Genomic DNA, 56892 nt, shown 5'->3' with positions numbered 1-56892 from the left:
GAGCTGCGCCTTGGCCGCCGTGTGATCATCCCGCGCAAATGCGCGGAAGACTGGGAGGCCCAGATGCTGGCGGATCAGACGGTTAGCAGCAACACTGCGTCGGAGTAAGGGGGGAGTATATGTCGAAGAAAGACACTCTCGATATTGCGAAGCCCAACGTTGCTGGTGCTCTGAGCGCGATCCGCTCGAAGAAATCGCGCGAGCAGATCAAGCTTGAGCGTCTGAAGCCGTTCGTGCCGGTGATCAATGAGGCACTGAAAAGCGGCTGGAAGTGGTCGCCGATCGTTACCTTGATCCGCGAAAACGGTGGCCCGGTGCTTTCGAAGAAAAAAGCAGAGACCCTGTATCAACTTATCAAGAGTCAATGCTTGCCTGATGCCAACGGCAAGGCTGGCGAAGGTGCTCCGACGTCGCGCGAGCACAAGGAGGCGATGCATCTTGAACAGGTTTTGTGCGAGACCGCACGTCGTACCGGCGAACGTATTTTCGTGCAGGCGGACCTGTTGAGTTCTGCGCGCAACTTTGGCATGACCAAGCCGGGTGTGCAACGCGCCTTGATCGTGTTGTGCTCGATCGGTCGTATCCACATCATCAAGAACCAAGGTAAGCCCGACTGGGTCGCGCTGAACCCGATGTTTATCTCGGGTTATTCGGCTCACCGCTGGCCCGGTTACTGAGCGGGCCGAAAGGTCAGTCCGGCGTCATCGATGTGCTGGCGAAAAGATATTTATGTATATGCCTGCGCGACCTTGATCCCAGCAGCTTCCACGCAATCTAATCATCAACGCAGGAGAAAAGTGGGTGCGCGGTCGTCGATCTATTTTGGTATTAGGTAGGATAACTAATGAATAGATAGGTAACGACCGGTCAATAGATCGACTCTCGTAAGAGATGGCGATCGTCAACAACATGAGCACACGCATGCCATCCGTAAGAGATGGCATGCGTATTGATCAATCAAACAACGTCGACAGCCTGTCAAGGCTGTCGTAAAGGAAAGAAAAAATGGCAGCCAAAGAAGACTGGTTTCAATCTGAAGATAACAGCCACCTCGTAGAGCAGGCATCTAGTCTCGATATGGAGCACAACAGCGTCTTTGACCATAACGGTACTCGTATCCTGCTCGGTCACAGCACGCGTAACTTGCCGTTCCTGGTTCGTTTCGTGAAATTGGTGTTCCGTACCAAGCATGCTCTTCCGTTCAAGATCACGACGGACGAGAAGGGCCGTAAGCGTGTCGATAGTGCGTCGTCACTGGCAAAGTTCGTGCATCTGATTCATGGAATGACGGAGTTGTACTCGCGTGACTACCACTACGCCCCGGCGCTGAAGTTGTTCTTCGAAGTGTTCGAATTTCACGATATCCGCTTCTGCACCCTGACGCGTATGGAGTTTCCGTTCCATGACGGCAAGCGTATCGAAGCCGAGATCGTCAACGACTTTGTGAAGGTGCTGCGCGAAGAAGGCGCGCGCGTGAACATCACGAAGCAAATGAACGACTGGCAGAACGCGATCGACGATAACGCCGAGCGTCTCAAGCTGTATATGGATGCGCTGTTCGAGCGTTACGCGCGCTTGATGGTGATCCGCCTCGATCTCAATTACAAGGTGGCATGCGTCTCGGAACAGCAGCTCCTTGAAATTGACAAGGAACTGGCGCGCCAGGCATTGGCCGATCACGGTTACCTGTATGGCGACGCCGTGGTCGAGTATGACGGCCTGGAAACGCAGGCACGTTTCGATGTGACGGTGCTTAATGAGGATCGCAAGCGCCTCTTCACCAACAAGCGCAGCAAGCCGACGCTGTTCGAGCATCTTGTCGGTCATGTCTGGCGTATCGAATGGTCGCGCGTCAGCGGTTATCACCTGCACGTCGCATTTTTCTTTGACGGTTCGCAGGTGAAGAAGGATGCCTGGCTGGCCGATCAGATCGGTCAATACTGGTCGCAATCGATTACAAAGGGACTTGGCCTGTACCACAACTGCAACCGCCACAAGGACGAATACGGCGAGTACTGCGGTATTGGTGAGGTGAACTACTACGACGAACCGAAGCGCGAAAACCTGATGCGTGCGCTGGGTTACCTCGCGAAGCGCAACCAGTACCTCTACGTCAAACCGACGCCGAAGTGCAATCTCTTCGGTACCGGTCATATGCCGGATGAGAAGTCGACTGCTGGCCGCCCGCGCAAGAAGGGCATTAGCACGGTCGAATAGGCTGGATCAGAGGGCATCGACTGGGGCTTTGGAGGCTGCCGGGACCATATGCAAAGTAGCTCTTGGATATCGCAACTAGCTCTTTGCCCCGCCGAGCTTGCCAGAGCTGGAACTGCGCCTGGCGCGCCCTCTTATCCCCTCATGTGCTGCTTGACCGACTAGAGACGGAATCTGAAGGGCTCAGGCCGATACGTCAATCAGACGTACTGCCTGAGCAATCACGGGTAACGCGCCGTACCGCTGCGTATTCATGGCAGCGATGGCGTGTTCGACAATTTTTACGCGAGATGACTATGAATATGAAACAGCAAACGACAATGGGCAATGCCTTCTCGGGTGCCCAAGGTATGGCCTCGAAAGCGGAAGTGAACGAGCCGGCAAAATCGCGCCGCGACATCCTGGAGGCAATGCGCGCCGCGCTTCAGGCATATGAACCCGAATCGAAGATGTCGAATCTCGATTATGTCCGCGAGATGTTCGATCTGCTCGAAGAGAAGTTGAAGAAAGGTGCTACGTACTCGAAGCTTTCGGAACTGCTGAAGGGGGCAGGCATCGACATCAAGGATGGCACGCTTAAGACGATGATGTCGAAAATTCGCGCCGAACGTAAGGTTCAGTTCGTCAAGTGTCCGTGCTGTAAATCCGAGGTTCCCGAGTCGCAGATCGGTGAACAATACCGCGACAACCGGATGTCGGAGCAGGCTGGCGAGCTCGGCGAAGCTGCATAAATCGCTGTAATCGTGCTGATGGCGAGACTATTGCCGCAATACGGTGGATACCGTTTCGTGAAGTGATCGTGTTGGCAAAAAAAGAGGAACCCTTGTTGCTGCGGGTTCCTCTGTGCCTGCAGGGCGGCGTTACGGATTGCCGTACTGCCAGGTGTTGACGTAATACTCGCCGTCAGCCTGCCAGCCGAGCTGCACCTGAACGGTTTGTTCTGCCGTCGCGGTTGCAGTCGAGGTCAGCACGTCGGTGAACGGCGTATTGAACGTAAGCGGCGACGGCGTGTTGCCCGTACTCGCTCCCCATACCGTTGCATCGTAGGTCGTGATCGGTACGCTGGTCCGGGCCGCGCCTAGCGAATTGATTGACGCCCAGAAGTTCGGATAGAACGTGCCGGCCGGCGTCGTCCAGTCGAGCGACGCCGACGTACCCGGCGTGCTTTGCGTACCGGAGCCGCCAGGCGTCAGGAAGTTCGCGATCACGTCGCTGCCGAGCGTATGCCATGCCACGGTGCTACCTGCCGCTGCGGCATAGTTGCGCGCGATGTTCTGGATCTGCTCCGAACGGATCTCGGTGCCGGTGGTGTCATACAGCGTGACCGTGTAGACGCCGAAGTTCTGGATCGCCGATACGTCTTGCGATGACGACGCATATTCCGGCAGACCGTTCGGCGAGAACGACGTCGCGCTGCCCGAGAGCGGCGCCCATGCCCACTTGTAGGTCGTGGACATCCCGCCATTGACGCGATTGCCAACACTCGTGAGCGGCGCGGTAAGCGTACCCGTCGGAATTTCAAGATAGCCAGCACCCGTGCCGTTACCTGCGGTCTGGAACCACAGGCCGCTAGCTGGCAGACCCGGTCCCGTCACCACGGCGGAACCAACGCCCGTAGCCGTACCGTTGATTTTCACCGAAGACGGAATCTGGATATCGAGACCTGACTCGTAGTGCGCATTGGCTGCATCCGCCGAATCCGTGTACTGGACGCGGCCGAGGAACGACGCGATGTAGGTACTGTCCTGCAGCTGGTTGCCGATGATGTCCCACTGGCCGTTGGGCAACTGCTGCACGTAATCCATGCCGAAGTCGGGCGTGCCGTCTGGATCGGTCATCAGCAGATAGACGAGTGCCGTCGGATTGTTGATGCCGGCAAGCGTACCAGCGGGGACGAACGCGACCGTCTTGATGCCAGTTAGCACCGTGCCCTTGGTGAAGAGCGTGTGACGCTTGGCGAACCCGGCGACTCCCGTGCCGATGCCGTTGTTCAGGTAATTGGCATCGATCGCTGACGTGCAATTGCTGTCCGAGGTGTCCGTGGCGCCACCCTGAACATCCGACGCGCAGGCGCTCAACGAGGCTTGCAGGTTGGCGAGGTAGTTCGCGGCCTGGGCGGGGGCCGCAAGTGCGGTGGATACGCTCGTGCTGGAATTGAGCTGGATTGCCGTGTTGGGATTGGCAAGGCTTGTGATCTGCAATCCGAAACCCGAGGCCGAGGGTGTGACTGCGACGGAATCGATCACGGCGTCCGCGCCGGTCTGGTTCGGTGTGAAGGTCGTACCGATGGGGTCGAACGACGCCGGAACGCTGTTGGCCGACAGGATCGGCGCGATCGCCGTATCGAGGGTGGTTTCCGCCGCGGTAATCGCAGAAGACGTGATCGCCGATGCGTTACCGGTCAGATCCGCCGGATTACCTGACTGAGTCATGAGTGCCGCAACGGCCGTCGTCAGCGGCGTCACGTTCGCGATTACCGGCGCACCGGCTGCCGTGCTGGCACTGGACAAGACCGAATAGAGCGTGCCCGATACACCGGACGGATCGGCGGCGGTAATCAGAAGCGGCGCAGTCAGCCTCGATAACGAGACGTTGTAGTTGCCGTTTGCGCCGGAAGTCGCCGTGACGCTCTTGCCGCCGGCATCCGTGACCGTGACGATCGCGCCAGTCATGCCGGTGCCGATCGCGACCGTTCCGGTCATGGACGTGGCCGCAGCCGTTGACTGACCGCCGGTTCCGGTCGGCGCTGCGCTACTGCTACCGCCGCCACCGCCGCACGCGGCCAGAACGGCACTCATCGACGCGCATAGCGCGAGTCGCATGATCCCCGTATTGGATCGGATTTTCATTCTTCTCGGGTCCTTTATGGTTGAGTGGTGCTGCGATAGGGCCGTCCGATCACAGACGACCCCGAGATCACGACGGCATTAGCGATCCAACTGCCAGCCGTTGTCGGTCTTGACCATGTCCAGCGTGTAGTGGAACCGGAGCGTGTTTTTGCCGCTGAAGCCCGGACCATCGACCTTGGTAAACAGGTCTCGCGCGGCATTGCCTGGGAAATTCGGACAGGCTTGGTCGAACTCGGATCGGAACGTGCGCGGGCCGTAGCTGGTAATCAGCTCCTGATAGAGCGCCGCCTGTTTCTGCTCATCGTCTTTCAGATCCGAATCGTCAGCCGCGCTTTTACCGCTGTCGGCGTCGTCCTTGCGGATCTGCATTTCCTGCTTGAGCAAATCCTGGCGCTCAGACGTTTTCTTTGCCCAGTCTTCCAGCTTGTCCTTCTGATCGCCGTCCGCTTCGAGCGTCAGGTTGTATTGCACTTCGATCTGGTAGTGGTGGTCATCGCTGCCCTGGGCGCCGTTGACTCGATTGAAGTCGGACATATCGACATACTTGCAATCGCCCAGCTGGGCCTGAACGGCTTGCTTCGCATCGCTTTCGCTCGGTGCGCCGTTGCCGCATGCGGCAAGTAGGACGGTCAGCGCAGTGAGGGCGACGAGGTGATGAATGCGGGGGTAGCGGTGGCTCTTCATGCGGTGATGTCTCTTTCCGGGTTGTAAGGTTGTGGTGAGAAAGCCGATGATGTCGTCTCAATGGATAACGGCATTCGTCTTTTAAAGTTTAATATCAACTTGAAAAGTCCTTACCTTATAAGGTCGTGTGTTCAACCATTCAAGTCGAATGGGAGAACACATGGCACAGGTTGATCTGGATGAACTGGCCGGCCTAATCGGCCGGGCGATCGCAAAGCACAGGCTGGAGAGCGACCTGACGCAGGAGCAGGTCGCGGAGATGCTCGGAATCGGCAACGAGGCGGTATCGCGGATGGAGCGCGGCTTGGTGATGCCGACCGTTGCCCGGCTGGTCGAACTGGCCGAGATCTTCGGCTGCGATGCGGCCGATCTGCTGACCGGGGCCAGCACGCGCAGTAGCGATCAGGGGAAGTACGTCGGTCAGCTTCTGGCGAAGCTCAGCGGTAATGACCGGACGATGGTGGTTGAGATTGTTGAGCGTCTGGCTGGTCGCCTTGCGCGACGCTGATGAGATCGGGCCGGTTTCTGACGCGGGTGCAGCCGATATCAGTGGGGAACATCGAGCAGGGGGCGGCCAAGACGAGACCTGCTGCCTGCTGCCCCGAAAGTCTGGTTTATAGTGGCTCCTACCGGTCGAATACGGTCGCCGAATGATCGCCGCGATCACGCGCCGACGTTCACCGTTTTGAGTAGCCGTATTCCACTGTGCCACCAGACCGGACTGTTATTGGTTGCCAAGTGGCGGCGCACTCATCGTTGGCGAATGATCCTGTAAGAGACTGCTCTTTCGGGCAGCGAGTCGGTGTTCGCGACTTAGCTTTCGGCAAAAGGCACCAGGAGCTGGAACCTGCAATGAAGATCCAATCTGTTCGCATCAGGAACTTCCGCACGTTGAAAGACGTGACAATCCCCTTCGATTCCGTCACGACATTCATCGGGCCGAACGGTGCCGGCAAGTCTACCGTGCTTCGTGCGCTCGACTGGTACTTCAACGGCAAGCCCAGTTCGCTGACAGAGAAGGACTGCTCCTTCGGGGCGACTGCCGAAGACATCGAGGTTCAGGTCACATTCGCTGACCTCACCAACAAGGACCGCGATGCACTTGGCAAGTACGCGCCGGACGGAGTCGCCACGTTCACTGCATGGAAGCGCCGGTTACCTGATGGTTCCGATGTGCTCTCCGCCAATGCAAAGGGCTTCCCGGATTTCAACACGATCAAGGCGGCAAGCGGTGCGACCGCGAAGAAGGATTTGTACGCTGAACTCCGGCGTAGTCGCGCAGACCTGAATCTCCCGGCGGCCAACACTGGCGCAGCTGTTGAGCAAGCGATGATGGCATGGGAGGCATCTCACATTGATCAACTCGTCGACGCTCCTGAGGCGCTGCAGACCAACTTCTTCGGCTTCAACAGCGGCGGCAAGATGAGTGGCCTTTTCGACTTCGTCCTGGTCACGGCCGATCTTCGAGCGAGCGATGAGTCGATCGACGGGAAGTCGAGTATCATCGGTCGAATTCTTGAGCGGTCAATCGATCGTGCTGCTGCTGATGAGGAGATCGCGAAGATCGTCGACGAGTCACGCGCAAAACAGCAGATTGTCTACGAGGAGAAGTTCAAGGCGCAGCTTGAGACGATAACGACGCAACTCAATGACGTCGTTAAGTCTTACTCGCCTGGTCGGGCTGTCACGGTATCTCCTGCAGGGGTGGAACTCAAGGCCCCTCGGACCACATTCGAGGTGGCCGTGCTCGATGGCACAACCGAGACTGCTGTGGAGCGGCAGGGGCATGGCTTTCAGCGCACGCTTCTGATCTCGGCGCTCCAACTCTTGGCGCAGTCAGGCGCGGCGTCAGCAGAGGGTGTCATCTGCCTGGCGATCGAGGAGCCAGAACTCTTTCAGCACCCGATCCAGGCGCAGACGTTCGCGAAGGTGCTCCGGTCCCTCGCTGAGGATGCCGGTAAGCGTATCCAAGTGACCTATGCGACTCATAGTCCCTACTTCCTGGAGGCGCGACATTTCGACCAGGTCAGGCGGCTGACAAGGTCGTCTGACGAGACTCCAGTGGTCACTGTCCACCTCGCCACGGTTGCTGGCGTGAAAGCCAAACTGAATGGAGTATTGACCGCCGATACAGTTGACCGCCAGCTCGACGGCATTGTAGCGAATCAGCTTGCCGTAGCGCTCTTCGCGCATCGTGCTTTCCTTGTGGAAGGTACGACAGAGTCGGCAGTGTTTTATGGCATCGGCGATAAGACCTCTCTTGGCTCGCTTGAGGCCGCTGGCATCTTCATCGTCCCTGTAGGAGGCAAGACATCTATCCCACTCGCACACGCGATCCTGGCGTCGATCGGTATCCCGGTCTATGCGCTCTTCGATGCGGATGGCGGGTTTGAAGCGCGCGCGAAAGATAATGGGAAGGCGCAAACAAAGATCGATGAAGAACGGGGCAACCACGCGAAAGCGAATCGTGCGGTGCTGAAGTACTTTGGTCGAGCTGAAGAGGACTTTCCGTCTGCTGTTGTTGCTAACGAGGTTGCGATCTTCGACGATCACCTGGAAGCATTCCTGTCAGCAAACTGGGCAGAATGGGTCACGGCCTGCAACAACCTCGAGGCTGCTGCAGGTATCAGTCTCGCAAAAAATCAACTCGCATACAGGACGGCAACCCTCAAGGCCGAAGGGAATGTGCCAGAGATGCTCATGCAGATTCTGGCTAAAGCGGAGGGTAATTAATCGTGCATGAAATCATCTGCCCGCACTGCGGGAAGGCATTTAAGATCGACGAGGCTGGGTACGCGGACATCCTGAAGCAGGTTCGCGACAACGAGTTCGAGCAGCAGTTGCATGAGCGGCTTGAACTAGCCGAGCAGGATAAGCGAAATGCGGTCGAACTCGCCACGACCAAGGTCACCAGCGAACTGGAAAAGGCTGCCACAGCCAAGGACGCCGAGATCCAGGACCTGAAGGCTAGGCTTGACGCCGGCGAGGTCGCACGGAAGCTCGCCGTGACCGAGGCCCTAAGAGACGGTTTCAAAAAGAGTCCAAGGGGCTGTTAACTTTTTCAGCATCCTGTTAACCTTGGCCGTCGTGACAGACGGGCCAAGGAGATGGGTAAGCCAATCATTGATGACGAACTGTGGGCACTGATCGAAGCACTGCTACCTCCGCCAAAGCCGCGCCGCTTCAAGTACCCCGGTCGCAAGCCGGTAGCGGACCGTGCGGCTTTGACGGGCATCCTTTTTGTGCTGAAGACGGGCATTCGTTGGCGCGACTTACCGTCCGAAATGGGATGCGGCTCAGGCGTAAGTTGTTGGCGCAGGCTGCGCGATTGGCAGCAAGCCGGTGTGTGGGATCGACTGCACGCGGTGCTGCTGGCGAAACTGCGAGCAGCCGAGAAGATCGACTTCTCCCGTGTGGTCGTCGACTCATCGTTGATTCGTGCGGTTGGGGCGGGCGAAAAACTGGCCCGAACCCCACCGATCGAGCTCGACCCGGGTCGAAGCACCACATCGCCACCGACGCCAACGGAACGCCGATCGCGGCAATCCTGACCGGCGCCAATCGTAACGACGTCACCCAACTGGTTCCGCTGATCGAGGCCATTGTGCCGATCGGCGGCGTGCGTGGACGGCCTCTGAGCCGTCCTGCCCGCGTCTACGCCGACCGTGGTTACGACCACGACAAATACCGACGCATCCTTCACGAGCGCAACATCCCCACCAGCATCGCGCGGCGCGGTCAGCCGCACGGTAGTGGCCTTGGAAAAGTCCGTTGGGTCGTCGAACGTACTCATGCTTGGCTGCATCATTTCCGCCGTCTACGTATTCGCTTTGAACGTCGCGCCGACATTCACGAAGCGTTCCTCAAACTCGGCTGCTGCCTGATCTGCTGGAATACCCTGCGGCGAGCCCAGCAGTCTTTATGAAACCGTCTCTAAGCGCGGTGGAAAAAGAGCGTGACGCGCTCGCGAACGAACTTGAGCGAGCGAAGCTCGACAAGGAAGCCGCTTCCAAGCTAGCCGAGGTGAGGCTTATGAGCGAATTGCAGAGCGCCGCCGCTACGAAGGACGCTGAGATCCAGGACCTGAAGGCCAAACTTGGAGCTATCGAGGTTGCGCAGAAGCTTGCCATCACCGAGGCACTCAGTGCAGTCGAGAAGGAACGTGACGAACTAAAGAGCGGCCTCGAACGAGCGGAGCTTGAGATGCAGCTCGCAGAGAAATCGCTCAAAGACAAGTACGAAACACAGATCAAGGATCGCGATGACGCGATCGAGCGCCTCCGGGACATGAAGGCTCGCCTGTCGACCAAGATGGTTGGTGAAACCCTCGAGCAGCACTGCGAAACCGAGTTCAATCGCATTCGCGCGACGGCGTTTCCGAGGGCATATTTCGAGAAGGACAACGACGCGCGGACTGGAAGCAAGGGCGACTATATCTTTCGTGACTCCGATGAGGCCGGCACCGAGATCGTTTCGATCATGTTCGAAATGAAAAACGAGAGCGATCGAACTGCCACGAAGAGCAAGAACGAGGACTTTCTGAAGGAGCTCGACAAGGATCGTACCGAGAAGGGGTGCGAATATGCGGTGCTGGTTTCTCTGCTCGAACCCGATAGCGAGCTTTACAACACTGGGATCGTCGACATGTTTCACCGGTACCCGAAGATGTACGTCGTTCGACCGCAGTTTTTTCTTCCAATCATTACGCTTCTGCGGAACGCCGCGATGAACTCACTCAAGTACAAGTCGGAGTTGGCACTTGTTAAGGCGCAGAACATAGACATCACGCACTTTGAGGCCGACCTCGGGACCTTCAAGACAGCATTCGCGAAGAACTACGATCTGGCCTCCAGGCGCTTCCAAACGGCAATCGATGAGATCGACAAGTCGATCGACCATCTACAGAAGACGAAGGACGCTCTGCTTGGCACCGATCGGAACCTTCGTCTCGCGAACGATAAGGCACAGGACGTGACGATCAAGAAGCTGACTCGGGGCAACCCAACGATGGCGGCCAAGTTCGCCGAACTCAAGAATTAGGCTTCTTCCGAAGCAGGATGAGCCGGGTCAGGGCGCCAACGGCTGCGTGCCGCTGGCGTCCGCTTGAACAACTCGTTCACGTGGGCGCGAAGGGACCGCGTTTGCAGTGTTACTGAACGCGCCCTCGAAGCATTCATTACCTGAGCTTTGCGGCGTAGCCTTTGCGAACGACCCTGCCAATAAAGCTATTTAGACCTTGTCCAGCGATAGCCAATTGCTTCATTTGTTCAAGGTTCGCAGAGCCGGCGCTCTGACTCGTATAGAGATAGATGGACCCATCCCCGAATTGCACCTTGATCGAAGACTGTTCGATCTCATAGGCGACAACATTCGAGTCACCCCCACGGTTTGCGTAACGTTCCATCGCGTTTCTCCCCGCTTGTTGCGATTTATGGCTTTTGAATGGTACTCACCTCTCCTTTGGAGAACAAGGTGGATTTAGAAGCAGCTCGCAAGTGGGTAGACGCGGCGGAAAGGAGCCTAATGAAAGGGACTTCCCCGTTCGGAACTAGCCAAGGGTTGGCACTACGTTTTGAAGAACCCAGATGGGAAGTGCGAACAACTCATCTGTCTTTCCTCCGGAAGGGGGAGGTGTCTGTTCGAGTGTCGGCCTTGAAAACAAGAAAACAACGGTCCGCTATGGGTCGAACCCAGCCGAATGCGGCATGCTAGATTCGCCCAAACACTTGGGTCTTCGATCAATACTCGTCGGGAAGCAGGATAGTTGTAGCTGCGCGATCAGCCTCCGTGATGATCCACACCTTCCCCGTCCCGTCCGGCAGGTTGTAGCTCGACAGCAACCGTTTTCCTGTCAACAAGGCGAGTTCGTTCGAGACAAGATCCTCTGCGCTCAGATCGCCCCAGTCACCACGGATGTGCCGCGCGAGTAGCAGCACACCCTCAATGCCAGCGGCATCGAGTGCGGCCTGAGCGGCAGGAGTGATGACGGGCCGCCCCATCGGAAAACGTGGGCTATTCGTATAGCTCATGCGCGGCCCTCCAGTACGTAGTCGGCCTTCGGCCTGGCGGGATAGTGACGGTTCACCGGCTGAGTCGGGCGTGAGTCGCTACCAGGCACGACGTCATCGAGCCGTTCGATCGTCGTATGCGCGCGATTCCACTCTGTGATGACTAGCACTCGCGTTTGGTCGGGCAGGCGGTAGATCGAGATCAGACGCAGACCGGTGACGATCGACACGTCGTTCTGTCGTTTGTCGTCTTCGGACACAACGCCCCAATCACCGGCAATGTGGCGGAGCATGACACTGATAACGGGCACGCCGTTCGAGCGCAATGCTTCGATGGCCGCCGGAGCGACGAGAAGTTTTCCAGGGTGGAACAGCGGTTTGAGACGGGTAGGTTGGTACATCGAAGTCTCCTGAAAATGGACGAGCACGCCCCTCCGGTCGAGCCGGATGCGTGTGGGAAATGAGAGGAAGCCCGGCGGCGTGCGCCGGGTCGAGCGGGCCTGGGAGTTACGGCCTGTGGTTGCTCGGCCTCAGCGGAACGCCGACACCGAAATGTCTGGGCACCATCTCCCCGTGCGCTCGGAGTGTCGGGAAGAGGCTGATGACACCGGGCATCGAGGCGAGGACGCGGACAAGCTCACGTTGGCGGCGCCGCTCGAAAGCCCAGGCGGCGGCGAAGCTGATGGCCGTGATACCGGCCACGACGCCGAGTGCCTTTGTCACGGGACAGAGGCGCGGCGGTAGATGGACGAATGTCGTTTCGTGCATGGATTGCTCCAGATAAAGGGCGAGCACGGGCCTCCGGATGAACCGGATAACGTGATCGTTTGGTGATGGAAAAGAGACCGGGCACGGAACGCGCCCGGCTTATGTCGTGAGATCGGCTAGTTGTCGGCGCAAGGCAGAGGCCCTAGCCTGAGAGCAGCCGAGGTGCCGACGGATACCGGCGACGGTAGGTTTGACGGCCCCGGATTCGATATCATGCCGCAGCCGTGCGAGGTCGGATTCGGGGAGCGTGACGGTCGCTGGTACGACTTGCGGATCGGGTGACTGGACGGCTATTGGCGTAGGCGACCGGGCGGGAGGCGTCACCGGGGCCGTTCGGGCAATCACGTCGTGCGCTATTCCGTGACGATCCGTAACGGGTGACTCAGGAACCCGAGGAGCCAGTGCGACCCACCAGAGCAGACCGGCAAGCCCTTCGAGTACGGCAGCGAAACCTAGCCCCGCGAACAGATCCAGTCGCGCTTGCGATATCCCGCAGAACATCGCGAGTCGTGCCGTGACCGGATCGTCACGCGCAGTCATGCGGTGCTCGGCGTTACCGTCTTCGATCGTTTGATATCGACGGATATCGTCGGCTTCTGTATCGAGCGCATCGAGTCGGGCTGCGAGTGACGTTCGACGCGCCTGCCATGTCGGGCAGTCACGGATACAACGCCGTGCGTCCGCACGCTCCAGCGCCGCCATGACCGATGCCCGGTCAGCCATCACGGCGGTCAGTTCCCGGTGAGGCGGGATACTGGCGACTGGAATAGCCGATACGCGAAGTTCCCCTGCATGAAACTGCGATAGTAGAAAAAATGTCGCATGCCCATACGCCGCCGCCCCCATGCACCCGAGCCACAGCACGGCACCGACCACGCGCCCGCAGAGCGGAGCTGACCGGCACAGTGCAGGCAGCAGGTGCGCTCCAGCGACGAGCACGATACCGATCGCCATCCACACCAGCCGCTCGGCGAGCCACCCGCCGCGTTGCCAGCCGGCGAGCACGGACATGCTGATGGCCGTTCCCGTCGCCGCGACTGCGAGAAGCAGGGCTGGACGGACGCGGATCATGCGGCCTTCCCGCCGAGTAACGCGGCGCGTTGTTCGAGCTTGCCTCTCAGGCCAGAAGCAGGCGTCATTTCCGGTTCGGCAATACCATCACCGTGGTTGTCGCCGCGGCTGGATTCGGGCGGGTAGAACTCTTCGGCGACCGCGACGCTCTCCTCGATACTGTCCTCGAATGCACCGTTATTGAAGCCGGCATGCGCGGCGGCATCGAGCGCCGCCTGATCGAAACCCGCCGCACGGCGATGCGCATCCAGCTCGCGCGCTTCCGTGATCGCCGCTTCGAGCGTGCTGCCGGATCGCACGCCGAGATCCACGTAGTAGATCGGTGAGCGATAGCTCTGCGTCGTAGACTTGCCGCGCAGCTTCAGTTCCAGCGGCAGGCAGGCGAGCAGATTGCCCGATACCGCGCTGAAGTAATGCAGGCGGGCGGCAAGCGTCCGAATGCTGTTGAACGACGTGGTCCGGAAGATGAACGAACCCATCTCGTCCTCGTCGCCGATTAGTACATTCAAACGGCCATAGGGCTTACAGGGGCCGCCCTGGCCGAACGCGCAGCCATCCGGCGACGGGCACGGCAACTCTTCGATTCCGGCGTCACCCGCCCGGCGGCAGGTTTCGCCGTTGCCGACGCAGACGGGCCGTCCGGTTTGACGATCGAAGTACGAATACTCGGCACGCAGATTGAGATCCGGATCGTTGAACAGAAACCGCACGGGAATGGATCTTAGCTTGCCGATATTCTGTTTTCGTAGCTCGGCGTCCAACGGATGCAGCATCCAGCCATCGCGATTCTGTACCTGGGACGTGAGCGTGAACTGGTCATCCTTCTCCGGCAGCCGCTTGCCGTTCTTCTCGACGACGCGACCAATGGAGATCCGCCCGATGACGGGCGGAGTAATCGCTAAACCCTTAAGCATGGGACTTCTCCTGTATCTATACAGAGGGAGGAAAATGAAAGAAGGACAAACAGCAGGAACAGCGGAAAATCAGACCGAGACGAGAAACCGGCGTGAGCCGGGTTTCGTGATCGCATATTGCGTGGCTAGGTGCGGGGAATCTGCAAGCAGGCGTTTCAGATCGATGGCGGAACTGTCCCTGCTGCGCCGGTAGGAGACAGAACCCGTCTCGAACTGCGCCTGATCGGCTTCCCCCATTGCCTGCACAATGGTCTGCTTGAGCTGCGCCTCGACGTGCTGACGAGCCTCGATGTCCGCTCGCACGGCGACGAGATCGGCGAACGTGGCCGACAGGTGTCGGTCGCCGGTGAAGTCGACCGTGCCGCCCGTGCCCGGATACAGGCAGCGCAGCGCGCGATCGGCGGAGTCCGAACCGTCAGCAGGAGGCGGAGTGTCAGTCTCGACAAACCGCCAGAATGCCGCTTCGAGTTCGATCAGACGGGCAATAAGCCCGTCGTCACGCTTGATCCGATGCACTTCGAGCTTTTGACCGCAGAGCAGCACGGCCACATCGACTGCCTGTTTGCCTGTGACCGCGAGCTGGTGCGCAACCTGAATCTGTACGTATTCGGGTACCCCGTCGCGCCACAGCCTTGCGCCGAATTCGCCAGCCGTCTTGCATTCGAGCAGTTGCACGTCGCGACAGCCGACGACTTCCCGATCGACATTGGCGAGCATGAAGGGAACAGTTGGAGATTGCAGCACCGCATTGACGCGCCTGACCTTGTTGCCCGTCTGCTTCGTGTACGACGCGGCCACGATGGGTTCGAGCAGGGTTCCCCAGTAAATCGGTTCGCTAGTATCCTGCGGATCGGGGTGGGGCAGATTGGCATCGCGCCCGGTCTTGATCAGCCATAGTTCGAGTGGACTCATGTACGGCGAAAGCCCTACGGCTGCGGCTGCATCGGAGCCACCGATCCCGTTCTTTCTCACCTCCAGCCAATCATCGCGAGACAGGTCTTTCGTCTCGACCAGCCGGAGTGCGGGACGCTTTCGATGTCCCGTGGATTCAGGCAAAGGCATATACACCTCCCATAATGAAAGAAGCCCGGCGGGAGCGATCCCGACCGGGCTTATGACGTGATGGACATGAGCGTCAGGCGATCAGCTTCATCGCCTCGTCCCATGCGCGTTGTTTCAACGTGGCGCCTGCGCCGAACCAGGCGGCATCGCGCCGGTGATCTTCGCTACGCGCGCGGCGCGCATGGTCGACGAACTCGGTAACGCTGTTGACAAGACCCCATGCCGTGGAGGACGCCGAGGGCAAGGTGGCACCCATGCCACGGCCGGCGTACAGCGATTGCACTGCCTTGATCGCGCGATCGTTCGTCGCTGGCATCGGCATGTTCGGCCCTCCGGTCGGGTACGTGAGCACGCGCTGGAAGAACTTCTCGGCCACGGACTCGCTGACCTTGCGTTCGGAGAGCGCGCGCATGCGGACCATGAACTCGTGCCACGACGAGGTAGCTATGCCGAGCTGTCGCTTCACCGCCTGCGCGTCGAACTGCGATCGGTGCGGTACTTTCACCGCGCCAGCCGAATCGCCAAGCGCGATCTGCAACGTGTTCGAGCAGACCACGCGCACACTGGTGAACTGTGCGGTGGTCGCGAGCGTGCCGTCGCAGGCGGTAGCGAGAAGCAGGTAGCCGTTCACTTCGTCACGACCCTTGAGCAATACGGACTGGCCTGTGCGTGCGAGTGCCCAGAGCTTCTTGCCGTCCTTGAGAACGCCCGCGGTCTCCAGCTCGAAGCCGCTGACTTCGGTCAGGTCGCGGTAAAACTCAAGAATGTCTTTCGGTTGGACGACCTGATACCGTGATGAAACAACGCTCAATGCCGCCTTCGTATCTGAACGGAACAAGACGCGCTGCTCGGGGAACGCGTGAATGGACCCCAGATTGCTCGAACCACCGGAGACGTATCGGACTTCGGCCGATTCGATGTTCCAGTCCATACCCGCCTGTTTTTGCCAAACTTCAATTGGCTGTCGTGGAGAGAGTTGATTGCCCAGGCCATGCCACGGGGTTTCACCGACATAGGCCATCGATTTGACGAGATGCATGAAAAGCTCCTTGTAAGCGGCATAAAGCCCGGCATGCAGCCGAGCAGATGTGAGAAAAATGAGGGGAATGCGCTGCTGAAGGGAAAAACTACGGGTCAGGTAGATGCTTTGTGGCGGCTGAACGTGTGCCCACAGACGTGGCAACGGCAGTTATCGAGCACCTTGTCGTCGATCACCTCGCCGAACACCGAACCGGTTGCGCAGCCTGCCGTGCCGCCGATAAGGCCTGCGATCACGGCGCCTGCAATGGCACCGCACACAGCACCGGCAGGTCCGGCGAGCACACCGACCGCTGCGCCAGTCTCTGCGCCGGATAGTGCTAATGCGATACCGCTGGCCGTGCCGGCGACTGCACCAACTGCTCCGCCAGTCTTGCGAGCTCGATGGCGCATTTCGATACGATCAGACTGGCACTTCGGGCACGACGGGATCGCGCCTGATTGGGCGTTGGGTTGAGCACGGCTCTGCTGTCCATGCGGAGGGACGAAACCTTGCTCGAACGATTCGTCATCGTCGTGCTCGTGCAGGTACGCTTCGTCCGGGCCATATGGATCGCGAGGATGAGGGTAGAACCGCGGTTCATGCATGAGCAGTCGCCTCCCGCCGGATTTTGTCGCCATACTGGCGCAGGGCGATCGACGTGAGCACGCCGGCACTGAAAACAACAGCGAAGACAATCAAAAATTCGACTGGGGAAGGATAGGTAGGCATCACAGCTCCCGTATGTTCGCCAGCGCGGGATTGCGAGGGCGGAGCGGGCAGGCAGCTGCCGTGCTCGGAGCAGTGATATGTGTTTGAAAGATTTTTGACTCGGGGAAGCAGCTGGCTCGCTTAGCCTTAACGAATCAAGCAAGCATATCCAATCTGACGGATGCGCCGCCCTCGCACCGGAGACCGACCAGCTTGGACTAAACGCGAGCGACGCTGTTCCACGTCAGCCCCTAGCGCACTTTCCTGCCGCCGGTTAACATAACGCAACTGCACCGACAATTGCGTGGCACTATGAAATTCGACGACGTGAAAAGCGACACGCTGAACCTGCGCGTTTCGCCGTCCTTCAAGCTCGCCTTGAAGGCGGCTGCCGATCATGAGCAGCGCAGCATGGTCAACATGCTTGAGGTTCTGGTCGCAGATTACTGTGACGCCAAGGGGATTGCGCTTCCGAGTCAGAGCCCCACGCACGGACGCCGTGCGGCCAGCCGCCGTGCGCCAACGCCACGAACCAAGCAGCCGTGAACCTAGACCCAGAAGTGATCAACGAGACCCCTAGCATTGGGCTAGAAGCCGACACACCAAAGACACAAGCAACCATGGGCTCGATCGCCAAGCTATACAAGGCCCCGCTGCCATCCACGCGCACCGGCCCCCTCTACAATGCCTTCTCTTATCCGACGAAGATCTCGCCGGAAGCCATCGCCGTCTACATTGCCACCCATACCGATCCGGGAGCAACCGTGCTGGACGCATTCGCGGGCAGCGGCACTACGGGGCTCGCCGCTCTCCTTTGCGACCGACCCACGCCCGAAATGAAGCGAATCGCAGAGAGCTTGGGCGCGGAGCCGAAGTGGGGCCCGCGCAGTGTGCAGCTCTTTGAGATCGGCACGTTGGGTTCTTTCGTCTCCCAGACCATGTGTCACCCCCCCGCCCCCGATGAGTTCGCTGGTGCCGTCGACGAGCTTTGTCGACAGGCGGAGGCCCAGCTTGGCTGGCTTTTTGAAGCGAAGGACACGACGGGAAGGATGGGAACGCTTCGCCATGCGATCTGGTCGGACGTGCTGGTTTGCCCCCACTGCAAGACAGAGACTTCCCTGTGGGACGCCAGCGTGAAGACGAAGCCATTGGAAATGGTCGACTCGTTTCGCTGCAGGGGCTGCCGCAACCAAGTGGCCGTTGAAGCTTGCGAGCGAGCTACTGAGACCGTACGGGATGCCTTCGGGCGCAAACAACACACGAAGAAGCGCGTTCTTGCACGTGTGCATGGGCGCTGCGGGACATCCAAGTGGCAAAGACCCCCGACTGACGAGGACCGCGAGCTGCTCGCGCGGATCGCGAAAGTAAAGCTACCGAAGTCAGCACCCAACGCCGATATCGGATGGGGCGAACTGCGTCGCGCAGGCTATCACCTCGGCATAGATAAGCTTCACCATTTCTATACAAAGCGCAACTTCATCGCGATGGCCACGCTCATGGAGCTCGTCTGTGGCTTCCCTGAGAGCGTGCGCGATGCGCTGCGGCTCTTAGTCCTGAGCTACAACGCGAGCCACTCGACACTCATGACCCGTGTGGTACTCAAGAAGAGCCAGAGCGACTTCGTGCTCACGAGCGCCCAAAGCGGAGTCCTGTACATCAGCGGCCTGCCCGTGGAGAAAAACGTCATCGAAGGCGTGCGTCGCAAATCGAAGGCGTTCATCGACTCGTTCCGATTGCTGCACGGCAGCCGAAGCCGCGTGACGGTGCACAATGTTAGCAGCGAGGCGATGCCACTCAGGGCCCGCTCGGTGGACTACGTCTTCACAGATCCACCTTTCGGCGATTACATCCCCTACGCCGAGCTTAACCAAATCAACGAGCTTTGGTTAGGGCGCTCCACCGATCGGTCGCGGGAAGTGATCGTCAGCCCGTCGCAAGCCAAGGGCGTGGCCGAATACGGCTCGATGATGGGCTCGGTGTTCAAGGAAATCGCGCGAGTACTCAAGCCCAACGCCATGGCTACAGTGGTCTTCCACTCGGCGCATTCGGAAATCTGGCGCGCGCTCGCCCAAGCCTATTCGGAAGCAGGCTTCGCGGTGGAAGCTGCGAGCGTGCTCGACAAGATCCAGGCGAGCTTCAAGCAAGTCGTGTCGACCGTCTCGGTGAAAGGCGATCCGCTGTTGCTTTTGTCGAAGCGTCCCGCCGAACGAGTGAAGGCCAAGTCTAACTCCAAGATCGCCGCTGAAATCATCCGCACCGCTCGCAACGGTTCAAAGGTGGACCCGCAGCGACTCTACTCACAGTTTGTCGGCCGCTGCCTCGAACTGGGCAGGGATGTGGACATGGACGCCAAGACGTTCTACGCGCTCGCGCGTGCCGAAGGGCGAGGGCTCGTAGAGGCCACGGCGCCATGAACCAGGCCCGTAGCACATCACCCGACTTGCCCGGCCTCGACGACGCGGAGAGGCGCAAACGGCTGGGCCAATACTTCACTGGAGTGGGCCTTGGGCGTTTGCTTGCCGCGCTTGCCCTAGCGGATGAGGCTAAGAGTATTGCGGATCCGATGGCCGGTTCCGGCGACTTACTCGCCTCGTGCCTGGAGATAAACGCAAAGCCCGAACTGTTGGCAGGCATCGAGATCGACGCGGCGGCTCACGGGGCGTGCACTACTCGCCTGCCAGAGGCTCATTGCCTCTTGGGTAACGCCTTCGCGCCGGACACAATCGCGCGGCTGCCAACGACATCGTGGGACTTGGTGATCGCCAATCCCCCATATGTCCGCTACCAATCCTTCTCGGACAAGGCCGACGCTGCATATGAACTGCCCTCCGCAATGCAGATCCGCACGGATTTGCTTCGGGCGCTCGACCTGATGTCCGCGCTGGACGCCGAAGACAAGCGACTGTTCGCTCATCTGGTCGGCGGCTATTCTGGCCTGTCCGACCTGGCCGTGCCCTCGTGGATGCTCTGTGCGGCCTTGGTGAAACCAGGAGGCCGGCTGGCCCTAGTCGTCCCTCAATCGTGGCTAAGCCGCGACTATGCCACCATCGTGCACTACCTGCTGTTTCGTTGGTTTGACGTGGAATTCGTCGTGGAGGACGAGCACGCATCGTGGTTCGAAGACGCGCAGATCAAGACAACGTTGATCATCGCTAAACGGGTAAAACGCCGCGCCTCAGCTCTTTCCGAGTCCGAGGAATCCACCTACTGCCACATGACGATCTCGGCCGCCGCCGCGAGTCAGGACAGCCCCATTGGCCGCATCGCGCTGCCAGCGAAAAGCGCTGAGAGAAGCTTTGCCAAGCAAGCGCGGCTTTGGCTTCGCAATGCATCGACCCATACTACGGGGCTCGTCCGCGCACGCCCCGTATTCGTCAATCAGGCGTGCAAGAACGTGGTCGCGGCCGCCTCGCGCCAAAAGTGGTTCGTCGCTTTGGGTGAAACGAAGGCTCACACCACCGCAGGCGTCTACATCCCGCACGAAATTCACGATTGGCTTGCGCAGCGCACACTAGCGCCGCTCTTCGAGAGCTTCGAGTCGCAAGGAGTTCGCGTTGGCCAAGGCCTCAGAACCGGAGCCAATGGCTTCTTCTACGCCGACGGCAAGGTGAATGGCGAGGACGTCGAGCTGTCGTTTTCGGGGCCCCTTGTTGGACTGAGCGCCAAAGTCCCGCTTGCCATCGCGAAACCCGCGCTGCGCCGCCAATCGGAGCTACCGGCCGGCTTCGTCGTCTCGGCTGCCAATGTAAAGGGCTGGGCGCTGGACCTGAGAGGTCACGCGCTGCCCAAAGACATAGGGGATGGCGACTTATTGTCCGCGCCCTACGAGCTCCTACCGGAGGATGTAGCCAAGATCGTCAACGCCGCCGCGCAAGCGAACTTTGGCACGTCCGAGAAACCGCAAAAGATCTGGGAGCTTACTGCGGTCTCGCCTAACATCCGGCCGGCTTCGCGCCGCGCGCCTGCTCGCCATTGGTATATGTTGCCGGACTTCGCACCTCGTCACATGCCTGATGTACTTCTCGCGCGCGTGAACTCGGCGACGCCCAAGGCTTACCTCAATGAAGCCCGTGCGTGTCTAATCGATGCGAACTTTTCGACCATGTGGACCATGGAGAAGTCGCAGTGGGCGGCCCCGGCGCTTCTGGCCTTCATGAACTGCGCTTGGGCGCAAGCGGTGATTGAGTGCTCCGGCGCGGTGATGGGCGGCGGCGCCCTGAAAGTGGAGGCGACTCACCTGCGCCGCCTCCCTGTTCCGCCATTTGACGAAGTCCAGTTGCGGAAGTTGTCCGAACTCGGCGAAAGGCTGGCGGATGGCAACGACGTGCAAGATACAATGGCAGTCATCGACGAGATTGTCGCGCAAGCGTTGCAATGTGACGAGACAAGCACGGCTGAACTAAGACGGATCGCGCGCGCGGGGCAAGCGCGACGCTCCAAGCACAATAGAAAACGAGGGGAAAACGATGGGGACAACGTATGTTGAGGCCCAAGGCAGAGCATTCCTGAAGGAAGCCGTCAGCCTCATGTCCAACGGCAAGGCGGAGGATGTGCTACGTCACGCTCTGTCGGCCAAGCTACCGCTGATGTTCCCCGATGAGCCTTGGTGGATCAAGGCGCACGTTACCGGCACTGAGTCACTTGCGAAGTTTCACGAATTCGGTGCGAAGAAGTATGGCTTCGTAGATGTGCTCGTTGGCTCCACTGTCATCGAATACGAGAGGGATCTTGACGCACTGGGGACGTTCGCCCACGGGGAACACCAAGTAAAACAGTATTGCGCCTCACGACTCAACGAAGGCACGCCTCCGGACCTTCTGGTTGGCGTGCTTTCCGATACCGTTCACTGGTACGCGTTCCGAGTCGCGGAAGTCAAGGAGATATCAGCCGTCCCTGGGGCTACGACCTACGGCCCCGAACACATTGAGCTTGCCCTAACAGAATATTGCGACTTGTCGGCTGCGGGCGCGGTCGAAGCCAAAAAGCTTGGCGAGTTCTTGGTGCGGTACCTCGGGCGCGAAGGTGGTCGACTACTCGCCGCCTCTACCCTCGCTCATGACTTGGGCTTCGAGAGCTCGTTTTGTCAAACCCACCTGGATCCAATCAACAAGCTCGTCAACGCCGCCTTCGCGAGCGACCCGGCGTATGCAGGCCTGATAAAAAAGCTATGGACTGACTTCGTATCCTATCTCGGGGGCGAGACCGCCGCAGGAAAGTTCGATACGACTTCCTACGTCGGCGAACTCTACATCTTGACCTTGGCCAAACTCATTTGCGCCAACGTTTTAAGCAGCAAGAGACTCACGAGTGACGACGCGGAGCTGCACTCTATTCTGGATGGGACTTTCTTCAAGGCCAGAGGGCTACCGAACCTAGTCGAATATGACTATTTCGGCTGGCTTAACGCTAGCCCCTACGTCGCGAACCTGATCGAGGTTGCCCGCGACATCCAGGACGACCTCCGCGCCTACGATTTCGAATCACTTCCAGCGGAAGATCTGTTCGGCTCTCTCATGGCTCAGCTCGCCGCTCGCTCGCAACGCTTGCTCCTCGGCCAAGAATGGACTCCTGCGTGGCTCGCCGCGAAACTGGTGGAATTCGCGTTATCGAAGATCCCGATGGATCAGCAACCAAGGTTCCTCGACATGTGCTGTGGCTCTGGCGCGATGGTCGTGGAGACCGTCAAGGGCGCCCAAGCACGGCTCCTCGCGGCCGGCGCAACGCCAGGAGACCCGGCGGCGCTAAGTGAGCTGACCTCCGCGATCACGGCCTTCGATATCGATCCACTCGCGGTAATGCTGGCGAAGGTCGGTTGGGTGTTGGCAAGTAGAGACTGGCTCGCTCCAGGGTATGAAGCGCAGATTCCCGTGTATCACGCCGACTCGCTATTTGCTAATACGCCCGTTACCAAGGTTTTCAGCGCGACGGGTGACGAGCAGCGCAAGCTGAGGCTCGACACGGAAGAGGTGGAACTTCCACAGTTTTTGATTGAGCCGAAACGGCAAGCTCTATTTGATGCCCTACTGTCGCGCGGTTACGAGATGGCCATGAGCAGTGCTGCTGCGGCCAAGACCACGCTCGAAGACAATGACATCGAGGTCATGATAGACGCCGTCGCGGCCGACACCGGGGCGTCCCTTACGGCTGATGAGCGAGCCGCGACCATTCTCTTCTTGGGGGAACTGCTTCGCGCGCTCGAAACGCTACAAAGGGCCGGACGCAACGGCATCTGGGCGTTTGTGCTTAGAAATAGTTTCCGCCCTGCATTGGTCGCGGGTCGCTTCAATGGAATCGTCACCAACCCGCCGTGGCTCGCCCTGAGCCGCATCGGGAGCAATCCTTATCGCGACGCACTGAAGAACAAAGCTGAACTGTACGGGATCAAGGCGCCAGGCGCCTCGCATCTGCATGTCGAAATGGCGACTATCTTCTTGCTGCACGCCATCGACCGCTATCTGGCTTCGGGGGCGGTAGTCGCTTGTGTGCTGCCCGACACGGTGCTCAACGGCTCGCACCATGAGCCATTTCGGTCGGCCGGGTATCTGTCGGCAAAACGCCCAGTCGTTTTCGATCCTAAGGAGATCTGGAAAGTCGCGGGCCAGACCTTCAAGAACGAAGCGATCGTACTGTTTGGCCGCAAAGCTAGGCCCCAAGCGTCGCCCACGAAGTTCCTCGGACGCGAAGTTAGCCGTTCATTCGACGTGAAAACGGTGTTTCACATCGTCTCATCCGGTGGCAAAACGGCCTGGACCGCAGCGCCGCCCGCCTCAACAGCCATAAAGGTGAGCACCGCCAGTTCAGTGGGCCCCCTATTTCGGCAAGGCGCGGATGTGATGCCGCGCGGCATCATCTTCCACGCCACCACGAAGACGGGACCATCTTGGCATCTCGGCCCGATTCCCTCAGGCTCGCCACTCTACTTCCTGCGCTCTGAGGGCAAAAAATTGGCGGACTTCGCCCTCAACGCCAGTGGCGTGAGTGACAAAGTGATGTTCGATGTGCTTCTTTCAAAGCATTTGGCTCCTTGGGAACTGGCGGCCGGCTCGAAGGCATTATTGCCATTTAAATGGGGCACCGGCGGTTGGGAGGCTCGCACGGGATCTGGCGTCGCGGCACTGGGCGTTTCAACAGCTGGTGCGATTAGAAACGCCCTGACAGCCAACAACGAGACAATCGATGAGTTCTTCGCTCGAGTCGACACTGATCGCAAGAAGCTCACAAACCAAGGTTGGAGCGACCAAGACTATCTTATTTTCGCCTCGGCAGGCGGAAAGCTACCCTGCGCAGCGTACGTCCGGGGCGACCAGATTCCGTGCTTGAAAACGATCATCGACCAGACGCTTTACTGGGGGCGCGTTTCGAATGAAGACGAGGCCATTTACATTACAGCGTTGATCAACAGCCCTGCGGTTATCGACGTGATCGTGGCACATCAGCCTCGTGGTGCCTTTGGCGAACGGCACATCCATAAGCTTGCCTTCGACCGGACTCCCGCATTCGACCCCACATCAGCGCAACACGTTGCTGTGGTCAGTGCCGCTAAAGCGTTGCTCGATGAATGGTCGATCCGCCGGACAGAGCCCGATATTCCTCCGTTGCTTGCCCCCGAGGTGCACATGATCACGCGGCGAAAAAAGATTCGTGCGGCCTTGGCATCATTGCCGTCTTGGGATGTCTACGAGGCCGTGACCCGTAGCGTATACGAAAGCGAAAGCTAGTTTGGGTCATGCACGGCCGCGCCGATTCGGCGCTGAGGCCTCACTCTGTCGACCGAACCGCGAAGGCCCTACGTTTGCGGCGATTTTTGTTTTGGGCGATCGCATCTCCGTCGCCGATGTTGCGGCGCAGCAGACGACGCGCTATCATTGTAATTGTTTCCTCTGATATGGATTCAGCCCGCCTCTTCAGGCGGGCTTTTTTTCATGCTCCCCCGGCCGGGCGCACTCATTTGGAGGTGAAAAGTCTCTGGAGACTCGATGCGAGCCGACGAAGCGCAAGCCCGTGAGGGTGGCGCCGTAACGCCGGAATTGGAGTCGAACCCTGAGAGGCTAGACGAAGGCGACCGCATCGAGCTTCGCCCGCATCCGATCATGGTTGCAAATGTCCGTAATGCTTGTCGATCACTTCAGTCGACGTCCCCGCTATCGTAGCCATCTCAAAGCTGTCGATGCGGCTCGCGACCATTTCCACTGATCGCCGTATGGCGAAGCGAGTACGTCGCAACCAAACCAGGGATCTATACGGCGGAACGATTCGTTCAGGCGCGAGGGCAACGAGAGATAGGCGAGTACGATCCGCTGTCGTCCACACCAATGATCGGGGAACAGTAACTGCCGATATGCGAAACGTTACCGCGATCGGCCCTCATGCGGCCCTAACGTCATCGCGTAGCGCATCTAGAAAGCCGGAATCGCGCCGAAACCCTTATCAGACTTGGCGCGCCCGGCTGGGATCGAACCAGCAACCCCTGCCTTCGGAGGGCAGTACTCTATCCATTGAGCTACGGGCGCTTACGGATGCGATGCGACCCTAGATGTTCGCAACGCGTAGCAAGATTGCAAGGATACCTTGTTTCCGCTGGACCGTCCACCGCGGCCCAGCATCCGCCCAGGGCTTCCGCATGAAGGCCCCATGAATCAAGGCTGAGAGCGGAAAAGGTTGTTGTAAACATTTGGCGTCTCAGGTTTACTCTCGATTTTTGCCGGACGAGAGATGCCAACGATCATGGACGCGTTTGCCGAACTGCGAGACCCGCGCTGCCGCGCCTGCCGTTATCCGCTGGAGGAAGTCCTGTTTGCGGCGCTGTGCGCGGTGCTGTGCGGCGTGGAGGACTGGGAAACGATGACACTGTGGGGCCGCACGCAGCTTGCTTGGCTGCGTAGCCATCTGGCGTATGAGAACGGCGTGCCGTCGCCCGATACGTTCCGGCGGGTATTCGGCGCGCTCAGTGCGAAAGCGTTTGAGCGCTGCTTCATCGACTGGGTCGGGCAACTGTGTCCGGCGCTGGCTGGCCAGCATGTGGCGATTGACGGCAAGGCGGTGCGCGGCAACCGTAGCGGCACGCATGCGGCGCTGCATTTGGTGTCGGCATGGTGCTCGAACAACGGCTTGAGCCTCGGGCAAGTGAGCACGGTCGATAAGAGCAATGAGATCACGGCGATCCCGGAATTGCTGGCCGCGCTCGATCTGCAGGGCGCGACGATAACGATCGACGCGATCGGCACGCAGCACGAGATCGCACGCACGATCGTGGAGGCCGGGGCCGACTACGTTCTGGCGGTCAAGGACAATCAGCCGCGACTGGCCGAAGGCGTGCGCCAGTGGTTTGCGGCTGCCCAGGACGGCAAGCTCGAAAGCTCGTACTGGGAGCACACCGAACATGACAAAGGCCACGGGCGGCTGGAGACCCGGGTTTGCCGGGTCAGCGATGATGTGGCGTGGCTGAGCGGGACAGGACAGCACTGGGCGGGTCTCCAGCGGCTGGTGATGCTCGAGCGCACACGCCAGATTGGCGAGAAAGTGACGACCGAGCGCTGTTACTACATCAGCTCGAAAGCGGTGAAAGCAACTGAGATGGCTCCGATCATCCGTGCTCATTGGGGCATCGAAAACCAACTGCACTGGGTCCTCGATGTCTCGTGGGGCGAGGATGCCAGCCTGATCCGCGACACCCTGGCCGCCCGCAACATGGCCAGTCTGCGCAAGATCACACTCAATCTCGCCCGGCTGGCTCAGAGTCGGCAGCCCAAGAAGGTGAGCCTGAAGAACATCCGTAACCTCGCCGCATGGGATACCGCTATGCGTGACTCCATCCTCGGCCTTGCCTGACATGCCTCTTCATGCGGAAGCCCTGCAGCATCCGCCAGGGCTTCCGCATGAAAGCCCTTGTCATTGAAGGCCGAGAATGGAACTTCGCAGATCGGGATCCCAGGCGGCAAGGTTGCGGATGTTTTTGAGGCTGACCTGTTGTTGAGCCAGCCGGGCCAGATTGAGGGTCATTTTGCGCAAGGTCGCCATGTTGCGGGCGGCGATCTTGTCGCGGATCAGGCAGGCATCTTCGGCCCACGAGACATCGAGCACCCAGTGCAGTTGGTTCTCGATGCCCCAATGAGCCCGGATCAGTTGCATCATTTCCGCCGCCTTGGCCGGTTTCGAGCTGATGTAGTAGCGCTGCTCGGTCGTGAGCTTCTCGCCGATATGGGGTGTGCTCTCGACCATCACCAGCCGCTTGATGCCGGCCCAGTGCCGACACAGCCAGTCCACGTCCTCGCCGACGCGGCAGATTCGGGTTTCGAGGCGGCCGTGCGCCTTGTCATGCTCGACTTGCTCCCAGTAGGAGTGCTCCAACTGGTCCTGCCGGGCCGCGACGAACCACTGACGAATCCCTTCGGCCAGCTTCGGCGGTTCTCCTTGACCGCCAGCACGTAGTCCGCCTTGGCCTCGACAAGGGTTCGCGCAATCTCGTGCTGGGTGCCCATTGCATCGATGCTCACCGTCGCGCCGGTCAACTCCAGCGCCTTCAGCAATTCCGGAATCGCCGTCAGCTCGCTGCTCTTATCGGCCGTGCTCACTTGCGCCAAGCTCAATCCGTTATTCGGGCACCACGCCGAGACCAGATGCAGCGCCGATGCCTCGCGGCTGCGGCTGCCTCGCACGCTCTTGCCGTCGATCGCCACGTGCTGGCCGGCAAGGCTCGGGCATAAGCCGCTGATCGAGGCAATCTCTCGGGCAAAAGTCGAGCGTAAACCTCAACCGATTCTTGTTTACAACCCCCCTCCGGCTCCCATCCCTTTGTTTATCGAGGCCTTCATACGAAAGCCCCGCAGCATCCGCCCCGCCGCCTTCTGGCATCGCCCCGCCAAGCACCCCAAGCCCCGACGTGCGGGTAAACACGCGCCGGCCGATCGCTCGCCGCCATGTAAACGTTCCGTCGTCTATAATCGACCGAGCTTCACCCCCAGCCATTCATTGCCGTACCGCTCACAATTCCTATTCACGGAGACGAGGCAAGCATGAGCGAAGCATCCCACGGAGCCCCCATCAAAACCCCCGGGCAACTCATCGCAGTTATCATCGCTTCATTCGTCATCCCGATCGCGATCATCGTCCTGTTCGCCACCTACGCCAATCACGCGTTCCGCACGGGCGCCGGCACCGACGGCCTGTCCGACGAAGCCATCGCGAAACGCATCGCCCCCATCGCGCAGGTCGACATCAAGGACGCGAATGCGCCGCGCGTCTACAAATCAGGCGAGGAAGTCTACAAGGCCGTCTGTGTAACCTGCCACGGCACCGGCGCGGCCGGCGCGCCGAAGTTCGGCGACACCGCCGCCTGGGCGCCGCGCATCGCCGCCGGCTACGACGAAGTCCTGCACCTCGCGCTGACCGGCAAGGGCGCAATGCCGCCGCGCGGCGGCACGAACCCCGACGACTATAGCGACTACGAAATCGCGCGCGCAGTCGTCTATATGGCAAATCAGGGCGGCGCGAAGTTCGCCGAACCGGCACAGCCCGCCGCAAACGCGGCCCCCGCCTCGGGCGCGTCCGCGCCGGGCGCATCCGATGCGACGGCCGCCAACGCGCAGGCCGCCGCCGCAATGGCCGCGATCGCCGCGTTGCCGAAATCCGGCGAAGCGCCCGCGGCCGGTGCAAACGCGGAAAACTCGGCGTCGGCCGGCAAGGCGCTGTACGAATCGACGTGCCAGGCCTGTCACGCCACCGGCGTGCTGAACGCGCCGAAGTTCGGCAACAAGGCCGACTGGGCGCCGCGCCTGAAGGATTCGATGGATACCGTCTACAACTACGCGCTGCACGGCAAGGGCGCGATGCCGCCGAAGGGCGGCTCGAGCGCGTCGGACGCCGACGTGAAGGCGGCGGTCGATTACATGGTCAACGCCGCCAAGTAACACGCGCGCCACCACAACGAACGAAAAACCCCCGCGTTGCGCAAGCATCGCGGGGGTTTCTGCTTTGTCGGGGCCGGCAATCGGAGAGCAGCCTCGGAAGGCAGCCGCGCATCGGCCAATTCGCCCGTCGAGCTGGCTGGCCAATGGGCCGAACGCAACGCACCGAACGACATCATCCGCCATCGCACCGCGCGCCGGCCCGTGTCACTTCTGCAGCAACGCCTTCAGGCTCGCGAGCCGATCCTTCGGCGTCATCGGCGCCTCTTCCGGCGTCGGCGGCGGCGCTTCGTCGAGCCCCATCTCGGCGATGAAGCGCGACTGCTCGCAGACAATCGTCTCGCGCGCCCGCTTGCGCTTCTTGCACCAGTTCAGATGCAGGCTGCGCTGCGCGCGCGTGATCGCGACGTACATCAGCCGGCGCTCTTCCTCGATCCGCTCGTCGTCGATCGGGCCGTCGTCGCTGCCGCCGCTGTGCGGCATGATCCCTTCCTCGACGCCGACGAGAAACACGTGCGGATACTCGAGCCCCTTCGACGCGTGCACGGTCGACAGCCGCACCGCGTCCGGGTCCTCTTCCTTGCCTTCGAGCATCGACATCAGCGCGACCGTCTGGATCAGCCCGAGCAGGTTCTTGCCTGTATCGGCGAGGCCGTCCGCGTTGTGGAAGCCTTCGGCCTCGCCGTCGAGCGCCTCGCCCGGCTCCGGCTTCGTCCCCTTGCGCTTCAGCCATTCGAGGAATTCGAGCACGTTCTGCCACTTCGTCTGCGCCTGCCGTTCGTCGTACGCGTCGTACAGATACGCTTCGTAGTGGATCGCGTCCATCATGTCGTCGAGGACGACGGTCGCGGGCTCCTTGTCCGCGCGATCGGTCAGCCGCTGGATGAAATCGCAGAAGATCCGCAGCGGCTCGATCTGCCGCGCGGACAGCCGCGCCTCGATCCCGCCCATGTACACCGCCTCGAACAGCGACACCTTCGCCTGCCCCGCGAACGCGCCGAGCGCCTCGAGCGTCGTGTTGCCGATCCCGCGGCGCGGCGTCGTGACCGCGCGAATGAACGCGGGATCGTCGTCGGCGTTCGCGATCAGGCGCAGGTACGCGCACAGATCCTTGATCTCGGCCTTGTCGAAGAACGACTGGCCGCCCGACAGCACGTACGGAATCCGCTCGCGCCGCAGCACCTGCTCGAAGATGCGCGCCTGGAAGTTGCCGCGATACAGGATCGCGTAATCGCGAAACTGCGTGCGCCGCTCGAACTTGTGCGCGGACAGGCGAAACACGACCGATTCGGCCTCGTGTTCCTCATCGTTGCACGGCGTGACGGTGATCGAATCGCCCATCCCGTGCTCGGACCACAGCTTCTTCTCGAACAGCTTCGGATTGTTCGCGATCACGTTGTTCGCGGCCGTCAGAATCCGCACCGTCGACCGGTAGTTCTGCTCGAGCTTGACCAGGTGCAGCTTCGGGAAATCCTTGCCGAGCTGCGCGAGGTTTTCGAGCGTCGCGCCGCGCCAGCCGTAGATCGCCTGGTCGTCGTCGCCCACGGCCGTGAACGCCGCGCGCGGCCCCGCGAGCAGCTTCAGCAGCTCGTACTGGCACGCGTTGGTGTCCTGGTATTCGTCGATCAGCAGATAGCGCAGCTTGTTCTGCCAGCGGTCGCGCACCGGCTCGTTTCTCGCGAACAGCTCGGTCGGCAGGCGGATCAGGTCGTCGAAATCGACCGCCTGGTACGCGTGCAGCGTCGCGACGTAGTTCCGGTAGACGAGCGCGGCCTGGTGCTCGTCCTCGTTCGCCGCGATCGTCATCGCCTCCTCGGGCGTGACGAGGCCGTTCTTCCACAGCGAGATGATCGTCTGGATCTTGCGGATCAGGCCCTTGTCGGTCGTGCCGATCTGCTCCTGGATCATCCCGAAACAGTCGTCCGAATCCATGATCGAGAACTGCGGCTTCAGGCCGACGTGCTCGGCCTCCTGCCGCAGGATCTGCACGCCGAGCGAATGGAACGTGCACACCGTCAACTGGTTGACGGGCACCTTGCGGCCTTCCTTGCCGGGCGTCGTGAGCGTCTTGCCCTCGAGGAGCTTGCCGACGCGCTCGCGCATTTCGGCGGCGGCCTTGTTCGTGAACGTGACGGCGGCGATGTGGCGCGGCTCGAAGCCTTTTGCCTCGATCAGGTGCGCGATCTTCTGCGTGATGACGCGCGTCTTGCCGCTGCCCGCGCCGGCGAGCACGAGGCAGGGACCGTCGAGATAGCGCACCGCTTCGCTTTGAGCGGGATTCAGGCCTGCGGACATGATTGCGGATGGTGTTGCGGTTGACGGCGGCGAAGCCGGAAGGCGCCGCGAGCGAAGCGCGGCCGGCGTGCGCAAGGCCGCGCCCGGCGCGGCGAACGGCGTCGCGGGACGCGCATGTTAACACGGCGGCGGCCGGCGATTCTTTCGCAAATGTGAAACAACGGTCACGTTGGCCATTCGGACGGTGCGCGTCGGGCGTTCGCGCGACAGCGACGCCTGCCGGCGACGCGACGTTCGCCCGGACGGACGGCCGCTCCGCGTCTTCGCATCGCGAGGCGCTCTGGTAGCATGCTCCTTTTACCGGACGCCCCCGCGATGCTCGCGCTGAAGCTCACGCTGGTCCCGCTGTTTCTGCTGCTCGTGTCGATGTCGGGCAGATGGTGGGGGCCATCGATCGCGGGCTGGCTCGCCGGGCTGCCGGTCGTCGCCGGTCCGATCCTCTTTCTCGTCGCCGTCGAGCGCGGCCCAACGTTCGGCGCGCATGCGGCGCTGCTGTCGCTGTCCGCAATCGCCGCGTCCGAGGCGTTCAACTTCGCGTATGCGTGGACCTGCCGCCGGCATCGGTGGCCGCTCGCGCTCGCGGCCGGCCTCGCCGCCTGGGGCGCCGCAGCCAGCGCGCTCGCGCGACTGCCCGCGACGCCGCTCGCCGCAACGGCCGTCGCGCTCGCGGCGACATGCTTCGGTCAGTCCTGCCTGCCGCGCGGCGCGGCGGTCGTGCCGCGCGCGCCGTTGTCGCGCGCCGATCTGGCCGGCCGGCTCGCTGCGGGCGCGATGCTCGCGTTTGCCGTCACGTCGCTGTCCGGCGCGCTCGGCGCCGCATGGAGCGGCCTCCTCGCTGTGTTTCCGCTCCTCGGCAGCGTGCTGTCGGTATCGTCGCACCGCGCGCACGGGCCGGACTTCGTCGTCCACCTGCTGCGCGGGATGGTGCTCGGCCGCTTCTCGTTCGCGGCGTTCTGCCTGTGCGCCGCGCTCGCGCTGCCGCATCAGCCGGCCATTCCGGCGTTTGCCGAAGCCGCCGCGCTGGCGATCGTCGTGCAGGGCATGACGAGGCGGTTCGCGGGGCAACGCGCCCGGCCGCCCGCGCTCGCGCGGGCCGCGACGCCCGACTGAACAATCGCGCGCCGCTATCATGAATGAGCGCGCGCGCCCGACCTCGACGCCCATCCTCACGGAACGCCATATGGGATACCACTTCGCCACCGCCGCACTCGGCCCGTTGCTGCTCGCACAAGGCCGCCGCGTCAGGCGGGTGACACCGCGCCTCGCCGAAGCCGACGGGCCGCGCAGCGGCGTCGACGGCGCCGGGCCGCCGCTGCGCCTGCTCGTGCTCGGCGATTCGGCCGCTGCGGGCGTCGGTGTCCCGACCCAGTCCGACGCGCTCGTCGGGCAGCTCGTGCGCGCGCTCGCGCCGTTCCATCGCGTCGAGTGGCGGTTGCTCGCGCGCACCGGCGCGACGACGCGGGATCTGCTCGACTGGCTCGATGCCGAGCCCGACGCGCACGTCGACGCGGTCGTCACGTCGCTCGGCGTCAACGACGTGACGGACGGCGTGCCGCCCCCGCGCTGGCGCGACACGCAGGCGGCGCTCGTCGAGCGGCTGACGACGCGCTTCGGCGCCGCGCACGTGATCCTGACCGCGGTGCCGCCGATGCATCGTCTTCCGGCGCTGCCGCAGCCGCTCAGGTGGTATCTCGGGCTGCGCGCGGGGCGCCTGAACGCCGTGCTGTCGCGCTGGGCCGCCGGGCAGCCCGCTTGCGAGTTCCTGCGGGTCGACATGCCGCTCACGCGCGACGCCATGGCGTCGGACGGTTTTCATCCGGGCGCGCTGGCCTGTGCGGCGTGGGCCGAGCAGGCCGCCGCGGCAATCAGGCGACGGTTGGCGGGGGCGGCGCCGTTGCAGGCGGCGGGCGGCTGACGCACTCCGGCGAACGCGTTTCAGCCTCCGGCTCACGAACCGGCAATCCGTCGACAATCGCCGGCCGATCGACGGAATGCGGGCGCACGCCTTGTCCGTTCGGCCAGCGTCGCCGACAAACCGTTCCGCCCCCCATTCGGCATGCCACAATAGGCATCCGTCGCCGTGCGGCGTCCGAGCCGCGGCGCCCCCGTTTCGCAAGCAGACAGGATCGTTCATGTCGTCAATGCTCAAGATTGGTTTGATGGGTTTCGGTTTTGCAGGCGCGACGTTCCATGCGCCCGTCATCGCGCACAGCGGCCGCACGCAGCTTGCCGCGATCGCGACCGGCCAGCCGGACCGCGCGGCCGCCGCGTATCCGGGCGCCGTCGTCGTGGCGGATCTCGACGCGCTCGTCGCGCGCGAGGATGTCGAGTGCGTCGTGATCGCGACGCCGAACGACACGCATGTCGAGCTGGCGAAGCGGGCGCTCGAAGCGGGCAAGCACGTGGTCGTCGACAAGCCGGTCACGCTGTCGGCCGCCGATGCGCTCGTGCTCGCGCGTCTCGCGGCCGCGTGCGGCCGCGTGTTCGCTCCGTTCCACAACCGCCGCTGGGACGGCGATTTCCTGACCGTGCGCCGGCTCGTCGAAAGCGGCGAGCTCGGCCGCATCGCCTATTTCGAATCACACTTCGACCGCTTCCGCCCGCACGTGCGCACGCGCTGGCGCGAGGAAGCGGCGCGCGGCGGCGGGCTGCTGTTCGATCTCGGCCCGCACCTGATCGATCAGGCGCTCGCGCTGTTCGGCGCGCCGGACACGGTGAGCGCGACGGTGAAGACCCGCCGCGACGGCGGCGACGCGCCCGACTTCGTCCACCTGCAGCTCGGCTATCCGGACAAGGACGTCGTGCTGCACGCGAGCGCGCTCGCGGCGATCGAGCCCGCGCGCTTCACCGTGCTCGGCACGCAGGCCGGCTATCAGAAGCACGGGCTCGACACGCAGGAGGATCAACTGAAGGCGGGCCTCACGCCGGACGATGTCGAATTCGGCGGCGGCAACCCGCCGGGTGTGCTGCGCGGCCTCGACGGCGAACTCGAAGTCGAGCGGCCTGTGCCGACGCTCGACGGCCAATACGCGGAGTTCTATCGCGCGCTCGCCGCGTCGATTCACGACGGCGCGCCGTTCCCCATCGCGCCGCAGGACGCCGTCGACGTGATGACGATCATCGAACTCGCGATGCGCAGCGAACGCGAAGGCCGGCGTCTGCCGTTCGTGCGCGAAGTGGCCTGAGCAGGCGGCGGCGCGATCGTGCCCTTCGCGTCCGGGCCTTGATCGCCGACAAACGGTTACAAACAATTCGGAAACGAACGTCATCTCGGTGCCGGTCTGAGCCGTTCGTCCCTTTACTGTCCGGCATCGACATACTGTCCGGCATCGACAATCAGGAGAATGTAATGCAACGGTTGATCCGCGCGGCGGCATGCTGCGTCCTCGTCTCGTCGCTCGCGGCATGTGTGGTCGCGCCGCAGCGCCCGGCGCCTGCGCCTGCGCCCCGCCCCAGTCCGCAAGTGGTCGGCTACGAGCGGATGCAGCAAATCCAGGGCCGCATCGACAACCTGAGCCATCGCATCGACGTGCGCGTGAACGCCGGCTACTATCCGCCGCCGCAAGGCGCCGGGCTCCATCGCCGGCTCGACGTGATCCGCCAGGAATCAACCGACATGGCCGCCCAGCATGGCGGCGGCCTGTCCGCCGACGAGCAGCGCGTACTCAATCAGGAACTCGACGTGGCCGCGCGCGCGATCGGCGAGTAAGCGTCCGGCGGTCTCCGGGCCGCCTGTCAGACGATACTTCGACGCGCGGCTTCGGCGCCCTTTTCGCCCAGGCCGCGCGCGCCGAGGGAATGCTTCGCGATTCCGCCCCCGGCCCGCTCACCGCTCACGACGAACGAGCGCCCCATCCCATCCGCAGCCCGCGCCGCCAACGCCGGACGCGCCGCCGCTTGCCTTAAAGCGACAGCGATTTGCCCAAATTGACAACCCATTCGCGCTCGCGTACATTCGCCCGCACGCGTCGGGAGAGCGTGCGGCCGCCGTCCGTTGATCGAAAGGCAAGCCGCGCCGCCGAAGGGGCACACCCGCAAACTCTCAGGCAAAAGGACCGACCGCGTCGAAGAACCCGTCTGGCCACATGCGTCGGACGACGTTTTTCGCACTCTGGAGAGCGGCAGTAGCCGCGTGCGCGCAACGCGACGCACGGGCAGGCTGCCCACCGAAGGGGCGCGCGCGAGCCGGATCGAGTCCGTCGCGCAATCTCTCAGGTATCGAGGACAGAGGGGCATGCACGCATCGCAGGCGGCTTCATGCGCCGGCGGTTCGCCGAGTTGCCGTTTTGTTTTCGCGCCCGGGCTTCAAGCCCGGCCGTCTTGCCTGGGACCCCGATGACCGTTCTCAAAATCACCCCGCTTCACGCCGCGCATCGCGCCCTCAACGCCCGCATGGTCGATTTCGGCGGCTGGGACATGCCCGTCAACTACGGCTCGCAGATCGAAGAGCACCAGGCGGTGCGCACCGATGCCGGCATGTTCGACGTGTCGCACATGTGCGTCGTCGATTTCACGGGCCCGCGCGTGCGCGCGTTCTTCGAGCACGCGCTCGCGAACAACGTCGCGAAGCTGCAAACGCCCGGCAAGGCGCTCTATTCGTGCCTGCTGAACCCGCAAGGCGGCGTCATCGACGATCTGATCGTCTACTACTTCACCGAGGATTTCTTCCGCGTCGTCGTGAACGCCGGCACCGCCGACAAGGACGTCGCGTGGTTCAACCAGCTCAACGAGCAAGGCGGCTTCGGCCTCACGATCGCGCCGCGCCGCGACTTCGCGATCGTCGCCGCCCAGGGCCCGAACGCGCGCGCGAAGGTGTGGGACACGATCCCCGCCGCGCGCGCCGCGACGAGCGAGCTCAAGCCGTTCAACGCCGCGCAGGTCGCAGGCACGCCGTTCGGCGACCTCACCGTCGCGCGCACCGGCTACACCGGCGAGGACGGCTTCGAGATCATCGTCCCGGCGACGCACGTCGAAGCGCTGTGGAACGCGCTCGCCGAGCGCGGCGTGCGCCCGTGCGGGCTCGGCGCGCGCGACACGCTGCGCCTCGAAGCCGGCATGAATCTGTACGGCCAGGACATGGACGAGACGGTGTCGCCCCTCGACGCCGGTCTCGCGTGGACGGTCGATCTCGCCACGCCACGCGCGTTCGTCGGCCGCGACGCGCTCGAAGCGAACGGCTCGCGCGCCGCGTTCGCCGGCCTCATCCTGCAAAAGGAGAACGGCCGCGCGGGCGGCGTGCTGCGCGCGCACCAGAAGGTCGTGACGCCGCACGGCGAAGGCGAGATCACGAGCGGCACGTTCTCGCCGACGATGCAGGAATCGATCGCGTTCGCGCGCGTGCCGAAGGACGTCGCAATCGGCGACACGGTGCACGTGCAGATCCGCGACAAGCAACTCCCCGCGCGCGTGGTAAAACTGCCGTTCGTGCGCAACGGCAAGGTGCTCGCGGTCTGACGCGAAGCAACCGGCGCGCCCGCGCGCGAATCGAGACTCACATTCAAACGCTTGCAAGCATTCAATCTCAGGAGCATCCGATGAGCAACGTCCCGGCCGATCTGAAATACACCGATGAACACGAGTGGGTGCGCACCGAAGCCGACGGCACGCTGACGGTCGGCATCACCGATCACGCGCAGAGCACGCTCGGCGACATCGTCTTCCTCGAACTGCCGGAAGTCGGCAAGACCGTGTCGGCGGGCGACGCCGTCGGCGTCGTCGAGTCGGTGAAGGCGGCGTCCGACATCTACTCGCCGGTATCGGGCGAAGTCGTCGAAGTGAACGCGGCGATCGTCGACACGCCGGACGAAGTCAACAGCGACGCGTACGCGAGCTGGCTCTTCAAGATCAAGCTCGCCGACGGCGCGTCGACCGACAAGCTGATCGACGCAGCGGCCTACAGCAAGCTGATCGACTAACAACCATTCACGAACCGCGCGGCGCGTGGGCCGGCTGGCCCCGCCCCGCATGGGACCGCCACGGGGCTGGAGCAAGCGCTGAAGCGCTCACTCCAGCCAGCCGCGCCATGGGATCAGAGTAAGCGCTAAAGCGCTAGCTCTGATCGACACAGGACCACCATGAAGCTCGAACACCCGGACCGCCTGATGAACCGCACGCCCCTCTCGCTCGCCGCGCTCGAAACGCACGACGCGTTCGCCGAACGCCACATCGGCCCCGATGCCGCCAGCCAGCAGGCAATGCTCGACACGCTCGGCTTCGCGTCGCGCGCCGACCTGATCGACGCCGTGATCCCCGCGCCGATCCGCCGCGAGGAGACGCTGCCGCTCGGCCCGTTCGCGCAACCGAAGAGCGAGGCGGAAGCGCTCGCCGCGCTGCGCGCGCTCGCGGACAAGAACCAGGTGTTCCGCTCCTACATCGGCCAGGGCTACTACGACACGCACACCCCGGCCGTCATCCTGCGCAACGTGCTCGAAAACCCGGCGTGGTACACCGCGTACACGCCGTACCAGCCTGAAATCTCGCAGGGCCGCCTCGAAGCGCTGCTGAACTTCCAGCAGATGATCGCCGACCTGACAGGCCTCGCAATCGCGAATGCGTCGCTGCTCGACGAGGCAACGGCCGCAGCCGAAGCGATGACGCTGCTGCAGCGCGTCGGCAAGCCGCAGTCGAATGTGTTCTACGTCGCCGACGACGTGCTGCCGCAAACGCTCGAAGTAGTGAAAACGCGCGCGAAGCCGGCCGGCATCGAAGTGAAGACGGGCCCGGCCGCCGACGCCGCGGGCGCGAACGCGTTCGGCGTGCTGCTGCAATATCCGGGCGTGAACGGCGATGTGCGTGACTATCGCGCGCTCGCCGAAGCGATCCACGCCGCGGGCGGCCACGTCGTCGTCGCGGCCGACATCCTCGCGCTCACCGTGCTCACGCCGCCCGGCGAATGGGGCGCGGACGTCGCGGTCGGCAACACGCAGCGCTTCGGCGTGCCGATGGGCTTCGGCGGCCCGCACGCCGCATACCTGGCGGTGCGCGACGAATTCAAGCGGCAGATGCCGGGCCGCCTCGTCGGCGTGACCGTCGACGCGCAGGGCAAGTCCGCGCTGCGCCTCGCGCTGCAAACGCGCGAGCAGCACATCCGCCGCGAGAAGGCGACATCCAACGTCTGCACCGCGCAGGCGCTCCTCGCGATCATGGCGAGCATGTACGCGGTCTATCACGGCCCGCGCGGCCTGAAGACGATCGCGCTGCGCGTGAACCGCACCGCGGCGCTCCTCGCCGCGGGCGTGAAGCAGCTCGGCTACGCAACCGTCAACGACACGTTCTTCGACACGCTGACGATCGACACCGGCGCGCGCACCGCGCAGATCCACGCGGTCGCGAACGCGAAGCGCATCAACCTGCGCCGCGTGAGCGACACGCGCGTCGGCATCTCGGTCGACGAGACGACGACCCGCACCGATCTCGCCGACCTGCTCGCCATCTTCGCGCAGGCGGCAGGCGCGATGGCGCCCGACGTCGCCGCGCTCGACGCAGCCCTGCCGGGCGCAGCCGTGCTGCCCGCCGGCCTCGCGCGCACGAGCGCGTACCTCACGCACCACGTGTTCAACCGCCACCATTCGGAAACGGAAATGCTGCGCTACCTGCGCAGCCTGTCGGACAAGGATCTCGCGCTCGACCGCTCGATGATCCCGCTCGGCTCGTGCACGATGAAGCTGAACGCGACGTCGGAAATGCTGCCCGTCACGTGGCCCGAGTTCGGCCAGATCCACCCGTTCGCGCCCGCCGAGCAGACGGCCGGCTATCGCGAGATGATCGACCAGCTCGAGCAGATGCTCGTCGCGGCGACGGGCTACGCGGCCGTGTCGCTGCAGCCGAACGCCGGTTCGCAGGGCGAGTACGCGGGCCTCCTCGTCATCCGCGCGTATCACGAGTCGCGCGGCGAGAGCCATCGCAACGTCTGCCTGATCCCGGCTTCCGCGCACGGCACGAACCCGGCGTCCGCGCACATGGCGGGCATGAAGGTCGTCGTCGTCGCGTGCGACGCGCAGGGCAACGTCGACATCGCCGATCTGAAGGCGAAGGCCGAGCAGCATGCGAACGACCTCGCGGCGATCATGATCACGTATCCGTCGACGCACGGCGTGTTCGAGCAGAACGTCCGCGAGATCTGCGAGATCGTGCATGCGCACGGCGGCCAAGTGTACGTCGACGGCGCGAACATGAACGCGATGGTCGGCCTGACCGCGCCCGGCCAGTTCGGCGGCGACGTGTCGCACCTGAACCTGCACAAGACCTTCTGCATCCCGCACGGCGGCGGCGGCCCCGGCGTCGGCCCGGTCGCGGTCGGCCCGCACCTCGCGAAGTTCCTGCCGAACCAGCGCTCGACGGGCTACGCGCGCGGCGAAGAAGGCATCGGCGCGGTGTCGGCCGCCCCGTACGGCTCGGCGTCGATCCTGCCGATCTCGTGGATGTACATCGCGATGATGGGCGCGAAGAACCTGACCGCCGCGACCGAAACCGCGATCCTCAACGCGAACTACATCGCGAAGCGCCTCGCGCCGCACTACCCGGTGCTGTACTCGGGCCCGGGCGGGCTGGTCGCGCACGAGTGCATTCTGGATCTGCGCCCGATCAAGGATTCGAGCGGCATCACCGTCGATGACGTCGCGAAGCGCCTGATGGATTACGGCTTCCACGCGCCGACGATGAGCTTCCCGGTGCCCGGCACGCTGATGGTCGAGCCGACCGAATCGGAATCGCAGGAGGAACTGGACCGCTTCGTCGCGGCGATGATCGCGATCCGCGACGAAATCCGCGCGGTCGAGGAGGGCCGCGCCGACCGCGAGGACAATCCGCTGCGTCACGCGCCGCACACGGCGGCCGTCGTCACCGCGAACGAATGGCCGCACGTGTACTCGCGCGAGCAAGCCGCGTACCCGGTCGCGTCGCTCGTCGCGAACAAGTACTGGCCGCCCGTCGGCCGCGCGGACAACGCATATGGCGACCGCAACCTGTTCTGCTCCTGCGTGCCGGTATCGGATTACGCCTGACGCGCCGGCGCGGCCCGCGCGCCGCGCCACCCTTCCTTCACCGACGACGCGCCGTCCGCAATACTTTGTTGCGGACGGCGCGCGCGTTCGCATTCGCCCGCAAGTCCGGCTAACATCTCACACCGCGATCCAGCCAACAAAGGAGTTCTGCATGGTGCGTCAGACGTTTCCGGGCCGCGCGCAGGCGATGCGGCGGCGCTTGAGCGCGCTCGCGCCGGCGCTCGTCGCCGCCGCCGCGCTGGCGGCGGCCGGCCCCGCGCGGGCGGCGATGAATTTCTGCGCCGCCCCCGCGCTGCAAAGCAGCGAGGCGACGCATGCCGAACCGGGCGTGCAGGCGCTCATCAAGAGCGTCGACGCGCACCTGAACGACGAGCCGAAGGCGCTGCCGCGCGTGCACACCGAGGGCACGCTGCCGCACGAGGGCATTTACGACCAGAGCGCCGAGGCGCTCAACGACCTGGAACTGATGCGCAACGCGGCGCTCGCGTGGCGCGTGACGAACCAGAGCCGCTATCTGGCGCTCGTCGACCGCTTTCTGTCGACGTGGGTGAACACGTACCGCCCGAGCTTCAATCCGATCGACGAGACGCGCTTCGAGAGCCTGATCCTCGCGTACGACATGACGGCGAGCGCGCTGCCCGTGAAGACGCGCAACGCGACGGCCGCGTTCATCGCGTCGCTCGGCAACGGCTACGTGCAGGAGATCGACGCGCAGAAGCGCCCGCTCAAGGGCACGTGGCGCAATAACTGGCAAAGCCACCGGATCAAGCTGATCGCGCTCGCCGCATTCACGCTCGGCGACCGCAAGATGATGAACGCCGCGCAGCGGCTCTTCATCGAGCATCTCGCCGACAACATCGAGCCCGACGGCACGACGTACGATTTTCTCGAGCGCGACGCGCTGCACTATGCGGTCTACGATCTGCAGCCGCTCGTCACGGCCGCGCTCGCCGCGCGGCGCTTCAACCGCAACTGGCTGCGCGAGCGCGCGCCGAACGGCGCGACGCTCGCCGCCGCGCTCGACTGGCTCGCGCCGTACGCGCGCGGCGAGAAGACGCACGAGGAATTCGTCCACTCGCCGGTGCCGTTCGACGCGAAGCGCCGCGAGGCGGGCCTGCCCGGCTACTCGGGCGCGTGGGAGCCGAAGAACGCGACCGAGCTGTTCCATCTCGCCGCGCGCCTCGACGGCCGCTACACGGGCATCGCCCAACAACTGTCGCCGATGCCGCCGGCGTGGCTGGCCGCGTGCCTGCCGTTGCCGGCGCGGTGATCCCCTCATACATCCGGTCATTCAGGAAACGAAATGGCAGTCAGCGTGTTCGATCTTTTCAAAATCGGTATCGGTCCGTCGAGTTCGCACACGGTCGGGCCGATGCGCGCCGCGCTGATGTTCGCGCAAGGGCTCGAGCGAGACGCGCTGCTCGCCGCGACCGCGAGCGTGAAGGTCGAGCTGTACGGCTCGCTCGGCGCGACCGGCAAGGGCCACGGCACCGACCGCGGCGTGATGCTCGGCCTGATGGGCGACGCGCCCGACACCGTCGATCCGTCGACAATCGCCGCGCGGCTCGATGCGGTGCGCGACTCGAAGGCGCTTGCGCTGCTCGGCACGCACCCGGTGCCGTTCGTGCCGAAGGAGCACATCGCGTTCTACCGGCAGGCGCTGCCCGAGCATCCCAATGCGATGAAGCTGCGCGCGACCGACGCGACGGGCGCGGTGCTGCGCGAGGCGACGTATCTGTCGGTGGGCGGCGGCTTCGTCGTCACCGCGGGCGCGGCGAACACGAAGGTGCTCGCCGCCGCCGAGCAGATGCCGCATTCGTTCCGCACGGGCGCCGAGCTGCTCGCGCTCACCGCGTCGACCGGCAAGTCGATCGCGCAGTTGATGTGGGAGAACGAGCGCGCGTGGCACACCGACGAGGAAACGCGCACGGGGCTTATGAAGATCTGGGACGTGATGCAGTCGTGCGTCGCGCGCGGCTGCGGAATCGGCAATCCGGACGCCGACGGCAACCTGCCCGGCCCGTTCCAGGTCAAGCGCCGCGCGCCGCAGCTCTACCGCGCGCTGACGGGCAATCCGGAACGCGCGCTCCAGGACCCGCTGTCGATGATCGACTGGATCAACCTGTACGCGATCGCGGTCAACGAGGAGAACGCGGCGGGCGGGCGCGTCGTCACCGCGCCGACCAACGGCGCGGCGGGCATCATCCCGGCCGTCCTCCATTACTACACGCGCTTCACGCCGGGCGCGAACGAGCAAGGCGTGGCCGACTTCCTGATGACCGCGGCGGCGATCGGCATCCTCTACAAGCTCAACGCGTCGATCTCGGGCGCCGAAGTCGGCTGCCAGGGCGAAGTCGGCGTCGCGTGCTCGATGGCGGCGGGCGCGCTCGCCGCGGTGCTGGGCGGCACGCCGCAGCAGGTGGAGAACGCCGCCGAGATCGGGATGGAGCACAACCTCGGCCTCACCTGCGATCCGGTCGGCGGGATGGTGCAGATTCCGTGCATCGAGCGCAACGCGATGGCGTCGGTGAAGGCCGTCAACGCCGCGCGGATGGCGCTGCGCGGCGACGGCAGCCACTACGTGTCGCTCGACTCCGTGATCAAGACGATGCGCGAAACCGGCGCGGACATGAAAACGAAATACAAGGAGACCTCGCGCGGCGGGTTGGCGGTGAACATCGTCGAGTGCTGAGTGCTGACGCGCGGGCGCGGCGCGCGAACATCGCTGCCGTGCAGCACGCGCCCGCGCCTTCCGCCGCCCCTTCAACCGGCGTAAGCTGTACGTCCCGCCACGAAGGGAGCCCGTCTTACATGTCGATTTCCCCGGACCGAGAGCAGCGCGCCGCCACCGGCGCACGCCTGCTCGTCGACGCCCTGCTCGCGAATCACGTCGAGCGCGTGTTCTGTGTTCCCGGCGAGAGCTTTCTCGCCGTCCTCGATTCCCTCGCCGACGAGACCGAACGCATCCAGACCGTCGTCTGCCGGCACGAAGCCGCCGCCGCGAACATGGCGGAGGCGCTCGGCAAGCTGACCGGCCGGCCCGGCGTCGCGTTCGTCACGCGCGGCCCCGGCGCGACGCACGCGTCGATCGGCGTGCATACCGCGTTCCAGGATTCGACGCCGATGATCCTCTTCATCGGCCAGTGCGCGCGCGAGCATCTCGATCGCGAGGCATTCCAGGAAATCGACTATCGGCGGATGTTCGGCCAGCTCGCGAAGTGGGTCGCGCAGATCGACGATCCGCGCCGCGTCCCCGAATACCTGAGCCATGCGTTTCACGTCGCGATGTCGGGCCGGCCCGGCCCCGTCGTGCTCGCGCTGCCCGAGGACGTGCTGTCCGAGCCGTGCGCGGCGCAACCCGTCGCGCCCGCGGCGAAGCGCATCGCCGCCGCGCCGTCCGCCGCGCAGATGAGCGAGCTGCGCGAGCGGCTCGCGCGCGCTCGGCGGCCGCTCGTGATCGCGGGCGGCAGCGGCTGGACGCCCGACGCGTGCGCGGATCTGCGCACCTTCGTCGAGCGCTGGCAATTGCCGATCGCCTGCGCGTTCCGCTATCAGGACACGTTCGACAACGAGCATCCGCAGTATGCGGGCGACGTCGGCCTCGGCGTGAACCCCGAGCTCGCGCGCCGCATCCGCGAAGCAGATCTGCTGTTCGCGCTCGGCCCGCGCCTCGGCGAAGCGACGACGGGCGGCTACACGCTGATCGACATCCCGAAGCCGAAGCAGGTGCTCGTTCATGTGCATCAGGGCGCGGATGAGCTGGGACGCGTCTATGCGGCCGATCTGCCGATCGCCTCCGGCATGCCCGAGATCGCCGCGCAGCTCGCCGCGCTCGAGCCGCCGGCGTCGCCCGCGTGGGCGGGCAGCGCCGCCGACGCGCATCGCGCGTACCTCGACTGGCGCGCGCCGCGGCCGATGCCGGGCGACGTGCAGCTCGGCGACCTGATGCAGCAATTGCGCGAACGGCTGCCGCACGACGCGATCGTCACGAACGGCGCCGGCAACTACGCGGCATGGCTGCATCGCCACTTCGCATACCGGCACTTCCGCTCGCAGCTCGCGCCGACGAGCGGCGCGATGGGCTACGGCGTGCCGGCCGCGCTCGCCGCGAAATCGCTGTATCCGCAGCGCACGGTCGTCGCGCTCGCGGGCGACGGCTGCTTCATGATGGCGGGCAACGAGCTCGCGACCGCGATCCAGTACGGGCTCGCGATCATCGTGCTCGTCGTGAACAACGGCCATTTCGGCACGATCCGCATGCATCAGGAGCGCAACTATCCGGGGCGGGTGCACGGCACCGGGCTCACGAACCCGGATTTCGCCGCGTATGCGCGCGCGTTCGGCGCGCACGGCGAGACCGTCGAGCGCACCGCCGATTTCCTGCCCGCGCTCGACCGCGCGCTCGCGAGCGGCCTGCCGGCGCTGATCGAGATCCGCGTGCCGCAGGACGCGTGCACGCCCGCTGCGACGCTCGAGCAGGTGCGCGAGCAAGGGCTGCGCGCGCGGCGCGCCTGACGGCACGGCCGATGAGCGCTCCTTCGCGATGACGACGACATTCGACGAAACCGTGCTGTCGCCCGCCGACGCGCTCGCGTACCCCGGCACGCTGCTCGCGCCGGACGGACGGCTCGTCGCCCCCTACGATCTCGAATGCGCGGGCGCCGACGCGCGCGGCTACGTCGGCGCGGCGGCCCGCGCCGGGCTGTTGCATGCGGCAAGCCGCCCGTTCACGCTCGATTACGCGACGTTGTTGACGGTTCACGTGATCAACGGCATGGGCGTCGCGCTCGGCGATTCGGTGATCGGGCTGACCGCGCTCGCGGCGATCGAGGCGCGCCATCCGCACGTGCGCTTCGTGCTGTACCGGCCCGCGCGCGCGCCCGCGTATGTCGACGCGCTTTACCGGCTCGCGGCCGACACGATCGCGCCGATCCGCGCGCTGCCGTGGCCCGCCGCCGGCCTGCCGGCGCGCGACACGCGCATCGACCTCGGCAATCACCTGTACTGGCCCGCATTCGCGGCGCTGCCGATGATCGACTTCTTCCTCGCGTCGCTCGGCGTGCCGCCCGAGTCGATCGCGGCCGACGCGAAATGCAACCGCTGGCTCGCGCGATTGACGCTGCCCGCGCTGCCGCCCGAATGGCGCGGCCGGCCATACGCGCTGTTCTGCCCGCAGGCGAGCACGCCGCTGCGCAGCATCCCGGCGGCGCGGCGCGCGGCGCTCGTCGAGCGGCTCGCGCGGACCTATCGGCTGCCCGTGCTCGGCTTCGGGCCGATCGATCATCCGGACTATGTCGACGTGAGCGGCCACTCCGCCGATACCGCGCATTTCGTCAGTTGGGTCGGGCAGGCGAGCGTCGCGCTCTGCGCGGACACGTCGGCCGTGCACATCGCGGCCGGGTTCGACGTGCCGACGCTCGCGTGCTTTTCGAGCATCGCGCCCGAGCTGCGGGTGCGCGACTATCCGTTTTGCACGGCAATCGCGCTCGATGTGCCCGAGATGCTGCGCAATCGCCACAAAAGCGAGGCAGCGGACGATATCGCGCAAGTCGACGCCGTGTATCGGCGAATCGACTGGGACACGATCGCGTGGCCGCAGCCGCGGGGGTGAGCGTCGGCGCGGCTGAGCGGCCGATCCCGCCGGCGCGCCGTTCGCCGCCTCAGCAGGCGAGCGCGTCGCGCAGCGTCTCCGACGGCCGCGAGCCGAACATCCGCCGATAGTCGGTCGCGAACTGGCTCAGGTGCCAGAACCCCCACGCGGCCGCCACGTCCTGCACCGAATCCGCCGCGCGCCCGCGCAGGTCGCGCCGCACGCCGTTCAGCCGCAGCGCGCGCAGATAGGTCGCGGGCGCCATCCCGAGCACGTCCTGGAAACAGTATTGCAGCGTGCGCCGGCTCACGTGCAGTTGCTCGCACAGCTCCGGCACGCCGACGGGCCGCGAGCGGTGCGCGAGCACGTAGTCGCGCGCGGCCACGACGATCTTGCGGCGCCGCGACGAATGCTCGACCGTCGCGGCGGCGGCGGGCGACGCGCACAGATCGAACAGCGCCGCGAGCACCTCCGCCTGCAGATCGTTGCGCGCGCAGTCGGACAGCGGCGCGAGCGCCGCGCTCATCGCGTCCGCGTCGTCGAGACGCTGCGCGAGCAGCGCGCACAGCCGCGTGAGCCGCGCCTCGCCGACGCGCACGACGGGCACGAGCGGCAATCGCTCGTCGAGCCCGCAACGCTCGACCTCCTCCGCATAGCGGCGCAGCACCGCGCCGCGCACGACGACGCCGTAGATCGAGAATTGCGCGGGCGTCAGCAGCTCGAATTCGACGTTGCCAGGCCGGAACGCGAGCGCGTCGGCGGCGATCGGCCGCGCGTCGATGCGCGCCGCGCCGTCGCGCGCGACCGGAATGCCGAACCAGTACGCATCGCCGCGCACCTCGCATGCCTGCCGCAGCGTGTGGCTCGTCGTCTCGCGGAACACCTTCATCGTGTCGAGCGGCAGCTCGGTCAGCGTGCCGACGAAGCGGCCCGCCGCGAGCTGGTCGTAGGTCTGGCGCCAGCCGATCAGGTTGCGCGCCTGCTCGTCGGCGTCGTGCGCGACGCTGACGACCGCGCGCCCGGCCGCGCCGCCGTCGCCGTCCGCGCTGCGCCCCGTGTCCTCCGCCGTCGTCTCGGCGCCGGCGTGCCCGTAATCCATCGCGCCTCCTTTTGCGTCGCTGAAGCTGAAACGATCCGCCCGAATACGCAATTCCCGTGCCGAAGCGTACCCCCGCCAAAATCGCCCGCGTCGGTGCGACGCTGTGCCGCGCCTGAACAACCGGCGCGCGGCGGGTGTTCAACGACGGCGCAGTCCGCCGCGCGCAGCCGCGCCGCGCGCGCGCCGAGCCCCGCGCCGGCGCGCCGATGCACCGCGGCGCGGCCCGCTGGCACGGTTTTGGCGTAACGATCAGTGTCGCGCACGTCGCGCGGCGCATCACCGATACCGACATGCGAGGAGCAACGATGAATCACGCGGACATGCAACATCTGAACATCGAATTCCCGTACCGCAAGCAGTACGGGAATTTCATCGGCGGCGAATGGGTCGCCCCGGTCGGCGGCGAGTATTTCGACAACGTCTCGCCCGTCACCGGCCAGCCGTTCACCGCGATCCCTCGCTCGCGCGCAGCCGACGTCGAGCTCGCGCTCGACGCCGCGCACGCGGCGAAGGCGGGCTGGGCCGCGACGGGCGCGGCCGAGCGCGCGAACGTGCTGCTGAAGATCGCCGACCGGATGGAGGCGAACCTCACGCGCCTCGCTGTCGCCGAGACGATCGACAACGGCAAGCCGCTGCGCGAGACCACCGCGGCCGACGTGCCGCTCGCGATCGACCACTTCCGCTACTTCGCGGGCTGCATCCGCGCGCAGGAAGGCTCGATCGCCGACATCGGCGACGACATGGTCGCCTATCACTTCCACGAGCCGCTCGGCGTCGTCGGCCAGATCATCCCGTGGAACTTCCCGCTGCTGATGGCCGCGTGGAAGCTCGCGCCCGCGCTCGCGGCCGGCAACTGCGTCGTGCTCAAGCCCGCCGAGCAGACGCCCGCGTCGATCCTCGTGTTCGCCGAGCTGATCCAGGATCTGCTGCCGCCCGGCTTGCTCAACATCGTCAACGGCTTCGGGCTCGAGGCGGGCAAGCCGCTCGCGTCGAGCAAGCGGATCGCGAAGATCGCGTTCACGGGCGAGACGTCGACGGGCCGCCTCATCATGCAGTACGCGAGCGAGAACCTGATCCCCGTCACGCTCGAGCTCGGCGGCAAGAGCCCGAACATCTTCTTCGCCGACGTGATGGACCGCGACGACAGCTACTTCGACAAGGCGCTCGAAGGCTTCGCGATGTTCGCTCTGAACCAGGGCGAGGTCTGCACGTGCCCGTCGCGCGCGCTCGTCGAGGAGAGCATCTACGATCGCTTCATCGAGCGTGCGTTGAAGCGCGTCGAGGCGATCAAGCAGGGCCATCCGCTCGACGCGCAGACGATGATCGGCGCGCAGGCGTCGGCCGAGCAGCTCGAGAAGATCCTGTCGTACATCGACATCGGCCGCGGCGAAGGCGCGCAGTGCCTGACGGGCGGCGAGCGCAACGTGCTCGGCGGCGAGCTCGCCGAAGGCTATTACGTGAAGCCGACCGTGTTCCGCGGCCACAACAAGATGCGCATCTTCCAGGAAGAGATCTTCGGGCCGGTGCTCGCGGTGACGACGTTCAAGACCGAGGAGGAAGCGCTCGAGATCGCGAACGACACGCTGTACGGCCTTGGCGCGGGCGTCTGGACGCGCGACGGCAACCGCGCATACCGCGTCGGCCGCGGCATCCAGGCGGGCCGCGTGTGGACGAACTGCTATCACGCGTATCCGGCGCACGCGGCGTTCGGCGGCTACAAGCAGTCGGGCATCGGCCGCGAGACGCACAAGATGATGCTCGACCACTACCAGCAGACGAAAAACCTGCTCGTCAGCTACGGCGAGAAGCCGCTCGGGTTCTTCTGATCCCGCGCGGAAGCGGCGCGGGCGGCAGTCGCTCGCGCGCCGCATGATCGGCTTGGCTTGGCCCGGCGGACTCGCGTGTCGATGCGGTTCCGTCGGGCCTTTTTGCGCTTGCGTCGATTCTGCCTTGACGCTTCTGCCGGCCCTTCCGTCATTGGCCCTTCTTCCGCCATCGGCTCTTCAGCCGTTGCGTCGTCCGTCACCGCATCGTTCGTCGGCCACGCGATCGCCGCGCCAAGCCGGCGTGCGGCCGCCGCCCCCTTTCAACCGCACTCGCGATCGAGCGTCAGCGCACGACGATCGCGCGAGCGCGCCGGCCCGGACGCCGGCTCGCCGTGCGCGCGGGTCCGGCTCAGGAACGCGAACGCGGCGAGCGCGCACAGCAGCGTGACGGCCGTCAGCCCTTCGAGCAGGCTGCCGAACGCGGCCGCATAGCTTTGCCGCAGCGCATCGCGCGCGACGCCCGGCAGCAGCGCGGCCGCATGCGCGAGGTCGCCCGTCGCGAGCCGCGCGGCGGCCTCGTGCACGGCGGCGGGCGCGGCGAGCGGCGCCGCCGCGTCGCGCACGTGCGATTGCGCGAACGTCGCGAGCATCGCATTGACGATCGCGAGCGCGATCCCCTCGCCCGCGACGCGCGTCGTGCTGAAAATGCCCGTCGCCATTCCGGCGCGCTCCTTCGGCACGACGCTCACCGACAAACCGTCCATCAGCCCCCACGGCATCCCCGCGCCGAGCCCGATCGCGAGCATCGGCGCGATCGCCGCCGCGCCCGCGCCGGCGTGCAGCGCGCGGCCGAGCCACCCGAGGCCCGCGGCCGCGATCACGAGCCCGATGCCCGAGATCACGCCCGCAGACATCCAGCGCGTGAGCGCCGCCGCGAGCATCGGCACGACGAGCATCGGCGCGGACAGCGCGAGCATCAGCCAGCCGGCGTCGATTTCGCTGAAGCCGTCGATGCCGATGAAGCGCAGCGGCAGCACGACGAGCAGCACGACGTAGCAGCAGCAGGTCGCAACCGGCAGCACCTGCACGCCGACGAAGCGCGGGTAGCGAAACAGCGACAGGTCGAGCATCGGCCGCGCGACGCGCGCCTCGATCGCCGCGAACGCGATCGCGCAGAGCGCCGCGCCCGCGAGCAGCGCCGCGACGAGCGGGCTCGCCCAGCCGCTTGCCTGCGCCTGGATCACGCCGAACGTGAAGCACGACAGCATCGCGGTGAACGCGAGCGTGCCCGCCCAGTCGAGACGCTGCGCATTCGGATCGCGCGACTCGCGCATCCGCGGCACGCCGAACGCGAGCGACAGCGCGCCCGCCACGGCGCCCGTCGCGAAGATCGCGCGCCAGCCGAAGCGCTCGATCAGCACGCCCGCGAGCACCGGACCGAACGCGAGCCCGAGCCCGAACGTCGTGCCGAGCACGCTGAACGCGCGGGTGCGCGCGGCGCCGTCGAACTCCTGGGCGAGCGCGGCCGTGCCGCCCGCCAGCGCCGCGGCGGCCGCAACGCCTTGCGCGGCGCGCAGCAGATCGACGGCGACGATCGACGGCGCGAAGCCGAGCGCGAGCGAGCACGCGGTAAAGCCGCCGACGCCCGCCGCGAACACGCGCTTGCGGCCGAACTGGTCGGCGAGCGCCCCCGCCGCCATCAGCAGGCTGCCGAACGTCAGCATGAACGCGTTCGTGATCCAGTTCATCGCGACCGGGCCGCCGCCGAGATCGCGGCCGATCGCGGGCGTCGCGACCGCGCCGCCCGAGAAGCTGAGCGGCAGCGCGAGCGCGGCGAGGCAGACGGCCGCGAGTATCGCGAGCCGCGCGGCGGAAAAAGATCGGTCCATCATCGTCGCTCCGTTCGAAAAGCGCCGGTCGTCGCGCCGCGGTTTCATCTGCGGCGGCGAACCCTCCGGCCGAGCGACGAACGATAATCCGGATTCAATCGACGAAAAACAACGCAAGATTCCGTATATTGCGGAGTTGAATTCCGCAATATCGACCAACAAAGGGAAACGGAGCGATATGGACAACCTGAACGGCATCGTCGCGTTCGTCCGCACGGCGGAGACGCTCAGCTTCGTCGCGGCGGGACGCAAGCTCGGCGTGTCGGCGTCGGCGGTCGGCAAGACGATCGCGAAGCTCGAGCGCACGCTCGGCGTGCGGCTCTTCCACCGGACGACGCGCAAGGTCACGCTGACCGATGAAGGACGCCATTTCCACGAACGCTGCCACCGCGCGCTCGAAGAGCTGCGCGACGCGCAGGCGAGCGTGTCGCAGAGCGCGCAGACGCCACGCGGCCGGCTGCGCGTGAGCCTGCCCGTGATCGGCTACCGGTTCCTGCTGCCTGTCCTGCCGGAATTCAAGCGCCGCTATCCGGACGTCGAGCTGGATCTCGATTTCAACGACCGGCTGGTCGACGTCGTCGAAGGCGGCTTCGACGCGGTGATCCGCAGCGGCGCGCTCAGCGATTCGAGCCTGATGTCACGCCGTCTCGGACCGTTCAGCTTTCTGCTGTGCGCGTCGCCCGCGTATCTCGCGCAGGCGGGCGCGCCGCGCACGCTGCGCGAGCTCGACGCGCACGCATGCGTGCGCTACCGCTTCCCGACGACGGGCAAGCTGCAGCCGTGGGGGCTGCTGCCCGACGGCAGCGAACCGCCGAACCTGCACACCGCGATGACGTGCAACAACATGGAGGCGCTGCGCGCGGCGGTGATGTCGGGGTTCGGCATCGGCTACATGCCGGATTTCCTCGCGCGCGACGCGCTCGCCGACGGCGCGCTCGCGACCGTGCTCGACGCATACCGGATCGGCCCCGGGCAGTTCTCGATCCTGTGGCCGTCGAACCGGCAGTTGTCGCCGAAGGTGAGGGTGTTCGTCGATTTCGTTTGCGAGCGGCTGTTTCGCGACGCGTGAGCGCCGGACCTCGGCCCCCCGAACGCGTATTGCGTGACACATCGGCTGCCCGCCGGCTCGAAAATACTCGTCCGATTTTCGGTTGCCGCCCGCGCGCGACGCGCGTTATCGTCGTCGCATTGCATCCGCTGGAGCCCGCCATGCGCATCGCCGACCCGCGGCTCGCCGACGTCTGTTACCGCGCGCTCGTCGACCGCTCGCCCGAGTATGCGGGCATGTTCTTCGTCGGCGTGAAGACGACGTCGGTGTTCTGCATCTCGACCTGCCGCGCGCGCAAGCCGAAGCGCGAGAACGTCGAGTTCTTCACGACGTTCGACGACGCGCTCGCGGCCGGCTATCGCCCGTGCAAGATCTGCCGGCCGACGCGCCCGGCGAGCGAGCCGCCCGCCGCCGTCGCGCGGGCGCTCGCGCTCGTCGGCGCGCATCCGCACGAGCGGATTTCCGACGACGCGCTGCGCGCGCACGGCATCGGCCCCGAAAGCCTGCGCCGCTGGTTCGCGCGGCACTACGGGATGACGTTCCACGCGTACCAGCGGATGCTCAGGATCGATGCCGCGCGGCAGACGATGCGCGACGGCGCGCGCACGACCGACGCCGCATTCGACGCCGGCTACGGCTCGCTGAGCGGCTTCGCGCACACGTTCAGGAAAATTTTCGGAGATACGCCGATGCAAGGCGCCCATGCGAACACGATCGTCACCGCCCGCTTCACGACGCCGCTCGGCCCGATGTTCGTCGGCGCGACGGACAACGGCGTCTGCCTGCTCGAATTCGTCGATCGGCGCACGCTCGCCGCCGAATTCGCCGATCTCGAGCGCCTGCTCGGCGCGCGCGTGCTCGTCGGCGAGAACCGGCACACGCGGCAGGCGCAACAGGAGATCGCCGAATATTTCGCGGGCGCGCGGCAGCGCTTCGACGTCGCGCTCGACGCGCCCGGCACCGCGTTCCAGCGCGCCGCATGGCGGCAGTTGCTGACCGTGCCCTATGCGCGCACCGCGTCGTATCAGGAGCAGGCGCGCAAGCTCGGCAGCCCGCTCGCGGTGCGTGCAGTCGCCGCGGCGAACGGCGCGAACCGCATCTCGATCATCGTGCCGTGCCACCGGATCATCGGCAAGGACGGGTCGCTGACCGGCTATGGCGGCGGCCTCGAGCGCAAGCGGTGGCTGCTGGAACACGAGCGCCGGCATGCGGACGTGCCCCTCGAGGCGGCTGAATCGAGCCGGTCGGGCCAATTCGCGTGATGGGCGCGCGGCGTCGCGCCATCGCCGGCCGCGCCGCAACGCGCCGAAACCGGCTCACTCCGCCGCCAGACGCTCCGCTTCCGTCCGCGCGGCGGGCAGCAGCGCATCGCTGTCGTCCTTGAGCCCGACGCCCGTGAGCCCGAGCCGCCGCGCATGCGTCAGCAGATAGTGCAGCTTGTGCGCGGCCGCGTCGTACGGCAGCCCTTCGGGCCGCACGTTCGAGACGCAGTTGCGCTGCGCGTCGTGGCAGCCGACCTTCGGCGCATACGTCAGATACACGCCGAGGCTGTCCGGCGAGCTCAAGCCCGGCCGCTCGCCGATCAGCATCGCGACGAGGCGCGCGCCGAGCAGCTCGCCGATCTCGTCGCCGAGCGCGACGCGCGCCTGCCGCGCGACGACGACGGGCCCGATCCGCCAGCCCTCGAGCTTCGGCCGCACCGCGTTCAGGAGCGGCAGCGCCTGCTTCGCGGCCGCGAACGCCGACAGCCCGTCGGCGACGACGAACACGACGTCCGGCGCTTCGCCGAGCGCCGCGCCGCACCCGGCGAGCAGCGCGCGGCTGTCGTCGGACAGTTTGCGGCCGAGGTCCGGCCGCCGCAGGTAATGCTGCCGGTCCGGCGCGGCGCTCTGCACGCCGAGCGTCGGCAGCCCGGCCGCTTCGATGTCGCGGCGCAGCGCATCGGCGTCGAGCGGCTGATGGACGGCATCGCGCGCCTGCGCATGCGACAGGTTGAACGCGAGCAGCGGCGCGGTCGGCAAGCTGTTGCCCGCGCGGCCGAGCGCGATCCGCGCGTTCGTGAACGACTTCAGTTGCCCCCACGGGTTCTTTTCGACCGCGTCGCTCATGCGGAAAACCCCATCCAGTCGTTCGCGCCGGCGAGCAGCGGCACGCGCGCCGACGCGGCGCGCAGCGCGCCGTGCGCATCCGTGATCTCCATCGTCTCCAGCCACTCCTCGAACTCGGGCGCGCGGCGCAGGCCGAGCACCTCGCGCACGTAGAGCTGATCGTGGAACGACGTGCTCTGGTAGTTCAGCATCACGTCGTCCGCGCCGGGAATGCCCATGATGAAGTTGATGCCCGCCGCGCCGAGCAGCGTCAGCAGGTTGTCCATGTCGTCCTGATCGGCCTGCGCGTGGTTCGTGTAGCAGATGTCGCAGCCCATCGGCACGCCGAGCAGCTTGCCGCAGAAGTGATCCTCAAGCCCCGCGCGGATGATCTGCTTGCCGTCGTACAGATATTCGGGGCCGATGAAGCCGACCACCGTGTTGACGAGAAACGGCTCGAACGCGCGCGCGACCGCATACGCGCGCACTTCGCAGGTCTGCTGATCGACGCCGTGATGCGCGTTCGCCGACAGCGCGCTGCCCTGGCCCGTCTCGAAGTACATCAGGTTGTCGCCGACCGTGCCGCGCTTGAGCGCCAGCGCCGCATCGCGCGCCTCGGCGAGCAGCGCGAGCGAAACGCCGAAGCTCGCGTTCGCCTGCTCGGTGCCCGCGATCGACTGGAACACGAGATCGACGGGCGCGCCCTTCTCGATCGCCGCGATCGTGTTCGTCACGTGCGTGAGCACGCACGATTGCGTCGGCACGCGGTAGCGCTCGCGGAACGCGTCGATCATCGCGAGCAGCTTCGTGATCGCGGCGAGGCTGTCCGTCGCCGGGTTGATGCCGATCATCGCGTCGCCGCAGCCGTACATCAGCCCGTCGAGCATCGATGCGGCGATGCCCTTCACGTCGTCGGTCGGATGGTTCGGCTGCAGCCGCACCGACATCCGCCCCGGCAGCCCGACCGTGTTCCGGAAGCGCGTGACGACGCGGCGCTTTCTCGCCGCCGCGATCAGGTCCTGATTGCGCATCAGCTTCGACACCGCCGCGACCATCTCCGGCGTGAGGCCGGGCGCGATCCGCTCGAGCGCGGCCGCATCGGCTGCGCTCGACAGCAGCCAGTTGCGGAAATCGCCGACCGTCAGGTGCGAGATCTCGGCGAATGCGTCGCGCGAATGCGTGTCGACAACGAGGCGCGTGACCTCGTCGTCTTCGTAGGGAATCACCGCCTCGTTCAGGAACGCGTCAAGCGGCACGCTCGCGAGCGCCATCTTCGCGGCGACGCGCTCCTCCTCGGTCGCGGCCGCGACGCCCGCGAGCTGGTCGCCGGAACGCAAAGGGCTCGCCTTCGCGAGCAGCGTCTTCAGGTCCGCGAAGCGGTAGGTGCGCGGACCGATCGTCTCCGTATATCGCATCTGGACTCCTTGTCGTCGCGGCCGCGCGCCGCCCTCCGGCGCGCGGCACGCGCTTTTCACTCCTCCAGCAGCGCGTCGGCGGGTGCGGCCGCGCGCTGCGCGCGCGTCGCGAGGAAGTAGCCGTACCCGAGCGCGACGAACGCGACGAAGATCGACGCGACAAGCGCGTTGAAGTACACCATCGTGCCGAGGCACACGAGCGCCGCGACGAGCGCGAACGCCGGGAAGAACGGATACAGCGGCGCGCGGAACGGGCGCGCCATCCGCGGCTGCGCGCGGCGCAGCTTGAAGAGCGCCGCCATGCTCACGATGTACATCACGATAGCGCCGAACACGGACATCGTCACGATGTTCGCGGTGAGCGTCTGGCCGCCGAACTGGATCAGCTCGTCGCTGTAGATCGCGACGATGCCGACCACACCGCCCGCGAGGATCGCGCGATAAGGCGTCTTGAAGCGCGGATGCACCTTCGCGAGCCATTCGGGCAGGTAGCCTTCGCGGGCGAGCGCGAAGATCTGGCGCGAATAGCCGAGGATGATTCCGTGGAACGACGCGACGAGGCCGAACAGGCCGAGCCACACGAGCATGTGCATCCAGCCGCTGTTCGCGCCGACGATGTACTTCATCGCCTGCGGCAGCGGATCGTTGATGTTCGCGAGCTTGGTCCAGTCACCCGCGCCGCCCGCGAACACCATCACGCCGATCGCGAGAACGACGAGCGTCAGGATGCCGGCGACGTATGCGATCGGGATCGAGCGCTTCGGGTTCTTCGCTTCCTCGGCCGCCATCGCGACGCCCTCGATCGCGAGGAAGAACCAGATCGCGAACGGGATCGCCGCGAACATGCCGTGGAACGCGCCCGCGCTGAAGTGATCCGCGCCCGCCCAGCCGCCCTTCATGAAGTTGCTCCACGCGAAGCCCGGCGACACGACGCCCATGAACACGAGCAGCTCGAAGATCGCGAGCAGCGTGACGACGAGCTCGAACGTCGCGGCGATCTGCACGCCGACGATGTTCAGCGCCATGAACACGAGATACGCGCCCATCGCCGCGTGCTTCGGCTCGAGGCCGGGAAACTGCACGTGCAGGTACGCGCCGATCGCGAGCGCGATCGCGGGCGGCGCGAACACGAATTCGACAAGCGTCGCGACGCCCGCGAGATAGCCGCCCGCGGGGCCGAACGCGCGGCGCGCGTACGCGAACGGGCCGCCCGCGTGCGGGATCGACGTCGTGAGCTCGGTGAAGCTGAAGATGAAGGTCGTGTACATCGCCGCGACGAACAGCGCGGTGACGACGAAGCCGAGCGTGCCCGCGCTCGCCCAGCCGTAACTCCAGCCGAAGTACTCGCCCGAAATCACGAGACCGACCGCGATCCCCCACAGTTGCCACGTGCCGAGCGTCTGCTGAAGCGCCGACCGCGCTGCGCCGCCGCCCGCGCCGGGGCGGCCATTCGACTCTGTCTGCATGAATCTCTCCTCGAAGGGGCGGAGCCCGGCGCC

At 64.7% G+C, this 56892-nt stretch carries 46 protein-coding genes, 1 tRNA gene, 2 pseudogenes and 2 riboswitches (1 of these 51 running past the window's edge); of the genes and pseudogenes, 29 read left to right on the top strand and 20 right to left on the bottom strand.

All coding sequences use genetic code 11. The features are described from left to right. The 4 genes from WS92_RS29485 to WS92_RS29470 form a co-directional block, all read left to right on the top strand. A protein-coding gene (locus WS92_RS29485) for a hypothetical protein (protein ID WP_059929765.1) crosses the window boundary here: on the top strand, positions 1 to 108 show its 3' portion. It extends 96 nt beyond the left edge of the window; only the last 108 of its 204 coding nucleotides appear in the window; the start codon falls outside the window, past its left edge; its stop codon occupies positions 106 to 108. Between the two features lie 11 nt (positions 109 to 119). Then, entirely contained in the window at positions 120 to 677 is a 558-nt protein-coding gene (locus tag WS92_RS29480) for a hypothetical protein (protein WP_059929763.1), read from the top strand. A gap of 328 nt (positions 678 to 1005) precedes the next feature. Then, on the top strand, positions 1006 to 2217 hold the full coding sequence (locus WS92_RS29475; protein WP_082743542.1) for a YagK/YfjJ domain-containing protein: 1212 nt from the start codon (positions 1006 to 1008) through the stop codon (positions 2215 to 2217). A gap of 293 nt (positions 2218 to 2510) precedes the next feature. Next, a complete protein-coding gene (locus tag WS92_RS29470; RefSeq protein WP_141668116.1) occupies positions 2511 to 2945 on the top strand; it encodes a hypothetical protein in 435 nt (144 codons plus the stop codon). 129 nt (positions 2946 to 3074) lie between these two features. On the opposite strand, the gene WS92_RS29465 is transcribed toward WS92_RS29470, so the two are convergent. Both WS92_RS29465 and WS92_RS29460 read right to left on the bottom strand, forming a co-directional pair. Next, complete coding sequence (locus WS92_RS29465) at positions 3075 to 5063, bottom strand: hypothetical protein (RefSeq protein WP_059929757.1); 1989 nt, start codon at positions 5061 to 5063, stop codon at positions 3075 to 3077. 78 nt (positions 5064 to 5141) lie between these two features. Further along, positions 5142 to 5747: a hypothetical protein gene (locus WS92_RS29460; RefSeq protein ID WP_059929756.1), complete on the bottom strand. Its 606-nt coding sequence runs from the start codon at positions 5745 to 5747 to the stop codon at positions 5142 to 5144. Between the two features lie 160 nt (positions 5748 to 5907). On the opposite strand from WS92_RS29460, the gene WS92_RS29455 reads away from it, so the two are divergent. The 5 genes and pseudogenes from WS92_RS29455 to WS92_RS29435 all read left to right on the top strand — a co-directional run bounded on the left by WS92_RS29455 (position 5908) and on the right by WS92_RS29435 (position 10787). Further along, on the top strand, positions 5908 to 6255 hold the full coding sequence (locus WS92_RS29455) for a helix-turn-helix domain-containing protein (RefSeq protein WP_059929754.1): 348 nt from the start codon (positions 5908 to 5910) through the stop codon (positions 6253 to 6255). A gap of 344 nt (positions 6256 to 6599) precedes the next feature. After that, positions 6600 to 8480 carry an ATP-dependent nuclease gene (locus tag WS92_RS29450; RefSeq protein ID WP_059929752.1) on the top strand — a complete coding sequence of 627 codons (1881 nt, stop codon included), beginning with the start codon at positions 6600 to 6602 and terminating at the stop codon, positions 8478 to 8480. Positions 8481 to 8482: 2 nt separating this feature from the next. Further along, positions 8483 to 8767: pseudogene (locus WS92_RS29445) on the top strand (DUF2130 domain-containing protein); the annotation flags it as partial. Positions 8768 to 8854: 87 nt separating this feature from the next. Beyond that, positions 8855 to 9672 (top strand): IS5 family transposase gene (locus tag WS92_RS29440; RefSeq protein ID WP_096746671.1). Its coding sequence is split into 2 segments (ribosomal slippage): positions 8855 to 9203 and positions 9203 to 9672, totalling 819 coding nucleotides; the frame shifts between segments, so codons are not numbered across the junction. Further along, the gene (locus tag WS92_RS29435) at positions 9669 to 10787 is read left to right on the top strand and encodes a DUF2130 domain-containing protein (RefSeq protein WP_231755846.1); all 1119 of its coding nucleotides are present in this window, start codon (positions 9669 to 9671) and stop codon (positions 10785 to 10787) included. Before WS92_RS29440 ends, WS92_RS29435 begins: the two co-directional genes overlap by 4 nt. Before the next feature lie 136 nt (positions 10788 to 10923). Here the strand turns inward: WS92_RS29435 and WS92_RS29430 are convergent, their stop codons facing one another. From WS92_RS29430 to WS92_RS37040, 9 genes are all read right to left on the bottom strand, one after another. Further along, positions 10924 to 11151 (bottom strand): hypothetical protein, encoded by a 228-nt coding sequence (locus WS92_RS29430; protein ID WP_059928510.1) that lies wholly within the window; start codon positions 11149 to 11151, stop codon positions 10924 to 10926. 334 nt (positions 11152 to 11485) lie between these two features. Beyond that, the gene (locus WS92_RS29425) at positions 11486 to 11776 is read right to left on the bottom strand and encodes an SH3 domain-containing protein (RefSeq protein WP_059928513.1); all 291 of its coding nucleotides are present in this window, start codon (positions 11774 to 11776) and stop codon (positions 11486 to 11488) included. After that, the gene (locus tag WS92_RS29420; RefSeq protein WP_059928532.1) at positions 11773 to 12156 is read right to left on the bottom strand and encodes a hypothetical protein; all 384 of its coding nucleotides are present in this window, start codon (positions 12154 to 12156) and stop codon (positions 11773 to 11775) included. Before WS92_RS29420 ends, WS92_RS29425 begins: the two co-directional genes overlap by 4 nt. Positions 12157 to 12622: 466 nt before the next feature. Next, the gene (locus WS92_RS33835; RefSeq protein WP_082743471.1) at positions 12623 to 13594 is read right to left on the bottom strand and encodes a hypothetical protein; all 972 of its coding nucleotides are present in this window, start codon (positions 13592 to 13594) and stop codon (positions 12623 to 12625) included. Beyond that, a complete protein-coding gene (locus WS92_RS29410; RefSeq protein WP_059928518.1) occupies positions 13591 to 14508 on the bottom strand; it encodes a recombination directionality factor in 918 nt (305 codons plus the stop codon). Before WS92_RS29410 ends, WS92_RS33835 begins: the two co-directional genes overlap by 4 nt. Before the next feature lie 69 nt (positions 14509 to 14577). Further along, positions 14578 to 15570: a YqaJ viral recombinase family nuclease gene (locus tag WS92_RS29405; protein ID WP_059928521.1), complete on the bottom strand. Its 993-nt coding sequence runs from the start codon at positions 15568 to 15570 to the stop codon at positions 14578 to 14580. Between the two features lie 73 nt (positions 15571 to 15643). Further along, complete coding sequence (locus tag WS92_RS29400) at positions 15644 to 16609, bottom strand: DUF932 domain-containing protein (protein ID WP_059928535.1); 966 nt, start codon at positions 16607 to 16609, stop codon at positions 15644 to 15646. 95 nt (positions 16610 to 16704) lie between these two features. Then, positions 16705 to 17196: a hypothetical protein gene (locus WS92_RS36865; protein ID WP_231755847.1), complete on the bottom strand. Its 492-nt coding sequence runs from the start codon at positions 17194 to 17196 to the stop codon at positions 16705 to 16707. After that, positions 17189 to 17320: a hypothetical protein gene (locus WS92_RS37040; protein WP_269435014.1), complete on the bottom strand. Its 132-nt coding sequence runs from the start codon at positions 17318 to 17320 to the stop codon at positions 17189 to 17191. The genes WS92_RS36865 and WS92_RS37040 overlap by 8 nt, the downstream gene beginning before the upstream one ends. 291 nt (positions 17321 to 17611) lie before the next feature. Between WS92_RS37040 and WS92_RS29395 the strand changes: the two genes are divergently transcribed. From WS92_RS29395 to WS92_RS29380, 4 genes are all read left to right on the top strand, one after another. Beyond that, on the top strand, positions 17612 to 17845 hold the full coding sequence (locus WS92_RS29395) for a hypothetical protein (RefSeq protein WP_059928524.1): 234 nt from the start codon (positions 17612 to 17614) through the stop codon (positions 17843 to 17845). A gap of 74 nt (positions 17846 to 17919) precedes the next feature. Continuing rightward, complete coding sequence (locus WS92_RS29390) at positions 17920 to 19713, top strand: DNA methyltransferase (protein ID WP_082743472.1); 1794 nt, start codon at positions 17920 to 17922, stop codon at positions 19711 to 19713. Next, on the top strand, positions 19710 to 21785 hold the full coding sequence (locus WS92_RS29385; RefSeq protein ID WP_059928527.1) for an N-6 DNA methylase: 2076 nt from the start codon (positions 19710 to 19712) through the stop codon (positions 21783 to 21785). Before WS92_RS29390 ends, WS92_RS29385 begins: the two co-directional genes overlap by 4 nt. Before the next feature lie 40 nt (positions 21786 to 21825). Further along, positions 21826 to 25017: a class I SAM-dependent methyltransferase gene (locus tag WS92_RS29380; protein ID WP_197420737.1), complete on the top strand. Its 3192-nt coding sequence runs from the start codon at positions 21826 to 21828 to the stop codon at positions 25015 to 25017. A 716-nt stretch (positions 25018 to 25733) separates the two neighbouring features. On the opposite strand, the gene WS92_RS29375 is transcribed toward WS92_RS29380, so the two are convergent. Then, a tRNA-Arg gene (locus tag WS92_RS29375) sits at positions 25734 to 25809 on the bottom strand. Between the two features lie 202 nt (positions 25810 to 26011). On the opposite strand from WS92_RS29375, the gene WS92_RS29370 reads away from it, so the two are divergent. Continuing rightward, a complete protein-coding gene (locus tag WS92_RS29370) occupies positions 26012 to 27127 on the top strand; it encodes an ISAs1 family transposase (protein ID WP_061083882.1) in 1116 nt (371 codons plus the stop codon). A 60-nt stretch (positions 27128 to 27187) separates the two neighbouring features. Here the strand turns inward: WS92_RS29370 and WS92_RS33820 are convergent. Then, positions 27188 to 27954, bottom strand: a pseudogene (locus tag WS92_RS33820) (ISAs1 family transposase). 357 nt (positions 27955 to 28311) lie between these two features. Here WS92_RS33820 and WS92_RS29360 point away from each other — a divergent pair. Next, positions 28312 to 29205, top strand: coding sequence for a c-type cytochrome (locus WS92_RS29360; RefSeq protein ID WP_006023880.1), 894 nt, complete (start codon positions 28312 to 28314; stop codon positions 29203 to 29205). A 204-nt stretch (positions 29206 to 29409) separates the two neighbouring features. On the opposite strand, the gene WS92_RS29355 is transcribed toward WS92_RS29360, so the two are convergent. Continuing rightward, positions 29410 to 31497 (bottom strand): UvrD-helicase domain-containing protein, encoded by a 2088-nt coding sequence (locus WS92_RS29355; protein ID WP_006023881.1) that lies wholly within the window; start codon positions 31495 to 31497, stop codon positions 29410 to 29412. 315 nt (positions 31498 to 31812) lie between these two features. Between WS92_RS29355 and WS92_RS29350 the strand changes: the two genes are divergently transcribed. The 7 genes from WS92_RS29350 (at position 31813) to gcvP (ending at position 40499) form a co-directional block, all read left to right on the top strand. After that, entirely contained in the window at positions 31813 to 32607 is a 795-nt protein-coding gene (locus WS92_RS29350) for a hypothetical protein (protein ID WP_006023883.1), read from the top strand. A 70-nt stretch (positions 32608 to 32677) separates the two neighbouring features. Beyond that, positions 32678 to 33412 carry an SGNH/GDSL hydrolase family protein gene (locus WS92_RS29345; protein WP_059933213.1) on the top strand — a complete coding sequence of 245 codons (735 nt, stop codon included), beginning with the start codon at positions 32678 to 32680 and terminating at the stop codon, positions 33410 to 33412. Positions 33413 to 33629: 217 nt separating this feature from the next. Beyond that, complete coding sequence (locus WS92_RS29340; RefSeq protein WP_009913979.1) at positions 33630 to 34682, top strand: oxidoreductase; 1053 nt, start codon at positions 33630 to 33632, stop codon at positions 34680 to 34682. Positions 34683 to 34846: 164 nt separating this feature from the next. Continuing rightward, positions 34847 to 35206, top strand: coding sequence for a hypothetical protein (locus WS92_RS29335; RefSeq protein WP_059933183.1), 360 nt, complete (start codon positions 34847 to 34849; stop codon positions 35204 to 35206). Positions 35207 to 35456: 250 nt separating this feature from the next. Further along, a riboswitch (glycine riboswitch) is annotated at positions 35457 to 35566 on the top strand. A 32-nt stretch (positions 35567 to 35598) separates the two neighbouring features. Beyond that, positions 35599 to 35735, top strand: a riboswitch (glycine riboswitch). 97 nt (positions 35736 to 35832) lie between these two features. After that, the gene (gene gcvT / locus WS92_RS29330; protein WP_009913982.1) at positions 35833 to 36951 is read left to right on the top strand and encodes a glycine cleavage system aminomethyltransferase GcvT; all 1119 of its coding nucleotides are present in this window, start codon (positions 35833 to 35835) and stop codon (positions 36949 to 36951) included. Positions 36952 to 37031: 80 nt separating this feature from the next. Then, positions 37032 to 37412: a glycine cleavage system protein GcvH gene (gcvH, locus tag WS92_RS29325; protein WP_006023888.1), complete on the top strand. Its 381-nt coding sequence runs from the start codon at positions 37032 to 37034 to the stop codon at positions 37410 to 37412. Positions 37413 to 37571: 159 nt separating this feature from the next. Continuing rightward, positions 37572 to 40499, top strand: coding sequence for an aminomethyl-transferring glycine dehydrogenase (gene gcvP / locus WS92_RS29320; protein WP_059933181.1), 2928 nt, complete (start codon positions 37572 to 37574; stop codon positions 40497 to 40499). On the opposite strand, the gene WS92_RS37330 is transcribed toward gcvP, so the two are convergent. Continuing rightward, positions 40490 to 40615: a ubiquinol-cytochrome C reductase gene (locus WS92_RS37330; protein ID WP_082743821.1), complete on the bottom strand. Its 126-nt coding sequence runs from the start codon at positions 40613 to 40615 to the stop codon at positions 40490 to 40492. The genes gcvP and WS92_RS37330 overlap by 10 nt on opposite strands. A 35-nt stretch (positions 40616 to 40650) precedes the next feature. Here WS92_RS37330 and WS92_RS29315 point away from each other — a divergent pair, with 35 nt between their 5' ends. The 4 genes from WS92_RS29315 to WS92_RS29300 all read left to right on the top strand — a co-directional run bounded on the left by WS92_RS29315 (position 40651) and on the right by WS92_RS29300 (position 46110). Continuing rightward, a complete protein-coding gene (locus WS92_RS29315; RefSeq protein WP_006023891.1) occupies positions 40651 to 41769 on the top strand; it encodes an alginate lyase family protein in 1119 nt (372 codons plus the stop codon). Positions 41770 to 41802: 33 nt separating this feature from the next. Beyond that, positions 41803 to 43191, top strand: a complete 1389-nt coding sequence (locus WS92_RS29310) for an L-serine ammonia-lyase (RefSeq protein ID WP_006023892.1) — start codon at positions 41803 to 41805, stop codon at positions 43189 to 43191. 119 nt (positions 43192 to 43310) lie between these two features. Then, positions 43311 to 45014 carry a thiamine pyrophosphate-binding protein gene (locus WS92_RS29305; RefSeq protein WP_059933179.1) on the top strand — a complete coding sequence of 568 codons (1704 nt, stop codon included), beginning with the start codon at positions 43311 to 43313 and terminating at the stop codon, positions 45012 to 45014. Between the two features lie 28 nt (positions 45015 to 45042). Then, positions 45043 to 46110 (top strand): glycosyltransferase family 9 protein, encoded by a 1068-nt coding sequence (locus tag WS92_RS29300; RefSeq protein ID WP_059933177.1) that lies wholly within the window; start codon positions 45043 to 45045, stop codon positions 46108 to 46110. Positions 46111 to 46159: 49 nt separating this feature from the next. On the opposite strand, the gene WS92_RS29295 is transcribed toward WS92_RS29300, so the two are convergent. Further along, complete coding sequence (locus tag WS92_RS29295; RefSeq protein WP_059933176.1) at positions 46160 to 47188, bottom strand: helix-turn-helix domain-containing protein; 1029 nt, start codon at positions 47186 to 47188, stop codon at positions 46160 to 46162. Between the two features lie 305 nt (positions 47189 to 47493). Here WS92_RS29295 and adh point away from each other — a divergent pair, with 305 nt between their 5' ends. Next, positions 47494 to 49014 carry an aldehyde dehydrogenase gene (gene adh, locus WS92_RS29290; protein ID WP_059933210.1) on the top strand — a complete coding sequence of 507 codons (1521 nt, stop codon included), beginning with the start codon at positions 47494 to 47496 and terminating at the stop codon, positions 49012 to 49014. Between the two features lie 260 nt (positions 49015 to 49274). Here the strand turns inward: adh and WS92_RS33810 are convergent, their stop codons facing one another. Then, complete coding sequence (locus tag WS92_RS33810) at positions 49275 to 50843, bottom strand: MFS transporter (protein WP_082743820.1); 1569 nt, start codon at positions 50841 to 50843, stop codon at positions 49275 to 49277. Positions 50844 to 51021: 178 nt separating this feature from the next. On the opposite strand from WS92_RS33810, the gene WS92_RS29280 reads away from it, so the two are divergent. Together WS92_RS29280 and WS92_RS29275 are read left to right on the top strand one after the other, a co-directional pair. After that, complete coding sequence (locus tag WS92_RS29280; RefSeq protein WP_006023898.1) at positions 51022 to 51912, top strand: LysR family transcriptional regulator; 891 nt, start codon at positions 51022 to 51024, stop codon at positions 51910 to 51912. 140 nt (positions 51913 to 52052) lie between these two features. Further along, complete coding sequence (locus WS92_RS29275) at positions 52053 to 53153, top strand: bifunctional transcriptional activator/DNA repair enzyme AdaA (RefSeq protein WP_059933173.1); 1101 nt, start codon at positions 52053 to 52055, stop codon at positions 53151 to 53153. 54 nt (positions 53154 to 53207) lie between these two features. On the opposite strand, the gene eutC is transcribed toward WS92_RS29275, so the two are convergent. Genes eutC through eat form a run of 3 tightly spaced genes read right to left on the bottom strand, consistent with a single transcriptional unit; the run spans position 53208 to position 56859 of the window. Then, positions 53208 to 53999, bottom strand: coding sequence for an ethanolamine ammonia-lyase subunit EutC (gene eutC / locus WS92_RS29270; RefSeq protein ID WP_015600554.1), 792 nt, complete (start codon positions 53997 to 53999; stop codon positions 53208 to 53210). Then, positions 53996 to 55393 (bottom strand): ethanolamine ammonia-lyase subunit EutB, encoded by a 1398-nt coding sequence (locus tag WS92_RS29265; protein ID WP_006023901.1) that lies wholly within the window; start codon positions 55391 to 55393, stop codon positions 53996 to 53998. The genes eutC and WS92_RS29265 overlap by 4 nt, the downstream gene beginning before the upstream one ends. 56 nt (positions 55394 to 55449) lie before the next feature. Beyond that, a complete protein-coding gene (eat, locus tag WS92_RS29260; RefSeq protein ID WP_059933171.1) occupies positions 55450 to 56859 on the bottom strand; it encodes an ethanolamine permease in 1410 nt (469 codons plus the stop codon). Positions 56860 to 56892 lie beyond the last annotated feature (33 nt).

This window comes from Burkholderia sp. MSMB1588 (assembly GCF_001546925.1).
Taxonomy (GTDB): domain Bacteria; phylum Pseudomonadota; class Gammaproteobacteria; order Burkholderiales; family Burkholderiaceae; genus Burkholderia; species Burkholderia humptydooensis.
Note: the sequence above shows the minus strand (reverse complement) of the source record. Positions and strands in the feature narration are given on the sequence as shown.

What these genes read in the sequence shown, in the direction of transcription:
- WS92_RS29480 (WP_059929763.1), top strand. Translation starts at nt 120, where the DNA reads ATGTCGAAGAAAGACACTCTCGATATTGCGAAGCCCAACGTTGCTGGT.
- WS92_RS29475 (WP_082743542.1), top strand. Translation starts at nt 1,006, where the DNA reads ATGGCAGCCAAAGAAGACTGGTTTCAATCTGAAGATAACAGCCACCTC.
- WS92_RS29470 (WP_141668116.1), top strand. Translation starts at nt 2,511, where the DNA reads ATGAATATGAAACAGCAAACGACAATGGGCAATGCCTTCTCGGGTGCC.
- WS92_RS29465 (WP_059929757.1), bottom strand. Translation starts at nt 5,063, where the DNA reads ATGAAAATCCGATCCAATACGGGGATCATGCGACTCGCGCTATGCGCG.
- WS92_RS29460 (WP_059929756.1), bottom strand. Translation starts at nt 5,747, where the DNA reads ATGAAGAGCCACCGCTACCCCCGCATTCATCACCTCGTCGCCCTCACT.
- WS92_RS29455 (WP_059929754.1), top strand. Translation starts at nt 5,908, where the DNA reads ATGGCACAGGTTGATCTGGATGAACTGGCCGGCCTAATCGGCCGGGCG.
- WS92_RS29450 (WP_059929752.1), top strand. Translation starts at nt 6,600, where the DNA reads ATGAAGATCCAATCTGTTCGCATCAGGAACTTCCGCACGTTGAAAGAC.
- WS92_RS29435 (WP_231755846.1), top strand. Translation starts at nt 9,669, where the DNA reads ATGAAACCGTCTCTAAGCGCGGTGGAAAAAGAGCGTGACGCGCTCGCG.
- WS92_RS29430 (WP_059928510.1), bottom strand. Translation starts at nt 11,151, where the DNA reads ATGGAACGTTACGCAAACCGTGGGGGTGACTCGAATGTTGTCGCCTAT.
- WS92_RS29425 (WP_059928513.1), bottom strand. Translation starts at nt 11,776, where the DNA reads ATGAGCTATACGAATAGCCCACGTTTTCCGATGGGGCGGCCCGTCATC.
- WS92_RS29420 (WP_059928532.1), bottom strand. Translation starts at nt 12,156, where the DNA reads ATGTACCAACCTACCCGTCTCAAACCGCTGTTCCACCCTGGAAAACTT.
- WS92_RS33835 (WP_082743471.1), bottom strand. Translation starts at nt 13,594, where the DNA reads ATGATCCGCGTCCGTCCAGCCCTGCTTCTCGCAGTCGCGGCGACGGGA.
- WS92_RS29410 (WP_059928518.1), bottom strand. Translation starts at nt 14,508, where the DNA reads ATGCTTAAGGGTTTAGCGATTACTCCGCCCGTCATCGGGCGGATCTCC.
- WS92_RS29405 (WP_059928521.1), bottom strand. Translation starts at nt 15,570, where the DNA reads ATGCCTTTGCCTGAATCCACGGGACATCGAAAGCGTCCCGCACTCCGG.
- WS92_RS29400 (WP_059928535.1), bottom strand. Translation starts at nt 16,609, where the DNA reads ATGCATCTCGTCAAATCGATGGCCTATGTCGGTGAAACCCCGTGGCAT.
- WS92_RS36865 (WP_231755847.1), bottom strand. Translation starts at nt 17,196, where the DNA reads ATGCATGAACCGCGGTTCTACCCTCATCCTCGCGATCCATATGGCCCG.
- WS92_RS37040 (WP_269435014.1), bottom strand. Translation starts at nt 17,320, where the DNA reads ATGCCTACCTATCCTTCCCCAGTCGAATTTTTGATTGTCTTCGCTGTT.
- WS92_RS29395 (WP_059928524.1), top strand. Translation starts at nt 17,612, where the DNA reads ATGAAATTCGACGACGTGAAAAGCGACACGCTGAACCTGCGCGTTTCG.
- WS92_RS29390 (WP_082743472.1), top strand. Translation starts at nt 17,920, where the DNA reads ATGGGCTCGATCGCCAAGCTATACAAGGCCCCGCTGCCATCCACGCGC.
- WS92_RS29385 (WP_059928527.1), top strand. Translation starts at nt 19,710, where the DNA reads ATGAACCAGGCCCGTAGCACATCACCCGACTTGCCCGGCCTCGACGAC.
- WS92_RS29380 (WP_197420737.1), top strand. Translation starts at nt 21,826, where the DNA reads ATGTCCAACGGCAAGGCGGAGGATGTGCTACGTCACGCTCTGTCGGCC.
- WS92_RS29370 (WP_061083882.1), top strand. Translation starts at nt 26,012, where the DNA reads ATGCCAACGATCATGGACGCGTTTGCCGAACTGCGAGACCCGCGCTGC.
- WS92_RS29360 (WP_006023880.1), top strand. Translation starts at nt 28,312, where the DNA reads ATGAGCGAAGCATCCCACGGAGCCCCCATCAAAACCCCCGGGCAACTC.
- WS92_RS29355 (WP_006023881.1), bottom strand. Translation starts at nt 31,497, where the DNA reads ATGTCCGCAGGCCTGAATCCCGCTCAAAGCGAAGCGGTGCGCTATCTC.
- WS92_RS29350 (WP_006023883.1), top strand. Translation starts at nt 31,813, where the DNA reads ATGCTCGCGCTGAAGCTCACGCTGGTCCCGCTGTTTCTGCTGCTCGTG.
- WS92_RS29345 (WP_059933213.1), top strand. Translation starts at nt 32,678, where the DNA reads ATGGGATACCACTTCGCCACCGCCGCACTCGGCCCGTTGCTGCTCGCA.
- WS92_RS29340 (WP_009913979.1), top strand. Translation starts at nt 33,630, where the DNA reads ATGTCGTCAATGCTCAAGATTGGTTTGATGGGTTTCGGTTTTGCAGGC.
- WS92_RS29335 (WP_059933183.1), top strand. Translation starts at nt 34,847, where the DNA reads ATGCAACGGTTGATCCGCGCGGCGGCATGCTGCGTCCTCGTCTCGTCG.
- gcvT (WP_009913982.1), top strand. Translation starts at nt 35,833, where the DNA reads ATGACCGTTCTCAAAATCACCCCGCTTCACGCCGCGCATCGCGCCCTC.
- gcvH (WP_006023888.1), top strand. Translation starts at nt 37,032, where the DNA reads ATGAGCAACGTCCCGGCCGATCTGAAATACACCGATGAACACGAGTGG.
- gcvP (WP_059933181.1), top strand. Translation starts at nt 37,572, where the DNA reads ATGAAGCTCGAACACCCGGACCGCCTGATGAACCGCACGCCCCTCTCG.
- WS92_RS37330 (WP_082743821.1), bottom strand. Translation starts at nt 40,615, where the DNA reads ATGTTAGCCGGACTTGCGGGCGAATGCGAACGCGCGCGCCGTCCGCAA.
- WS92_RS29315 (WP_006023891.1), top strand. Translation starts at nt 40,651, where the DNA reads ATGGTGCGTCAGACGTTTCCGGGCCGCGCGCAGGCGATGCGGCGGCGC.
- WS92_RS29310 (WP_006023892.1), top strand. Translation starts at nt 41,803, where the DNA reads ATGGCAGTCAGCGTGTTCGATCTTTTCAAAATCGGTATCGGTCCGTCG.
- WS92_RS29305 (WP_059933179.1), top strand. Translation starts at nt 43,311, where the DNA reads ATGTCGATTTCCCCGGACCGAGAGCAGCGCGCCGCCACCGGCGCACGC.
- WS92_RS29300 (WP_059933177.1), top strand. Translation starts at nt 45,043, where the DNA reads ATGACGACGACATTCGACGAAACCGTGCTGTCGCCCGCCGACGCGCTC.
- WS92_RS29295 (WP_059933176.1), bottom strand. Translation starts at nt 47,188, where the DNA reads ATGGATTACGGGCACGCCGGCGCCGAGACGACGGCGGAGGACACGGGG.
- adh (WP_059933210.1), top strand. Translation starts at nt 47,494, where the DNA reads ATGAATCACGCGGACATGCAACATCTGAACATCGAATTCCCGTACCGC.
- WS92_RS33810 (WP_082743820.1), bottom strand. Translation starts at nt 50,843, where the DNA reads ATGGACCGATCTTTTTCCGCCGCGCGGCTCGCGATACTCGCGGCCGTC.
- WS92_RS29280 (WP_006023898.1), top strand. Translation starts at nt 51,022, where the DNA reads ATGGACAACCTGAACGGCATCGTCGCGTTCGTCCGCACGGCGGAGACG.
- WS92_RS29275 (WP_059933173.1), top strand. Translation starts at nt 52,053, where the DNA reads ATGCGCATCGCCGACCCGCGGCTCGCCGACGTCTGTTACCGCGCGCTC.
- eutC (WP_015600554.1), bottom strand. Translation starts at nt 53,999, where the DNA reads ATGAGCGACGCGGTCGAAAAGAACCCGTGGGGGCAACTGAAGTCGTTC.
- WS92_RS29265 (WP_006023901.1), bottom strand. Translation starts at nt 55,393, where the DNA reads ATGCGATATACGGAGACGATCGGTCCGCGCACCTACCGCTTCGCGGAC.
- eat (WP_059933171.1), bottom strand. Translation starts at nt 56,859, where the DNA reads ATGCAGACAGAGTCGAATGGCCGCCCCGGCGCGGGCGGCGGCGCAGCG.